This window comes from Nocardioides ureilyticus (assembly GCF_051280745.1).
In the GTDB taxonomy this organism is placed as follows: domain Bacteria; phylum Actinomycetota; class Actinomycetes; order Propionibacteriales; family Nocardioidaceae; genus Nocardioides.
In genome coordinates, this window is record NZ_JBNCOG010000030.1 from 1 (window position 1) to 46,821 (window position 46,821).

A 46,821-nucleotide genomic window follows, 5' to 3' on the forward strand; every position below is an offset into this window, starting at 1 on the left:
CCGCGGGCGCGCACGAGGTCGACGATCCGGGCGTCGAGCCCTTCGCAGGCCACCAGGCCACCGCGGCCGACGCCGGCCGCCGCGTCGACCGGGCGGCCGCAGGCGGCGAGGATCGCGGGCACGGCGTCGGCGGCCTCGACCATGGAGGGGTAGCCCAGGACCAGGAGCTGGCGCGGGGTCTCCTCGACCAGCCGCACCGTCGCCTGCCGCACGACCGCGAGCGTCCCCTCGCTGCCGGCGAGGAACCGGTCGACCGAGCGGCGCTCGGGCAGCAGGTGCTCCATCGAGTAGCCGCTGACCTGCCGGGAGAACCGGCCGAAGCTGGTCCGGACGTGGCTCAGGTGCTGCTCGGCCAGCGCCGCCAGCCGGGCGGGCACGTCGTCGGCGGCCGAGCCCCAGATCGGGTCGATCGCGACCACGTTGTCGGAGGTGCGGCCGTAGCCGAGCGCCCGCGAGCCGCAGGCGTTGTTGCCGATCATCCCGCCGATGGTGCAGCGCGTGTGGGTCGAGGGGTCAGGGCCGAAGCGCAGGCCGTGCGGAGCCGCGGCCCGCTGGAGCTGGGCGTGGACCACGCCCGGCTCGACCACCGCGGTCCGCGCCTCGCGGTCGATGGAGACGACACGGTTGAGGTGCTTGACGGTGTCGACGACCAGCCCGCGCCCGACGGCGTTGCCGGCGATCGAGGTCCCCGCGCCACGCATCGTCAGCGGCACCCCGACGGTCCGGGCGACGTCGACGACGGCCAGCAGCTCGTCCCCGTCGCGGGGGCGCACCACCGCCTGCGGCACGACCCGGTAGAGCGAGGCGTCGGAAGAGTAGAGCGCGCGGGTCAGCGTCGAGTCGTCGGCGTCGGTGACGCCGCGGCGACGGAGCTCCGCGAGAAGGTCGGCCGTCGGGGCGGCGCCGGAGTCGGTCACCAGTGCTCCATCGACCCGCGGAAGACCGCCGCCAGGTCCTCGCCGGTCACCTCCCGCGGCGCGGTCGCCAGCAGCCGCTGCTGCTTGAGGGCGCCGTCGACGAGCGGGTCGACGTCGGCGTCGCCGTACCCGACCTCGGCCAGGCCGTTCGGGATGCCGATGTCGCGCATCAGCCGGGCCAGGACACCCGGCAGCACGTCGGGGCCGTCAGCCAGGTCGGCGTCCGGCTCCAGGAGGCGCGCGGCGCGCAGGTGCCGCTGCGGGTCGGCCTCGAAGGTGAACCGGAAGGCCTCCGGCGCGGTGAGCGAGACGGCCATGCCGTGCGGCACGATCGGCTCCTCGGGCGGGTAGCCCTCGGGGCGGAACTCGCGGACCCGCCCCGCGATCGGGTAGGCGTTCGCGTGCGGGATGTGGACGCCGGCGTTGCCGAAGCCGAGCCCGGCGAAGGTCGCCGCCAGTGCCATCTGCTCGCGCGCGTCGGCGTCGTCGCCGTCGCGCACGGCCGCGCGGAACGCGCCGGCCAGCAGGGAGAGCGCCTTCTCCGACCACATGTCGGCCACCGGGTTGGCGCCGCAGTACGGCACCCGCTGCTCGGGCTGCTTGGCGTCGAAGTCGGCGTACCAGCGGGCGGTGTAGCTCTCCAGCGCGTGGCAGAGGATGTCCATCCCCGAGGCCGCCGTCACCATGGCCGGCTGGCTCATCGTCAACGCGGGGTCGACGACCGCCAGGGTCGGGCGCAGCGCCGGGTGGCTGATCCCGGTCTTGACGTGCAGGGCCAGCACGTCGAGCACGCAGATGGTCGTGCTCTCCGAGCCGGTGCCGGTCGTCGTCGGCACGGCCACCAGCGGCAGGAGCGGGCGGCTCGGCGCCTGCGCCTTGCCCACGGGCGCGTTGATGTAGTCCATCAGCTCGCCGGGGTTGGTGGTGAGCAGGTTGACCGCCTTGGCGGTGTCGATCGCGGACCCGCCGCCGACGGCGACGATCGCCTCGAAGGGGCCGGCGTCGCGGGCGAAGTCGATCGCCGCGGTGAGCGAGGCGTCGGTCGGCTCCACGTGCACGGCGTCGTACGTCGTGACGTCCAGGCCGCGGGCGGCGAGCTGGTCGGCGATCCGCGCCGGGTGGCCGGTCGCGGCGACACCCGGGTCGGTGACCAGCAGCACCCGGCGGGCGCCGTACGTCGTGAGGTCGTGGCCGATCTCGGCGGAGGCACCGGTGCCGAACTTCAGCGCAGGAGCGGCGTAGGTGAAGACAGTCTCGGACACCGGGCAACGATATCGGCCCCTGCCACGGGTCCTGCCGAGCGCCCGCGGTGCGGGCTGCGAGGCGAGCCGGTCAGCGGCCCGGGCCGGCAGCGTCGAGCGCGGCGCGCACCAGCGGGTGGACCGGCACCGAGCCGTCGGCGACCGCGGCCAGCGGCACCCACGCGGCGGCGTCGCTCGTGCCGGCCTCCTCGGCGACCGGCTGGGCCGGCGCCCCTCCCGCCGCACCGGTGAGCACGCCCTCGAAGACAAGCTGGATGCCGTGGAAGTCCTCGTCGCGACCGGACGGCGCGGTGCCGCGGATCGACTCGTCCGCGACGTGCAGCACGCGGCCGATCGCGACCTCGAGCCCGGTCTCCTCGCGGGTCTCACGGGCGGCGGCCACCGCCGGGCTCTCCCCGTGCTCGACCCCGCCGCCGGGCAGCGCCCACAGGCCCGTGTGGAAGCCGGCCGGGGAGACCCGGGAGAGCAGCACCTCGCCGTCGCGGAGCACCAGGGCGTACGCCGCGGTGCGCTGCAGGCGCGCCGGCCGGTGCCCGGCCAGCGCCTCGACGACGACCGGGCTGACCGGGACGGCCCCCGACACCACGTCGGCCACCGGCCACCAGCGCGCGTCCACGGTCGTCCCGCCGACCTCGACCACCCGCGGCGCGGGCGCGTCGACCGGCACGTGCCCGTCGTAGACCAGCCGCACGGAGTGCACGTCGGCCCGCCGGCCGTTCCACTGGGCGTCACGCCGGCGCCCGCTGAGCACCCGGGCGGCCTCGCCCACGGTCACCTCGAGACCGGTCTCCTCACGGAACTCGCGGACCACCGCGTCCCGGGGGTCCTCGCCGTGGTCGACGCCGCCTCCCGGCAGGGTCCAGACCTCGTCGCGGGTGATGCGCGGCGCGAGCCGGGTGAGCAGGACCTCGCCGTCGCGGAGGACGACGGCGTACGCCGCCAGCCGCTGCAGCCGGCGCCGCTCGCGGCGTTCGCCCCGGCTGCGCTCACCCCGACCGCGGTCACCTCGGCCACGGTCGCCCTTCCTGCGCTCACCCTTGCCGCGCTCACCTTTGCTGCGCTCACCCACGACGCCCACCGGTTCCCATGGCTCAGGAGAACGGCGGCCGGTGGTCGAGGGTGATCGAGCGCCGACCGGCCCAGCGCCAGACCCGTGCGGCACGGTCGCGGTCCTCGTCGGTCACCAGGTTGCCCATCCAGCGCAGCGCCAGCGTCATCAGCCAGTCCGAGCGCATGCCCGCCGGGCCGAAGGTCGGGAGGACCCGCGGCACCGTGACCAGGCCCGCGAGCCGGCGGGCGATGGAGAACGCCTCGCCGTAGTGCTCGCGCAGCAGCGCCGGCCACACCACCGAGAGGTCGCGGTGCTCGCTCATCACCTCGGCCAGCAGCCGGCCGCTCTCCAGGCCGTAATCGATGCCCTCGCCGTTGAGCGGGTTCACGCACCCGGCGGCGTCGCCGATGAGCGCCCAGTTGCGGCCGGCGACGTGGGAGACGGCACCGCCCATCGGGAGCAGCGCCGAGGTCTTGGCCCGCAGGTCACCCGTGAGCGCGAAGTCCTCGCGGCGCTGCTCGGCGTAGAAGTCCATGAGCGGCTTGATGGCGACGTTCGCCGGCCGCTTCGAGGTCGCCAGCGTGCCGACGCCGAGGTTCACCTCGCCGTTGCCGAGCGGGAAGATCCACCCGTAGCCGCTGAGCACCGCACCCTCGGCGTCGCGCAGCTCGAGGTGCGAGGAGATCCACGGGTCGTCGCTCATGCCGGAGCCGACGTAGGACCGGCCGGCGACGCCGTAGACGGTGTCGCGGTGCCACTCCCGGCCGAGCACCTTGCCCAGGGGCGAGCGGACCCCGTCGGCCACCACCAGGCGGTCGCAGGCGACCTCGAACCGCTCGTCGCCGCGCTGCAGCACGACCGCCGCCACCCGGTCGCCGTCGCGGCGCACGTCGACCGCGCGGGTCCCGTCGAGGGCCAGCGCACCCGCCTTGATCGCGGTGGTCCGCAGGTGGTCGTCCAGCTCGGTGCGGGCGACCGCCGACCCCCAGCCGGGCAGCCCCGTGCCGGACTCCCCCGGCCCCGGCCACGGCAGCAGCAGGGTCTGCCCGAAGCCGTGGGCGCGCAGGCCCTGGTTGACCGTGTGCGCGCGCAGCCACTCCTCGAGGCCGAGCCGCGACAGCTCGGCGATCGCGCGCGGCGTCAGCCCGTCGCCGCAGGTCTTGTCACGCGGGAAGACCGCCGCGTCGACGACCAGCACGTCCGCCCCACCGCGAGCCGCCCACGCGGCTGCGGCGGAGCCAGCGGGGCCGGCTCCGACCACGAGGACGTCGGTGCGGGTCGGTGTCGTGCTCACCTCCCGATTCTCGCAGGCGGCCGGTGACCGCCGGCAGCCGGAGCGGCGCGGTCAGGCCGGCGCCTCCTCAGGGGGCAGGTAGCGGCGCGGCGCGGCGTCGTACTCCTCGGAGTCGGTGAACATCCCCTTCTCGACGTCGAAGTCCCGGCCGGTGTTGTCGACCTCGACGTCGTCGGGCCGGTTCGCCGGGTCCAACCGCTCCTGGCGCTCGGCCTCGACCTGCTCGATCGACTCCTCCGGCCGGTCGGCCAGCTCGTCGCGTCCCTCGTCCACCATGGCCGGTCCTCCTGTTCGGGGCCATCCATGGGACCACCTCGACGGGTCCGGCGTCGAGGGCTTCCCGGCGGATCTCGACACGCCAACGCCCCGCCCACGCAAGCGTGGACGGGGCGTTGGCTCGCTCGATCTGGTTCGTCAGACCAGAGCTGAGCTTCGCTCAGCTCTGGTACGAACCAAAGTCGAAGTCGTCGAGGGCGACGGCCTGGCCGCCGCTCCCGCCGAACTCGTAGTCGTAGGAATCGTAGCCGGTGACGGAGTACGCCGCGGCGCGGGCCTCCTCGGTGGGCTCCACCCGGATGTTGCGGTACCGCTCGAGGCCGGTACCAGCCGGGATCAGCTTGCCGATGATCACGTTCTCCTTCAGACCGCGCAGGGAGTCCGAGCGGCCGTGGATCGCTGCGTCGGTGAGGACGCGGGTGGTCTCCTGGAAGGAGGCCGCCGACAGCCACGACTCGGTCGCCAGCGAGGCCTTGGTGATGCCCATGAGCACCGGGCGACCCGAGGCCGGCGTGCCGCCCTCGGAGACCACGCGCCGGTTCTCCTCCTCGAAGATCACGCGGTCGACGAGGTCGGACGGCAGCAGGTTGGTGTCACCCGACTCGATGACCGTCACCCGGCGCAGCATCTGCCGGACGATGATCTCGATGTGCTTGTCGTGGATCGCCACGCCCTGCGAGCGGTACACGTTCTGCACCTCGTCCACCAGGTGCTCCTGCGCCTTGCGGACGCCCAGGATCCGCAGGACGTCCTGCGGGTCGGGCGTGCCCGAGGTCAGGTGGTGCCCGACCTCGATGTGCTCACCGTCGGCCACGTTGAGGCGCGAGCGCTTCGACACGGCGTACTCCTGGACCTCGGAGCCGTCGTCGGGGGTGACCAGGACCTTGCGGGCCTTGTCGGTCTCCTCGATCTCGACCCGGCCGGCCGCCTCGGCGATCGGCGTACGGCCCTTGGGCGAGCGGGCCTCGAAGAGCTCGACCACACGGGGCAGACCCTGCGTGATGTCGTCCGCGGAGGCCACACCGCCGGTGTGGAAGGTACGCATCGTCAGCTGCGTGCCCGGCTCACCGATCGACTGGGCGGCGATGATGCCGACCGCCTCGCCGATGTCGACGAGCTTGCCGGTGGCCAGCGAACGGCCGTAGCACTTCGCGCAGGTACCGGTGCGGGCGTCGCAGGTCAGCACGGAGCGGACCTTGACCTCCTCGATGCCGGCCGCGATGAGCTCGCCGATCTTGACGTCGCCGAGGTCGCCGCCCGCCTCGACCAGCACGTCGCCGGTCTCGGGGTGGGTGACCTCGACGGCGGCCGAGCGGGCGTACGCAGCGGTCTCGGCGTTCTCCGCCTTGACCACGACGCCGTCCTCGCGGCGCTCGCCGATCCGCTTGGGCAGACCGCGCTCGGTGCCGCAGTCGTCCTCGCGGATGATGACGTCCTGGGAGACGTCCACCAGACGACGGGTCAGGTAGCCCGAGTCGGCGGTCCGCAGCGCGGTGTCCGCCAGACCCTTGCGGGCACCGTGCGTCGCGATGAAGTACTCCAGGACGGTCAGGCCCTCGCGGAAGTTCGACTTGATCGGGCGCGGGATGATCTCGCCCTTCGGGTTGGCCACCAGGCCACGCATGGCGGCGACCTGCCGGATCTGGTTCATGTTTCCGGAGGCACCCGAGTCGACCATCATGTAGATCGGGTTGGCGCGGTCGAAGTTCTTCTCCATCGCCTTGCCGACCTCGTTGGAGGCCTCGGTCCAGATCTCGATGAGCTCCTGGCGGCGCTCGTCGTCGGTGACCAGACCGCGCTCGAACTGCTTCTGGACCTTCGCCGCCTGGGCCTCGTAGCCGGAGAGGATCTCCTGCTTGTCGGCCGGGGTGACGACGTCCTCGATCGAGACGGTGACGCCCGAGAAGGTCGCCCAGCGGAAGCCGGTGTCCTTCAGCGCGTCGAGCGACGCGGCGACCTCGACCTTGGTGTAGCGCTCGGCGAGGTCGTTGACGATCGCGCCGAGGGCCTTCTTGCCCACCTCGTAGTTCACGAACGGGTAGTCGGCCGGCAGGGTGTCGTTGAAGAGCACCCGGCCCAAGGTGGTGTCGAGCGTGATCGCCCGGCCCTCCTCGACGTCCATGCCCCAGTCCAGCGGCGGCACGACGTCGTCGAGGCGGACCTTGATCCGCGACTGGACCGAGATCTCGCCGCGGTCGAAGGCCATGATCGCCTCGGCCGGCGAGGAGAACGCGCGGCCCTCGCCCGGCTCGCCCTCACGGTCGGTGGTGAGGAAGAACAGGCCGATGATCATGTCCTGCGTCGGCATGGTCACGGGGCGACCGTCCGACGGCTTCAGGATGTTGTTCGTCGACAGCATCAGGATCCGGGCCTCGGCCTGCGCCTCCGCGGAGAGCGGCAGGTGGACGGCCATCTGGTCGCCGTCGAAGTCGGCGTTGAACGCCGAGCAGACGAGCGGGTGGATCTGGATGGCCTTGCCCTCGATCAGCTGCGGCTCGAAGGCCTGGATGCCGAGGCGGTGCAGGGTGGGTGCACGGTTCAGCAGCACCGGGTGCTCGGTGATGACCTCCTCGAGCACGTCCCACACGACCGGGCGCGCGCGCTCGACCATCCGCTTGGCGGACTTGATGTTCTGCGCGTGCGAGAGGTCGACGAGCCGCTTCATCACGAACGGCTTGAACAGCTCCAGCGCCATCTGCTTGGGCAGACCGCACTGGTGCAGCTTCAGCTGCGGACCCGACACGATGACCGAACGGCCCGAGTAGTCCACGCGCTTGCCGAGCAGGTTCTGGCGGAAGCGACCCTGCTTGCCCTTGAGCATGTCCGAGAGCGACTTCAGCGGCCGGTTGCCCGGGCCGGTGACCGGACGACCACGGCGACCGTTGTCGAACAGCGAGTCGACGGCCTCCTGGAGCATCCGCTTCTCGTTGTTGACGATGATCTCGGGGGCACCGAGGTCGAGCAGCCGCTTGAGGCGGTTGTTGCGGTTGATGACGCGGCGGTACAGGTCGTTGAGGTCGGAGGTCGCGAAGCGGCCACCGTCGAGCTGCACCATCGGCCGCAGGTCCGGCGGGATGACCGGGACGGCGTCGAGCACCATGCCCTGCGGCTTGTTGCCGGTCTTGCGGAAGGCGTCGACCACCTTGAGGCGCTTCAGCGCACGGACCTTCTTCTGGCCCTTGCCGTTGGCGATGGTGTCGCGCAGCGACTCGATCTCGGCGGCGATGTCGAAGGACTCGAGGCGCTTCTGGATCGCCGTGGCGCCCATGTGGCCCTCGAAGTACTTGCCGAACCAGTTCTTCATCTCGCGGTAGAGCATCTCGTCGCCCATGAGGTCCTGGACCTTGAGCGACTTGAAGGTGCTCCACACCTCGTCGAGGCGCGCGACCTCGGTCTCGCCGCGCTTGCGGATCTGCGCCATCTCGCGCTCGGCGCCGTCCTTGACCTTGCGGCGCTGGTCGGCCTTGGCACCCTCGGCCTCGAGGGCCGCGAGGTCCTCCTCGAGCTTCTTGGCGCGGTCGGCGAGGGCGGTCTCGACGCGGTTGTTCAACCGGTCGCGCTCCATGCCGACCTTGCCCTCGAGCGAGGCGAGGTCGCGGTGGCGGGCGTCCTCGTCGACCGAGGTGATCATGTAGGCCGCGAAGTAGATGACCTTCTCGAGGTCCTTCGGCGCCAGGTCGAGCAGGTAGCCGAGCCGGCTGGGCACACCCTTGAAGTACCAGATGTGGGTGACGGGCGCGGCCAGCTCGATGTGGCCCATGCGCTCGCGGCGCACCTTGGACCGGGTCACCTCGACGCCGCAGCGCTCGCAGATGATGCCCTTGAAGCGGACGCGCTTGTACTTGCCGCAGTAGCACTCCCAGTCCCGGGTGGGACCGAAGATCTTCTCGCAGAAGAGGCCGTCACGCTCGGGCTTGAGCGTGCGGTAGTTGATGGTCTCCGGCTTCTTGACCTCGCCGTGGCTCCACGTGCGGATGTCGTCCGCGGTGGCCAGGCCGATCTGGAGCTGGTCGAAGAAGTTCACATCGAGCACGATGGCTGTTGTCCTTCGTTAGTTGCTGAAAATCAAGACTTGGACCGATCGACCCCGATCCGGCGGCCGTGACCACCGGATCGGGGTCCCCGCGAAGTTCTCGAGCGAAGCGATGAGAACTTCGTGGGGTGATCAGACTTCTTCGACGGAGCTGGGCTCGCGGCGCGACAGGTCGATCCCGAGCTCCTCGGCGGCACGGAAGACGTCCTCCTCCGCGTCGCGCAGCTCGATCTGCGACCCGTCCTGGCTGAGCACCTCGACGTTGAGGCAGAGCGACTGCATCTCCTTGACGAGCACCTTGAACGACTCCGGGATGCCCGAGTCGGGGATGTTCTCGCCCTTGACGATCGCCTCGTAGACCTTGACGCGACCGGGCACGTCGTCGGACTTGATCGTGAGCAGCTCCTGCAGGGCGTAGGCGGCGCCGTACGCCTCCATCGCCCAGACCTCCATCTCGCCGAACCGCTGGCCACCGAACTGGGCCTTGCCGCCCAGGGGCTGCTGCGTGATCATCGAGTAGGGGCCGGTGCTGCGCGCGTGGATCTTGTCGTCCACGAGGTGGTGCAGCTTGAGGATGTACATGTAGCCGACCGAGACCGGGTCCGGGAACGGCTCGCCGGAGCGGCCGTCGAACAGGTGCGCCTTGCCGGACTCGTCGATCATCCGCACGCCGTCGCGGTTGGGGATCGTCGAGCCGAGCAGCCCGGTGATCTCGTCCTCGCGGGCACCGTCGAACACCGGGGTCGCGACCTTGGTGTTCGGCTCGGCCTTGTCCACGCCGATCTTGATGAGGCGCTGCTTCCAGTCGGAGCTGTCCGGGTCCCCGGAGAGGTTGAGGTCCCAACCCTGCTTGGCGAGCCAGCCCAGGTGGAGCTCGAGGATCTGGCCGATGTTCATCCGTCGCGGCACGCCGAGCGGGTTGAGCACGACGTCGACCGGGGTGCCGTCCTCCATGAACGGCATGTCCTCGATCGGCAGGATCTTCGCGATGACGCCCTTGTTGCCGTGGCGACCGGCGAGCTTGTCGCCGACGGAGATCTTGCGCTTCTGCGCGACGTAGACGCGGACCAGCTGGTTCACGCCCGGCGGCAGCTCGTCGCCCTCCTCGCGGTCGAAGACCCGGACGCCGATGACGGTGCCGGACTCGCCGTGCGGGACCTTCATCGAGGTGTCGCGCACCTCGCGCGCCTTCTCGCCGAAGATCGCGCGGAGCAGGCGCTCCTCGGGGGTCAGCTCGGTCTCGCCCTTGGGCGTCACCTTGCCGACGAGGATGTCACCGGTGGTGACCTCGGCGCCGATGCGGATGATGCCGCGCTCGTCGAGGTCGGCCAGCATCTCCTCGGAGACGTTCGGGATGTCCCGGGTGATCTCCTCGGGGCCCAGCTTGGTGTCGCGGGCGTCGACCTCGTGCTCCTCGATGTGGATCGAGGTGAGGACGTCCTCCTGCACCAGGCGCTGGCTGAGGATGATCGCGTCCTCGTAGTTGTGGCCCTGCCACGGCATGAACGCCACGAGCAGGTTGGTGCCCAGCGCCATCTCGGCGTCGTCGGTGCAGGGACCGTCCGCGATCGGGCTGCCGGCCTCGAGCCGGTCGCCCACGCTCACCAGCGGACGCTGGTTGATGCAGGTGCCCTGGTTGGACCGGCGGAACTTCGCGAGGCGGTACGTCGAGTAGCTGCCGTCGTCGTTCATCGTCTCGACGGCGTCGGCGGAGACCTCCTTGACGACACCGGCCTTGTCGGCGGTGACCACGTCGCCGGCGTCGACCGCGGCGCGGTACTCCATGCCGGTGCCGACCAGCGGCGAGTCGCTCGTGATGAGCGGCACGGCCTGGCGCTGCATGTTGGCGCCCATGAGCGCGCGGTTGGCGTCGTCGTGCTCGAGGAACGGGATCAGCGCGGTGGCGACCGAGACCATCTGCCGCGGCGAGACGTCCATGTAGTCGATCTCGCCGGCCAGGGTCTCCGAGACCTCCGCGTCGCGCTGTCGGACCAGCACGCGCTCGTTGACGAAGCGCATGTCGTCGTCGAGAGCCGCGTTGGCCTGCGCGATGACGAAGCGGTCCTCGTCGTCGGCGGTCAGGTAGTCGATCTGGTCGGTGACCTGGCCGTCGACGACCTTCCGGTACGGCGTCTCGACGAAGCCGAACGGGTTGATCCGCCCGAACGACGCGAGCGAGCCGATCAGGCCGATGTTCGGGCCTTCGGGGGTCTCGATCGGGCACATCCGGCCGTAGTGCGACGGGTGGACGTCCCGGACCTCCATGCCCGCACGGTCACGGGAGAGACCACCGGGGCCGAGCGCGGAGAGACGCCGCTTGTGCGTCAGCCCCGCGATCGGGTTGGTCTGGTCCATGAACTGCGAGAGCTGGGAGGTGCCGAAGAACTCCTTCAGCGCCGCCACCACGGGTCGGATGTTGATCAGCGACTGCGGCGTGATCGCCTCGACGTCCTGGGTCGTCATCCGCTCGCGGACCACGCGCTCCATGCGCGCCAGACCGGTGCGGAGCTGGTTCTGGATCAGCTCGCCGACGGTGCGCATCCGGCGGTTGCCGAAGTGGTCGATGTCGTCGGCCGCGATCTCGAGGGCGCCCTGCGGCGCCTCGACCTGCTCCTGGCCGTCGTGCAGCGCGACGATGTACTTGATCGCAGCGACGATGTCGTCGATCGTCAGCGTCTGCTGGTCGAACGCCTCGGTCAGCCCCAGCTTCTTGTTGATCTTGTAGCGACCGACCTTGGCCAGGTCGTAGCGCTTGGGGTTGAAGTAGTAGTTGTTGAGCAGCGTCTGCGCCGCCTCGCGCGTCGGCGGCTCGCCCGGGCGCAGCTTGCGGTAGATGTCGAGCAGCGCGTCGTCCTGCGCCTGGGTGTGGTCCTTCTCCAGGGTCAGCTCGATCGACTCGTAGACGGTGCCGTCGGGGCGACGGAACTCCTCGAGGATCTGCTCGGTGGTGAGGCCGAGCGCCTTGAGGAGCACGGTGACGTTCTGCTTGCGCTTGCGGTCGAGGCGGACCCCGACGAGGTCGCGCTTGTCGATCTCGAACTCCAGCCACGCACCGCGGCTGGGGATCATCTTGGCGGTGTAGATGTCCTTGTCGGACGTCTTGTCGGCCGCACGCTCGAAGTACACGCCGGGGCTGCGCACCAGCTGCGAGACGACGACGCGCTCGGTGCCGTTGATGATGAAGGTGCCCTTGTCGGTCATGAGCGGGAAGTCGCCCATGAAGACCGTCTGGCCCTTGATCTCACCGGTGTCGTTGTTGGTGAACTCCGCCGAGACGTAGAGCGGAGCGGAGTAGGTGAAGTCCTTCTCCTTGCACTCGTCGACGGTGTACTTCGGGTCGTAGAAGACCGGGTTCTCGAACGAGAGCGACATGGTCTCGGAGAAGTCCTCGATCGGCGAGATCTCCTCGAAGATCTCCTGCAGACCGGACTTGCTCGAGACGTCCTCGCCCTCGGCGCGCCGGCGCTCGACGGCGGCGTTCCACTTGTCGTTGCCGATCAGCCAGTCGAAGCTGTCGGTCTGGAGGGAGAGGAGCTGCGGGACCTCGATCGGGTCCTGGATCTTGTTGAACGAGATGCGGCGGGGGTTGCCAGAGGTGGTGCGCGCGGCCAAGAGGTGTCCTTCGAGGATCGCTGCCAGAGTGGCGCCATCGCCCCCCACTAGCTGGGCCACCGGGCAGGCCGAGCTGCATCTGAGGGCAGGCGCAAAGCGCTACGATACCCCACAAGTGGGCGCGTCACAATACCGGACACCGGCTCCGGGTTTCCGGGAACCGCGCACCTCGTGCGTCAGACGATGATGCGCCGTGCCGGCGCCCCGGTCAAGCACCCCGGCCGAGCCGCGCCGACCCGGCGGACCGGTGCCCCGGCGCGGGGCCCCTCAGTCCTGCAGGGGCGTCGTGCTCAGCTGGTCGACCAGCCAGTCGTCGCCGACCTTCTCCATCGTCACGGTGACCTGGTCCTTGTAGATCGTCGGCTCCTCCTCGCCGCGCCGGATGGTCGGGCGGTCCACGAAGAGCAGCACCTGCACCCGGTCGGTGTCGGCCCGGACGATCCCGGAGGCCAGGACCTCCGCCTCGACGACCACCTCGAGGTCGTCGGCCGACTCCTCGAGCACCGCGAAGAGCTTCTCGTACTCCGCGCCGTACTCCTCGGTCAGGTAGGACAGCGCGGCCGTCCGGTCCTCCGCCATCGTGCGGTGGTCGTAGGAGATCAGCGGCACGACGGCGCGCTCCGCGACCGCCTGGGCCGCCCGGGCCGCGTCCTCGACCGACTCCTCCGTGGTGGCGAACTCGGCTCGCCACAGCACCGCGGCCGCGACCACCGACGCCAGCGCGAGCAGCGCCGCCACACCGATCAGCCAGGCCGGCACCGACCGTCGCGGCCCGGCAGCGGCTCCGGCGGCCGCAGGAGCAGCAGCCGGCTCCGGGCCCACCTCGGGCCCGGCACCAGCGGTCGCCTCCGGCTCGGCCTCGGCTTCCGCCTCCAGGGTCGCGTCGTGGGCCGCGCGGCGCTCGGGGTCGAGGAGCACCTCGGCCGCCTGGTTGGCGGCGCGGAAGCGCCGGTCGGACGGGTCGAGGTCGGCGATCGCCGCCTTCCACGCCCGGCGGACCTCCGCCTCGGACGCCGTCGGGTCGATCCCGAGGACGTCGTACCAGCTCGGGGTCACGGGGTCTGCTCCTCCTCGGCGGTGACCGGCGAGAAGTCGTCGACCAGCCACTCGCCGTCGGTGCGGACCAGCTCGACCTCCACCCGGAAGGACTGCGGTTCGGTCTCGACCCGCTCGCCCTCCTCGGCGTTCTTGCCGCGCGCCGGATAGCTGTTGGTGAAGGCGCCCGCGACGAGCACCGTGGCCCGGCCCTCCTCGAGCTCGGAGACCCCGGTGGAGAAGACCTCGGCGGTGCGCTCGATGCCCGCTTGGGCGACGGTCTGCTCCGCGGCCGTCACGCCCTGGAGGAAGGACGTCTCGAACTTGTCGGTCATCACGTCGGTGACCAGGTCCCGGTACTCCGGCATCTGGTCGCCCTCGAGGAGGTCGGGGCCGTAGGTGTTCACCCGGAGCATGAACTGGCGCGCCTGCGACATGACGGCCTCCCGGCGCTGCTGGGTCTCGGCGGCGTCACCGCCCACCCCGGAAGCGGCCAGCACGGCGATCACGGCCGAGCCGATCACGCCGGCCAGGAAGACGACGACGAGGCCGGTGAGCAGCGCGAACCGGAAGCGCGTGGAGCTCACTCCTGCGGCGCCGCGAGGGGTTGCAGGAACAGCCACTTCCACGAGTCCTTCCCCAGCGTCGAGGGCGCCACGGTACCGGGCTGCTCCAGCGCCGGGTCGACCCGATCGCCCCACGCCAGCTCGCCGGTCTCCTGGTCGTACGACGCGACGACGGGCGCGCGGTAGGTCGCCCCCGGCTTCTTGTCCAGGTGCTGGGCGCCACGGGCGTTGCTGACCGCGGCGGGCTCGGTGCACCGGGCGTCCATGTTCATCGGCCGGTTCGAGCCGTCCTGCGGGATGCGCTTGTCGGTGCCCTGGTAGCCCTGGGTGCAGACCGGGTGAGTGGTCATGATCAGGCCGAAGTGGGCGTCGTAGAGACCGGTCTCCGGCGTCTTGGAGACGACCGTGAAGCCGCCCTCCACGACGTAGGGGTAGATGACCAGCATCTGCTCGATCCCGTCGAGGTGCCGGACGGTCACCTGGCCGGTCGTGACGAGGTTGTTGATCAGGCTGCCGAGCTCCACCTCGTTCTGCTCGAGGAAGGTCCGCAGCTGGTTGGCCGTCGCGGAGCCCGTCTCGATCACCGTGCGGAGGTCCTCGTCGGCCCCCGCGAGGGTGCCGCTGAAGAGGGAGAGCTGGCTGGCGAAGGTCCGCAGCGCGTCCTGGGAGTCCAGCTGGGTGTTGAGCACGGTGTTGCTGTCGCGGATGAGGGCCGTGGTGAGGTCGAAGTTCGCGTTGGCCTCGGCGATGAAGGAGTTGCCGGTGTCGATGATCCGCTGCAGGTCCTTGCCGGTGTCGTCGAAGGCGATCCCGAGCTCGTTGATCGTGGTCCGCAGCGCCTGCTGGTCGACCGAGTCAGCGGTGGTGGCGAGGTCGGTCAGCAGCGTCTCGACCTGGATCGGCGTCTCGGTGGCGGAGTCGGCGATTTCGGACCCCTCCTCGAGCACGGGCCCGTCGTCGACCTGGGGCTGCAGCTCGACGTACTGCTCGCCGACCGCGGAGCGGTTGCCCACCACCGCGAGGGTGTCGGCGGGGATCTCGTCGTTCTCGTCGTCGATCTGCAGGTGCACGTCCACCCCGGAGTCGGTGAGGACGAGCTTGTCGACGCGGCCGATCCCCACGCCCCGGTAGGTGACCTCCGCGCCGGCGAAGACGCCGCCGGACTGGGAGAAGTGGGCGACCACCGTGTAGGAGTCGTCGACGAAGAACCGGTCGAGCCGCGCGTAACGGGCGCCGACGAAGCTCACGCCGACCAGCGTGATGATCACGAAGACCAGCAGCTGGACCTTGGTGCGGCGGGTGATCATCGGCTCTCCTCCGGGACGGCCAGGGCGGGCACCAGCAGCGCGACCAGGTCGGGGTCGTAGACCGACGCGAGCTCCCCCACCGTCGCGCCGCGGCCGGACGGCGGCGCCGTCGACGGTTGGTCGACCGCGCCGAACGGCGCACGGGGCAGGCCGAGCAGGTCGCCGAGGGCGCCGAGCCCGCCGCCGGCTCCGTTCCCGTCGACGTCACCGCCGAGGGGCAGGGGCAGGCCGGGCACCTGGTTGAGGATCGTGCACACGGTGATCCTCTTGTTCTTCGGCTTCTGGCACTCCTCGCGCAGCTCCAGCAGCAGCTGGACGTTGCCGCGGACCTTCTGGCAGGCCTTGCTGTTGAAGCTGAGGCTCTGCAGGCACTGCAGCACCGCGCCGACGACCGCCGTGGGCTCGAGCTCGGTCGGCAGCAGGGTGGGCAGCTGGGTCGGGATGCCCGTGGTGCCCCCACGCAGGTCGATGTCGAGCTCGACCGACAGGTTGGTGTAGTCGCCCATGTGCAGGTTCCGGGCGACCTGCGGGTCCCGTCCGACGACCTCGTCGACGAACGGGTAGGTCAGGAAGACGTTGAAGGCGTTGACGAAGGCGTCGCCGGAGTCGGCGAGCTGGCTCAGCACCGGCTGCAGCTGGCGGATCGACTCGATGGTCGCCGACTTCGACGCCCTGATCACGCGGACGCCCACGTCGCCGAGCTCGTTGAGCTCGCGCAGCATCCGCACGAGGTCGCCGCGCTGCTTGTCCAGGGAGACGAGCGCCGAGGGCAGCTCGTCGAGCGCCAGGTCGATGTCCTCCTGCTGCCGGTCGACGTCGATGGCCAGCTGGTTGAGCGACTCGATCGCGCCGACGATGTCGGCCCGGTTCCGGTCGAGCACCGTCACGAACTCGCGCACCTGGCCGAGCACCGACCGCGCGGAGTCCTCGCGACCCTCGAGGGCGTTGTTGATCTCGCTCGCGATCGTCTTCAGCTGCGCGACCCCGCCGCCGTTGAGCACCAGGCTCAACGCACCCAGCACCTCCTCGACCTCGGGGTTGCGGCCGGTCCGCTCCAGCGGGATCAGGTCCCCGTCGGCGAGTGGCTCCGCGCTGGCACCGCGCTCGGGCGCGTCCAGCGAGACGAACTTCTCGCCCAGCAGGCTGGTCTGGCGGATCTCGGCGACGGCGTTCGCGGGGAGGTCGGTGCTCGAGCGCAGCTCGAGGCTGACCACGGCCGTCTCCCCGTCGAGCTCGATGTCGGTCACCTGGCCGACGCTCACGTCGTTGACCTTGACGCTCGACTGCGGGACGAGGTCGAGCACGTTGGTGAACTCGGCCTTCACCGAGATGGGGTCCTCGCCGGTGTCCGTGCCGCCCGGCAGGGGCAGGGAGTAGACGCTGAACTCGCACCCCGTGAGGACGAGCGAGCCGAGGAGCACGGCGGCCGCGGTGCGCAGCCTGGTCAGGCGCTTCACTTCTCCACCTCCACGAGGCCGCCGAGGGTCAGGTCGAACTTCGCGTCCGAGGAGGACCCGGTGCCGGCCCCGAACGGACCCGAGCGCGGCAGGATCGTGTCGACGAGGTCGCAGAGCCGCCGGCTGTCGTCGACCTGGGCGAGGATGCCGCACAGGAAGATCGACGGGTCGCTGGTCAGCTCCCCGAACAGGTGGCCGATGTTGGCGTTCGTGTCCAGCGTGCCGCTCTGCGGGTTGTAGGCGAGGGCCAGGTTGTTCAGCGCGAGCGGTGCGCTCGCCAGCGTCTCGTCGAGCGCCTTGCGCTGCTTGACCAGGACCTTGGCCACCCGGTTGATGCCCGTGATGTTGCGGCCGAGGGCGTCGCGGTTGGTGCGGACGAAGTCACCCACCTGGCCGAGCGCCACCGACAGGTTGCCGAGGGCCGCGGCCAGCTCCTCACGCTCACCGGCGAGGAGGGTCGAGACGGAGCCGAGCGACCGGTTGAACTTGCGGACCGTCCGGTCGTTCTCGGCGAGGGTCCCGATGAAGCCCTGGACCTCCTTCAGCGAGCCGAAGAGCTCCTCCTTGTTGTTGTCCAAGGTGCCGGAGAGCCGGCCCAGGTCCTCGATCGTCTGCTTGAACGTCGCGCCCTGGCCACCGAAGTTGGCCGCGGTCACCTCGAGCAGGTCGGTCAGCGCGCCCTCCTTGTTGGCCCCCGTGGGGCCGAGGGCGACCGTGAGCTCGTCGATGCTGGCGTAGATGTCGTCGAGCTCGATCGGCACGGCGGTGCGACCCTCGTCGAGCAGGGTCCCGTCACCGAGGGCGTCGCCGCCGTCCCACACCGGGGTGAGCTGGATGTAGCGGTCACCGACCACCGACGGGGCCACGATGACGGCCTTGGCGTCGGTCGGCACCTTGACGTCGGCGTCGTACCGCATGGTGACGACGACCTTCGTGCCGGCCGGCTCCACGGTCTCGACCTCGCCGATCGGCACCCCGAGGACCCGCACGTCGCTGCCCTCGTAGATGGAGATCGCCCGAGGGAAGTGGGCGACGAGGGTCTTGGTGTCGGATCCTCCGAGGACGGTGAACGCGGCCACGACGACCAGCGCGAGCAGGACCAGCGGCACCACGGCACGCCTCAGGGCGGTCATCCGATGCCACCCCCGTTCGCCAGGTCGGGCACCGGCGGCATGTTCTGGATGTAGGTGTCGAACCAGGGACCGCCGCCGAGGGTGTTGGCGAAGACCCGGTAGAAGGGCGCCATCAGCCGCAGGCTGTTGTCGATGTTGTCCTCGTTCTTGTTCAGCACGGCCACGACGTTCTCCAGGTTGGCCAGGGCGGGGGCAAGGTCCTTGCGGGTGCCGCGCACCAGGGCGGTGAGCTCCTTCGACAGCGTCGAGGTCGACACCAGGAGCCGGTGGACCGACTCCCGCCGCTCGAGCAGCGCGCGGAAGAGGACGTCGGCGTCACGCATCAGCGCCACGAGGTCGACGTCGCGCTCGGCGAGGACGGCCGAGACGCGCTTGAGGTTCTTGAGCAGCGAGCCGATCTCGGTGTCGCGCGACGCGATGGTCTCCGAGAGGGCGGAGACCCCGTCGAGGGCCTCCCGGAACTCCTCGGGCGTGTTGCGCGTCAGGTCGGCCAGCGTGGTCAGCGAGACCGCGAGCTGGTCGGTGTCGATGTCCGCGGAGGTCTCGGCGAGACCCTCGAACGCCGCCACCACGTCGTACGGCGACGCGGTCCGCTCGACCGGGATCGTGCTGCCGGCCTCGAGCTGGCCCTGGCCGGCGGGCTCCACGGAGAGGAACATCGCGCCGAGCAGCGTCTTGACCTTGATGGCCGCACCGGTGAGCTCGCCGAACTCCGCGTCCTCCTCGATCCGGAAGGCGACCTCGACCTCGCCCTCGGCCAGCTCGACCGACTCGACCTTGCCGACCCGGACCCCGGCGATGCGGACCTCGTCGTCGGCCTTGAGGCCACCGGCCTCGGAGAACCGGGCGTAGTAGGTGTCGCCGCCGCCGATGATCGGCAGGTCCTGGGCACGGAAGGCGGCCAGCATCAGCGCGGCCAGCACCAGGATGCTGATCAGGCCGACGACGACGGGGTTGCGCTCGCGGAAGGGCTTCATCCGAGGTCACACCTCTCCGAGCCGGTGTTGTAGTGGAGCGGCACCGAGATGTTCGCCGGCAAGCGGATCCGTCCCTGGAAGTCGCAGAGGTAGAAGTTGAAGAACGCACCGTAGATCGCGGTGCGACCGACCTTGTTGAGCTTGATCGGGAGCACCTGGAGGGCGCGGTCGAGCTCCGCCTTGTTGTCGTCGATGTTCTTGGTCAGGCGGCGCAGGTGCTTGATGTCGTTGACGAACGGCCGGCGGATGCCCTCGACCAGCCCGGCGGTCTCCACCGACAGCTCGGAGATCTGGTCCAGCGAGGTCAGGATCGCCTGTCGGTCGGTCTTCAGCCCCCCGACGAAGGTGCGGAAGTTGACGATGAGCTCGGAGAGCTGGTCGTCCCGGTCGCCGAGCCGGTCGAGCACCTGGTCGAGGTTGGTGATCAGGTCGCCGATCACCTGGTCGCGGTCGGCCAGCGTCTGGGTGACCGAGGCCGTGCTCGAGAGGAGGCCCTCGAGCGTCCCACCCTCACCCTGGAAGACCTGGACGATCTCGTAGGAGAGCTGGTTGATGTCGTCGGGCGAGAGCGCCTGGAACAGCGGCTTGAAGCCGTTGAACAACACGGTCAGGTCGAGCGCCGGCGAGGTCTGGGAGATCGGGATGGTGGCTCCCTCCTCCAGCTCGTCGGTGGCGCCGATGCCCTCGCTCAGCGCGACGTAGCGCTGGCCGACGAGGTTGCGGTAGCGGATCGCGGCGTTGGTGGCCCGGCTCAGCGTGGTCTCGGTGTCGACGGAGAAGGTCACCAGGGCGCGGTCGCGGTCGACGATCTCGACGTCGTCGACCGAGCCGACCTTCACGCCGGCGACCCGGACGTCGTCGCCCTCGACGACGCCGGTGGCGTCGGAGAAGACGGCCCGGTACTCCTTGGCCGCGCCGAAGGTGAGGTTGCCGATCAGGACCACCAGCACGCCGGTGGCGAGGGCGGTGACCACCATGAAGACGGTCAGCTTGGTCAGGTCCGCAGCGGTCTTCTTGTCCAGCAGGCTCATCGCAGCGACACCTCCGCGCCTCGGGCCATCGGACCGACCAGCAACGGGCCGAGGTCGTCGACCGCGTCCGGCGTGGTGGCGAGCCCGGGGGCGAGCAGGTTCTTGAGCAGGACCGACTCGGCCGGGGTCCCGGCGTACCCGGCGTCACCGAAGAGGTCGCCCGGCGCCACCCGTGAGGTGCCCTTGCCGGTCGGCTCGTCGACGCCGTCCTTGAAGTCGGGCTGGTGGCGCACGGGGTTGTCCTGGCTCCAGGGAGGGTTCGGCAGGTTCAGGCAGTCGGGTCCGCGGTCCTCGTTGAAGACCGGCTTGTCGTTGGGGCCGTAGTGCCGCGGCTGGTTGGGCAGCGTCTCCAGCACGATGTGGAGCTGGAAGCCGCGGAACGCCTCGGCCTGCAGCTTCCCGGCGTTCACGATGCCCTGGAGCAGGCAGGGGAACTCCGTGGAGTACTTCGCCAGCGTCCGGAGGAACGGCTCGCTGAGCTCGGCGAGCCGGATCAGGTTGTCGCCGTTGTCGTCCAGGAAGGTCTCGGCGGTGTCGGAGAACGACGCGACGTCCTGGAACAGCGCGGCCAGCTTCGCCTCGCGGTCCTCCAGCGTCCCGGTCGTGAGCACCGTGTCCTGCAGGATGTCCCCGACCTCGGGGAGCACGTCGGAGTAGACCTGCGAGACCTCGGCGGTGAGGCGCAGGTCCTCGACGAGCGCGGGGAGCTGCGGGTTCATCCGCTTGAGGTAGCTGTCGACCGTCTCGAGGTTGGCACCGAGGTCGTCGCCGCGGCCCTCCAGGGCGGTGGCGAGCGCGGTCAGCGTCTTGTTCAGCTGCGCCGGCTGCACGGTGCGCAGCAGCGGGTAGAGGTCGGAGAGGACCTCCTCCACCTCGGTGGCGACCTCGGTCTGCTCGATGGTCGCGCCCGGCTCGATCGGCTCCTCCGCCGCGTCCTCGGGCACCACGAGCGACACGTACTTCTCGCCGAACAGCGTCTTCGGGACGATCGAGCCGGTCACGTTCGCCGGGATGATCTCGCGCTTGCCCTCGTAGAGACCCAGGGTCACGTCGACGCTCTCGTCGTCGACCTCGAAGTCGAGCACCTCGCCGACGATGACGCCGCGGATCTTGACGTCGCCGCGTTCGGGGAGCTGCAGCCCGATGTTCGAGGTCTGCAGGGTCACCCGGTCGTAGTCGGTGAACTGCTTGGTGAAGACCGCGTAGGTCAGCCAGCCGGCCAGCACGATGAGGGCCAGGAAGCCGACACCGAGGAGCTTGGTCCTGCGCAGGATCATGTCTCAGCCCGCCAGTCTCACGGTCGTGGTCGTTCCCCAGATCGCCATCGACAGCAGCAGGTCGATGACGTTGATGGCGACGATGCTCGTCCGCACCGCCCGGCCCACGGCCACGCCGACCCCTGCGGGGCCGCCGCTGGCGTTGTAGCCGTGGTAGCAGTGGATGAGGATCACGACGACCGCGAACACCAGCACCTTGCCGAAGGACCACAGTACGTCCTCGGGTGGAAGGAACTGGTTGAAGTAGTGGTCGTAGGTGCCCGTCGACTGCCCGTAGAACTGCGTCACCACGAGCCGGCTGGCGAAGTACGACGACAGCAGGCCCACCACGTAGAGCGGGATGATCGCGATCAGCCCACCCACGACGCGGGTCGCGACGAGGAACGGCATCGACGGGATGGCCATCACCTCGAGCGCGTCGACCTCCTCGGAGATCCGCATCGCGCCGAGCTGCGCGGTGAAGCCGCAGCCGACGGTCGCCGCGAGCGCGATCCCGGCGACCAGGGGCGCGATCTCGCGGGTGTTGAAGTACGCGGAGACGAAGCCTGAGAACGCCGCGGTGCCGAGCTGGTTGAGCGCGGCGTACCCCGAGAGCCCGACCTGGGCGCCGGTGAAGAACGTCATGCCGATGATGACGCCGACGGTGCCGCCGATGACGGCGAGCGCCCCGGAGCCGAGGGTGACCTCGGCGAGGATCCGCATGATCTCGCGCGGGTAGCGCGTGATCGAGCGCGGCGTCGCCTTGAGGACGCGCAGGTAGAAGGCGAGCTGACCGCCGAGGGTGTCGAGCTGTCCCAGGGGTCGCTGGTAGACGGCTTTGAGGTTCGCCACGGGTCAGCCTGTCTTCGGGGGCACGATCTGGAGGTAGATCGTGCTCATGATGAAGTTGACGACGAAGAGCAGCAGGAAGGTGATGACGACCGACTCGTTGACCGCGTCGCCGACACCCTTGGGGCCACCCCCGGCGTTCATTCCCTTGTACGACGCGACGATCGCGGCGATGAGCCCGAACACCAGGGCCTTCAGCATGCCGACCCAGAGGTCGGGCAGCTGGGCAAGCGCGGTGAAGCTGGCCAGGTAGGCGCCCGGCGTACCGTCCTGCAGCACGACGTTGAAGACGTAGCCGCCGGCCACGCCGACGACGCTGACCATGCCGTTGAGGAAGACCGCCACCAGCATGCAGGCGAGCACCCGGGGGACGACGAGGCGCTGGATCGGGTCGATGCCCAGCACCATCATCGCGTCGAGCTCCTCGCGGATCCGGCGGGCGCCGAGGTCGGCCGCGATGGCGGAGCCGCCCGCGCCGGCGATCAGCAGCGCGGTGGCGATCGGGCCGGCCTGCTGGATGACCGCCAGCACCGATGCGGAGCCGGTGAAGGACTGTGCACCGAACTGCTTGATCAGGCCGCCGACCTGGAGCGCGATGACCGCGCCGAAGGGGATCGCCACGAGGGCGGTCGGGATGATCGTGACCGACGCGATGAACCAGGCCTGCTGGAGGAACTCACGCAGCTGGAACGGGCGCCGGAAGAGCGCACGGCCGACGTCGAGACCGAAGGCGAAGAGCTTGCCCGCGGTCCCGACGGGCGCCAGCGCCCGGGACGAGGTGAGGGTGGACAAGGTCGCCTCAGACGCCCGTCGCCATGGTCATGTTGTCCTCGAACGAGCCCGGAGGCGGCGTCACGCCGTTCTCCCGGCACCAGGCGCCGGGCTCGCGCTGGGAGCGGCGCGGGATGCCGTTGGAGGGCTCCAGCTGCATCGGGATCGGCGGGAGCGGGGGCAGCTCCTGACCCTGCTCGGCCGCCAGCTCGTCGGCGTCCTTCTCCTCCGACATGCCGATCGGGCCGACCTTCTGGGCGTTGAGGAACTGGCGGACCACCGGCTCCTCGGAGGACAGCAGCATCTCCCGGGGGCCGAACATCGCCAGGTGCCGGTGGTAGAGGAGCCCGATGTTGTCGGGCACCGTCCGCGCCGTGTTGATGTCGTGGGTGACGATCAGGAAGGTCGCGTCGATCTGGGCGTTGAGGTCCACGATCAGCTGGTTCAGGAACGCCGTGCGGACCGGGTCCAGACCGGAGTCGGGCTCGTCGAAGAGCACGATCTCCGGGTCGAGGACCAGCGCCCGCGCCAGGCCGGCGCGCTTGCGCATGCCGCCGGAGATCTCGCCGGGCAGCTTGTCCTCGGCGCCGATGAGACCCACCAGGTCCATCTTCTCCATCACGACGGACCGGATCTCCGACTCCGACTTCTTCGTGTGCTCGCGCAGCGGGAAGGCGACGTTGTCGTAGAGGTTCATCGACCCGAACATGGCGCCGTCCTGGAACAGCACGCCGAACAGCTTCCGGATCTCGTAGAGCTCGCGCTCCGAGCACGATGCGATGTCGGTGCCCTCGATGACGATCGAGCCCTTGTCCGGCTTGAGCAGGCCGATCAGCGTCTTGAGGAACACCGACTTGCCGGTGCCCGAGGGGCCGAGCATCACGCAGATCTCGCCCGCCGGGATCGTCAGGGTCACGTCACCCCAGATCAGCTGCTTGCCGAAGGACTTGCTGAGGTCCTCGACCTTGATCTCGACACCCATGACCCTGCACCTCTCCCCATCCGAGTGGTCCGTCACCGCCAGGTCGGGCGACCTGGGTGGACGGGTGTTCCCCACTGACGAGTAACAACGCGGAGAACGAGGCGAGGTTACGCGAACGGCGCGACGTGCGTCACGTGACTGACGTCTCTCGCAACGGTTTCGCAACCTAGAACGTGTTCCGGCCTGACCTGCGCAAACGCAACCGGGGCGGCCACCCTCGAGAAGAGGGTGACCGCCCCGGTGAGGCGTCCGGCTGGTCAGCCGGCGAGGACCGATGAGGTCACTTGAGGCTGACGGTGGCGCCGGCGCCCTCGAGGGACTCCTTGGCCTTCTCCGCAGCGTCCTTCGCGACCTTCTCGAGGACCGGCTTCGGCGCGGCCTCGACCAGCTCCTTGGCCTCCTTCAGGCCGAGCGAGGTCAGGGCGCGGACCTCCTTGATGACGTTGATCTTCTTGTCACCAGCGGCCTCGAGGATGACGTCGAACTCGTCCTGCTCGGCAGCGGCCTCGCCGCCACCGGCAGCGCCGCCGCCAGCGGCGGGGGCGGCGGCCACGGCGACCGGGGCGGCCGCGGTGACGCCGAAGGTGTCCTCGAACTGCTTCACGAACTCGGAGAGCTCGATGAGGGTCATCTCCTTGAACGCGTCGAGGAGCTCGTCGGTGGTGAGCTTCGCCATGAGTGGCAACCTTTCAATTCGGTGGCCCGCCGCGTCGCAGCGGCCGGGCCGGGTTTCAGGTGGTGGTGGTCAGCCCGTGGATCAGGCTTCGGTGGCCTCGGCGGCCTCGTCGGCGGCCTCCGCGGCGGGGGCGTCCTCGGCCGGAGCCTCGGTCGCCTCCTCGGCGGGGGTCTCCTCGGCGGCTGCCGGGGCCTCCTCGGCGGCGGCGGGCGTGCCCGCACCACCTGCGAGGATCGAGGGGTCCTCCTCGGCCTTGGCCTGGAGCGCACCCGCGAGGCGGGCGGCCTGGGCCAGGGGCGCGTTGAGGAGGTAGACGGCCTGGCTCAGCGACGCCAGCATGGCGCCGGCGAGCTTGCCCAGGAGCACCTCACGGGACTCGAGGTCCGCCAGCTTGGCGATCTCCGAGGCGTCGAGGGGCTTGCCGTCCAGGACGCCACCCTTGATGACCAGGGTGGGGTTGGCCTTGGCAAAGTCACGCAGACCCTTCGCCGCCTCGACCACGTCGCCGTTGATGAAGGCGATGGCGGTCGGACCGGTGAGCAGGTCGTCGAAGCCGGAGATGCCCACCTCGGTGGCGGCGATCTTGGCCAGCGTGTTCTTGACCACGGCGTAGTTGGCGTTCTCGCCGAGGGAGCGCCGCAGGTCCTGCAGCTGCTTCACGGTGAGACCGCGGTACTCGGTCAGCACAGCACCGGCGGACTCGTTGAAGGACTCAACGATCTCCGCGACGGCTGCCTGCTTGTCTGCCCGCGCCATGGGTCTCCTTCCGGGTGTCGACCACCGCGTCGGGCCCCGGAACGACGAACGCCCCGAGCGCGGGCGCTCAGGGCGTGGTGCGATCCTCGAACAGGATCTCGCTCTGCTCACCTGCGCAGGTCGTCCGCGTCCGCGGAACCTTCGGTCGTGCTGCTGATGCACCACGGCAACCGGCGGTCTCTGGTTTCAGGAGGGAACTGTACGGCGCGCCGCGGGCACCGCCAAATCCACGGCGGTCCGGAGCGGCGCCACGCCGGTGCCCGAGATGCACACCGCCCCGACCACCGTGAGGTGGTCGGGGCGGCGACGTGGTCTCGACAGGCTCGACCAGCGAACCCGAGGGCTCGACCAGCGAGCCGGGGAGGCTCAGGCCTGGGCGGCCTCGTCCTCCTGCGCGACGTTCTTGGTGCGGTTGGGGTCCACCTGGACGCCCGGGCCCATCGTCGTGGAGACGGTGACCTTCTTGATGTAGCGACCCTTGGAGCTGGCCGGCTTCAGACGCAGCACCTCCTCCAGCGCGGCGGCGTAGTTCTCCGCGAGCTGCGCCTCGGAGAAGGAGGCCTTGCCGATGATGAAGTGGAGGTTGGCGTGGCGGTCGACGCGGAACTCGATCTTGCCGCCCTTGATGTCGGACACGGCCTTCGCCACGTCCGGCGTCACGGTGCCGGTCTTCGGGTTCGGCATGAGGCCGCGCGGGCCGAGCACGCGGCCCAGGCGGCCGACCTTGCCCATCATGTCGGGGGTCGCGACGACGGCGTCGAAGTCCAGCCAGCCGCCGGCGACCTTCTCGATCAGCTCGTCGCCACCGACGACGTCGGCGCCGGCCTCACGGGCGGCCTCGGCCTTGTCGCCGTTCGCGAAGACCAGGACCTTGGCGGTCTTGCCGGTGCCGTGCGGCAGGTTCACCGTGCCGCGGACCATCTGGTCGGCCTTGCGGGGGTCGACGCCGAGGCGCATGGCCACGTCGACGGTCTCGTCGAACTTCTTCTTCGAGGTGGACTTGGCGATCTTGATCGCCTGGAGCGGGGCGTGGAGCTCGTCGGCGTCGAACGCCTCGGCCGCCGCGCGGTAGGTCTTGCTGCGCTGCATGTCTGGGTCTCTTCTCTTCCAGTGTGGTCAGGTGGGCCAGCGCGGCCCTGCCACGGGTGGGTGCAGGTACCTGCCTGAGGACCGGCCGGTCGGCCGGCCAGGCGGTCAGTCGGTGGTGACGCCCATCGAGCGGGCGGTGCCCTCGACGATCTTCATGGCGGCGTCGATGTCGTTGGCGTTGAGGTCCGGCAGCTTGGTCTGGGCGATCTCGCGCACCTGGTCCTTGGTCAGCTTGCCGACCTTCTCCTTGTGCGGGACACCCGAACCCTTCTGCAGGCCGGCAGCCTTCTTGATCAGCTCCGCGGCCGGCGGGGTCTTGGTGACGAAGGTGAAGGAACGGTCCTCGTAGATGGTGATCTCGACGGGGATCACGTTGCCGCGCATGGCCTCGGTCTGGGCGTTGTACGCCTTGCAGAAGTCCATGATGTTGACGCCGTGCGGACCGAGGGCGGTACCGACCGGCGGGGCCGGCGTCGCGGCACCGGCCTGCAGCTGCACCTTGACCAGGGCAGCGATCTTCTTCTTGGGAGGCATGCTGTGTCTCTTTCTCTTCCGTGGTCATGACGAGGGCGTACGGCGCCCTCTGCCACCTGCTGTTGCGTTGCTCATTGTCCGCGTGGCGAGCCGATCCGGGAAATCGAGTCCGGTGGGTCTCGACACGCGCGTCGCGCCTTCGTTCCTCAGCCGCGGCGCTTGCTCGACCTCACGCGGCTGTGAGTGCTCGGCGCAAGCGCCGAGCCCTCACACGCGTTGAATCTGCGAGAAGCTGAGCTCGACCGGGGTCTCCCGGCCGAAGATCTCGACCAGCGCCTTGACCCGCTGCGACTCGGCGTTGATCTCGGTGATCGTCGCGTGCAGCGTGGCGAACGGGCCGTCGACGACCATGACCGAGTCGGAGACGTCGAAGTCGGCGACCTCGACGGGCTTCTTCGTGGCGGTCGTGGTGGCCGCCGGCGCGGTGGAGCCCGCCGCTGCGGCCTCGGCCTCGGCGCGGGCGACGACGGCGGGGGCCAGCATGTTCTCGACCTCGGTCATGCTCAGCGGCACCGGCTGGTGGCTGTGCCCGACGAACCCGGTGACCGAGGGGGTGTGCCGCACGGCCGCCCACGACTCGTCGGTGAGGTCCATGCGCACGAGGACGTAGCCGGGCAGGACGGTCCGCTTGACCATCTTGCGCTGGCCGTTCTTGATCTCGGCGACCTCCTCGGTGGGGACCACGATCTCGTGGATGTAGTCCTCCATGTTCAAGGAGATGATGCGGTTCTCCAGGTTCGACTTCACCCGGTTCTCCATGCCGGAGTAGGTGTGCACGACGAACCAGTCACCCGGCTTCGCCCACAGCTCGCGACGGAACGCCTCGAGCGGGTCCTCGGCCTCCGCCGGCTCGTCCTCGACCTCTTCGGCGTCGGCCGTGGAGTCCACCGACTCCACGTCGGTGTCCAGACCCATGGCGGCGTCGGTGTCCTCGTCGGTCACCTCGGTGTCCAGGGCAGGCTCGAGCTCGACCTCGGAGCCCTCGTCGGGCTGGCCGAAGACGTCCTCGAGGGACGGCTCGGGGGCCGACTGGGTCGACTCGGTCTCGTCGTACTGCTCCGACACGCGCTGCTCCATCAGATCGTTCGTCGTCGGGGGGGGGGGGGGGCGGGTCCGGCAGCTGCCGGACCCGGGTCACTGGTCGCTGTTGCCTGCGAAGACCTCGAACGCCAGCTGTCCGAAGCCGAGGTCGAGGAGCGAGACGAGCGCCATCATGAAGATCACGAAGACCATCACCACGAGGAAGTAGGTGATCAGCTGCTGCTGCGTCGGCCAGACGACCTTGCGCAGCTCGGCGACGACCTGGCGGTAGAACGTGGCCGGGCTGGTCCGCGGCTTGTCGGCCTTGTCGCCGCGCGTCCCGCGGACGGCGTTGCTGTCCGACACGCCGGTCACCTCTCCTCGATACGTCCGCCCCGGCCGTCGTCCGACCCGGGCGGTGCTGCTGGTCCTACGTCTGGTGCTGTCTGTCCTGACTTGCAGGGCACGAGGGACTTGAACCCCCAACCTTCGGTTTTGGAGACCGATGCTCTGCCAGTTGAGCTAGTGCCCTCCGGGGCTCCTCCGCGCTCCACCGACCCATTCGCGGGCAGGCCGAAGCATGGGGGAAGTCCACCGAGGAAGAAGTGTACGGGTCGCCAAGAGCGGAGTCGAACCCGCGGGCGAGGAACCGGCCCGCGAGCCGGCCGGCCAGCCGGCCGGCGGAACTGGCTGGGGCGAACGCCGGCGCGGGTGCGACGATGGTGCCCGTGACCGAGGAGAACACCCAGACCACCCCCCTGGCCGAGCGGGCGCCCGAGCAGGTGGCGGCGTTCCTGACCGAGCAGCGGCAGGCCTACGACGAGCTCCGCGCCCGCGGCCTCACGCTGGACCTCACCCGGGGCAAGCCGGCGTCGGCGCAGCTAGACCTCTCCGACGAGCTGCTGTCGCTGCCGCGGGGCCCGCGTGACGCGTCGGGCGTCGACACCCGCAACTACGGCGGGCTCGAGGGCCTGCCGGAGCTGCGCGAGATCTTCGGCGAGCTCCTCGGGGTCCCGGCGGCGCAGCTGGTGGCCGGTGGGAGCTCGAGCCTGGTGATGATGCGCGAGGTCCTCACCGACCTCTGGGTGCGCGGAGGCGTCACCAGCGAGCGGCCGTGGAGTGCGGAGGAGAAGGTGACCTTCATCTGCCCCGTGCCCGGCTACGACCGCCACTTCACCCTGCTGGACTGGTTCGGCATCGAGACCGTGACGGTGCCGATGGGCGAGGACGGCCCGGACGTCGACGCGGTGGCCGAGATCGCCGCCGCCGACCCGTCGGTCAAGGGCATGTGGCTGGTGCCGACGTACGCGAACCCGACCGGGGACGTCACCTCGCGGGCGGTCGCCGAGCGTCTGGTGTCCATGCCGACCGCCGCGCCGGACTTCACGATCATGTGGGACAACGCCTACGCCCTGCACCACCTCACCGACGAGGAGACCGAGAGCGCCGACGTGATCGGCCTGGCCGCGGCGGCGGGCAACCCGCACCGGCCGGTCCTCTTCGCCTCCACCTCGAAGATCACCTACGCCGGCGCGGGCGTCGCCTTCCTCGGCGGATCGCCGGAGGTGGTCCGCTGGTACGTCGAGAACCTCGGCATGGGATCCATCGGACCCGACAAGGTCAACCAGCTGCGGCACGCGCAGCTCTTCGGCTCCGCCGAGGGCGTGCGCGCGCACATGCGGCGCCACCGCGACCTCATCGCCCCGAAGTTCGCCGAGGTCGAGCGGGTGCTCAGCGAGCGGCTCGGCGGGCTCGGCGTCGCGGAGTGGACCCGCCCGACCGGTGGCTACTTCGTCAGCCTCGACGTGCTCGACGGCACGGCCAGCCGGGTCGTCGAGCTCGCCCGCGAGGCCGGCGTGGCGCTCACCCCGGCCGGCTCGGCGTTCCCCGGGAAGCGGGACCCCCGCGACCGCAACATCCGGATCGCGCCGACCTTCCCCGACCTGCCCGCCGTGACCGAGGCGATGGAGGCGGTCGCCACCTGCGTGCGGCTCGCCGCCGCGGAGAAGCTCGCCGACTGACTTGGGCCGGGACCTCAGGGCGCTGCCGAAGGCCCACCTCCACCTGCACTTCACCGGCTCGATGCGGCACACGACGCTGCTCGAGCTGGCCGAGCGCGACGGGATCGCCCTGCCCGGCCCCCTGGTCACCGACTGGCCACCGCAGCTCTCGGCGGCCGACGAGAAGGGCTGGTTCCGCTTCCAGCGGCTCTACGACGTCGCCCGGTCGGTCCTGCGCACCGAGGGCGACGTACGCCGCCTGGTGCGCGAGGCCGCCGAGGACGACGTGGCCGACGGCGGGCGGTGGCTGGAGATCCAGGTCGACCCGAGCGGGTACGCCGCCCGGTTCGGCGGCATCACCGCCTTCACCGACCTGGTGCTCGACGCGGTCCGCGAGGCCTCGGCGGAGACCGGCCTCGGCATGGCCGTGGTGGTCGCCGCCAACCGGACGCGGCACCCGCTCGACGCCCGCACGCTGGCCCGGCTGGCGGCACAGTACGCCGGCCGCGGCGTGGTCGGCTTCGGGCTCTCCAACGACGAGCGGCGGGGGCGCACCGACGAGTTCGGCCCGGCCTTCGCCATCGCCGAGCGCGCCGGACTGCTGCTCGTGCCGCACGGCGGCGAGCTACGGGGCCCGGCGCACGTCCACACCTGCCTCGACGCGCTGCACGCGGACCGGCTCGGCCACGGTGTCCGGGCGAGCGAGGACCCGGCCCTGCTGGAGCGGATCGCTGCGGCAGGTGTGGCGCTCGAGGTCTGCCCCGTCTCGAACGTCGCGCTCGGGGTCTACTCCGACCTCACCTCCGTCCCCCTGCCGACGCTGCTGGAGGCCGGCGTCACCGTCGCGCTGGGCGCGGACGACCCGCTCCTGTTCGGGTCCCGGCTGGCCGGCCAGTACGCCACCATGCGCGCCGCCCACGAGCTCGACGACGCCGACCTCGCCGAGCTCGCGCGGATGTCGTTCCGCGCGTCGTCGGCGCCCTCGGACGTGGTCGCGGCGGCGATGCGCGACATCGACGCCTGGCTGGCCGAGGAGGGCCGGAGCGAGACCTAGAGCTCGCAGCCGACGAGCACCGGCTCGTTGACCAGCCGGATGCCGTACGCCGCCTCGACACCGTCGCGCACCTCGCGGGCCAGGTCGAGCAGCTCGGCGGTGGTGGCACCGCCGCGGTTGGTGAGGGCCAGCGTGTGCTTGGTCGAGAGCGAGACCCGGCCCCGGCCGTGGCCGCGGCTGAACCCGGCGTGGTCGATCAGCCAGGCGGCGGACGTCTTCACCAGGCCGTCACCGACGGGCCAGGCCGGCGCCCCCTCGGGCACCTGTCCGGCCGGGACGACGGGGTTGGTGAAGAACGAGCCGGCGCTCCACGTGTCGGGGTCGGCGTCGTCGAGCACCATGCCCTTGCCCCGGCGCAGGGACAGCACCGCCTCGCGGACCTCGCGGAGCGGCGCCCGCCCGCCCACCTCCACGTCGAGCGCCCGGGCGAGCTCGGCGTAGCCCACGGGGGCACCGAGGGAGCCCTGGCGCAGCTGGAAGGTCACCGAGAGCACGACGTGGCGCCCGGGGTCGGCCTTGAACCGCGAGCTGCGGTAGCCGAAGTGGCACTCGGCGTTGGCGAAGGTCCGCACGCCGCGCAGCGACCGGTCCCAGACCCGCACCGACGCGATCGTCTGGGAAACCTCCTGGCCGTAGGCGCCGACGTTCTGGATCGGCGTCGCGCCGACCGCGCCGGGGATCCCGGAGAGCGCCTCGATGCCGACCCAGCCGCGCTCGACGGCCACCTCGACGAGGTGGTCCCACGACTCCCCCGCCGCCACCGTCACGAGCACGCCGCCGCAGGCAGCGTCGTCGTCGGTGTCCGCGGCGATGCCGGTGGTGGCGACCTTGACGACCCGGCCGTCGAAGCCGGCGTCGGCGACGACCAGGTTGCTGCCGCCGCCGAGCACGAGGAGCGGCCGGTCGGTGTCGAGGGCGTCGACCAGCTCCGCCTCGGTGCGCGCGACGAGCAGCTCCCGCGCCGGCCCGCCGAGCCGGAGCGTCGTGTGGTCGCTGAGCGGCTGGCCGGGGAGCGGGTCAGCCACGGACGACGGCCTTCGGCATCCCGAGGACCTTCTCGCCGGCGGAGGTCACGGTCATCGCGATGGTGACCAGGCCGTCCTCCACCGAGCGCACCGTCCCGGCCACCTCGACGTCGACCCCGTCGTCGTCGTCGGGGACGACGACCGGGCTGGTGAACTTCGCGCCGAGCTCGACCACCTCGGCGTCACCGGTCCACGTGGCGACGGCCCGGGCGGCGAGGGCCATGGTGTACATCCCGTGGGCGATCACGCCCGGCAGGCCCACGGCGGTGGCCACCCGGTCCGACCAGTGGATCGGGTTGAAGTCGCCCGAGGCGCCGGCGTAGCGCACCAGTCCGGCGCGCGTCACGGCGTACCGCTGGACCGGCAGCTCCTCGCCCGCCTTCACGATGCCGCCTTCACGATGCCGCCCGGTGGACGAGGGTGGCGCTGGTCGCGCACACGAGCGCGCCGTCGCCGTCGACGACCTCGCTGGTGGTGCCGATGATGTCGTTGCCGCCGATCGAGCGGACGCTGGCGACGGTGAGGGTCGCGGTCAGCACGTCGCCGGGGCGCAGCGGCCGCGCATACCGGAACTTCTGGTCGCCGTGGACGATGCGGGAGAGCTCGACGCCCTCCGCCTCGAGGAAGGCGTTCATCGCCTCGAAGGCGAGCACGATCGGGAACGTCGGCGGGACCGGCCCGCCGTCCCAGGCGACGCCGGTCGCGGCGGCGAGCTCCCGGACCTTCTCCTCGGTCACGGTGTAGGGCCTCGTCGGCGGGAACGAGCGACCCACGAGCGAGGCGTCGACCGGCATGGGGCCGACCCTACCGGGGCCGGCTCAGCCGGCGGGGCTCAGCCGATCGGGACGAGCGAGACCGTCACGAGCGGAGCGTCGCCCGGCCCGATCTCCGGCACCGGCGCCAGGGCCGGGCCGAGCGTCGTCACGAGCCCGCCCAGCACCCCGAGGTGCGGCGCCGGGAGCACCCGCAGCTCGCAGGTCCGCTGCCGCACGGCGCCCGGACGCCCGCGGTCGGTGCAGCGACCCTCCGCCTCGAGCTCCACGGGGTCACCGGTCGGCCCGGGCACGAGGACGGCGGCGGTCATCGCGCCGTTGACGTCGAAGTTGCGGGTGCAGGTGAGCAGGCGGCCGATCCGTCGCCCGGTGCCGTGCCGGACGGCGGCGGTGCGGCCGCGGACGGCCACCCGGTGCAGGGAGCTCTCGTGCGAGGTCCCGAAGCAGTCGTACGCCGGAGGCTCGGGCAGGCGGCGGCCACGGGCGAGGACGGAGGAGAGCCGCGTCCCGGCACCCTCGACCTCCGGAGCGGCCGGCGCCTGGGTCGACGGCCGCCGCCACGAGCGCCGCTCGACGTAGGCGCTCCACAGCGACCCGGACTCCTGCACGCTCGCGCCGGTGGCATCCAGCAGGACCTGGGCCGTGACCGCCCCCCGCACGACGCCGCGGCGCCGGTCGGGGAGCACGGCGAGCCGGCAGTTCAGCAGGGCGCTGCCAGGCGCCGCGACGACGGGCACCAGCGCGCACCAGCCGGTCGTCCGCACCGCACCGGCGCCCGGCAGCCGGATCCGGCCGTACGCCGAGCTGCCGCCGCCCTGCTCGGCCGGCAGCGCGGTCGGCTCCGGGCTCCGCAGGCACAGGTACCCCGAGCCGACCCGCCGCCGGGCGGCGTCGGCCACCCGGCCGCTGGCCCGGTCGGTGCGGATGCTGACCAGGCGGGCGGTGAGCTCGAGCAGGACGGCGCCGGCGCCGTCGGCCACCCGCTCGCGGCAGGCGGCGGTGTCAGCCGCCCGCGGCGGCCGGTCGGTCCCGACGGTCCGGAAGGCGAAGGAGCGGCCGGTCGCGCCGGCCGAGGCCGCCGACTGCGGCTGGCCGTGGTCGGCGACGGAAGGCGCGGAACCGGCGGGCAGCGTGGTGACCGCGAGCGCTACCGCGGTCAGGACCGTAGCGAGGCGTCGTGTGACCATGACCACACAACGAGCCTTTACCTCCCGGGTCACCGGACGGCGGAGCACCGCCGCGCATGCCGGTCAGCAGACGCCGACGGCCCACCCGGCAGGCCGGGTGGGCCGTCGTGAAGCGGAGGGACGCGACGAGGGCGTCAGCGGGTCTCGCGGTGCGCCTGGTGGCAGCGGCAGCGCGGGCAGAACTTCGCGAGCTCGAGCCGGTCGGGGTCGTTGCGGCGGTTCTTCTTCGTGATGTAGTTGCGCTCCTTGCACTCGACACAGGCGAGCGTGATCTTGGGGCGAACGTCGGAGCTCTTGGAGGCCACGGGAAGTCCTTCGGGTTGGGCGGTGCAGTGGTGCAGCGTTGCCAGCGGGTGCGGGTCGGCGCGGTGGTGCTGAGTAGCGGGGGCGGGACTCGAACCCGCGACACCACGATTATGAGCCGTGTGCTCTAACCACCTGAGCTACCCCGCCACCGGGACAGGGCTGCGCCGACCAATCTACCGGTCCGCGCAATCCGTTCCCAGAGCCCCTTTACGGAATCGAACCGTAGACCTTCTCCTTACCATGGAGACGCTCTGCCGACTGAGCTAAAGGGGCAACGACGGAGAACCATACACAGCGTCCGACCGGCGCCAAAATCGGCTGTGGCGGCGGTCAGGAGGGACCTGCGGAGCCGCCCAGACGCGGGAACGGCACCGCGTCCTCGAGCTCGAGGGCCAGCTCCAGCAGGGTCGCCTCGCGGCCGGCGGCCGCGCCGAGCATCATCCCCTGCGGCAGGCCCTCGGCGGTGGTGGCGAGGGGCAGCGAGACGGCCGGGTCGCCCGTGGCGTTCTGCCACGGCGTGAACGCCACCCAGGCCAGCACCCGCTCCATCAGCGCGTCGTACCCGAGCCCCGGGTCGAGGTGGCCGATCCGCGGCGTGGCCGACGCCAGCGTGGGAGTGAGGACGACGTCGTGCTCCTCGTGGAAGGCGGCCGACAGCGCGGACGTGCGCCGCAGGCGACGCAGGGCACCGGGCAGACGGTGGACGTGGCGGCGGAAGTGGCGGTCCAGGCCGAGGGTCAGCGGGTCGCACCGGCTCGGGTCCCAGCTGCGCCCGTAGGTGAGTCGCCCGGTGCGCACCACGAGCGCGCCGAGCATCGCCCAGTAGAGCAGGAAGTCGTCGGCGAAGCCGTCGGGGACCGGGGCGGCCGCCTCCTCGACGTGGTGGCCGAGGTCGGCGAGCAGGTCCGCGGTCGCACGGGTCAGCGCGGTCACCTCCGGGCTCGCGGAGCGCCCGGCGCCCTCGGTCACGACCGCGACGCGGAGCCGGTGGCGGCCGGGCCGGGTGATGTCGCCGATCGGCGGCAGGTGCAGCGCGCGGTAGACGCGCTCCGCCTCCCGGAGGAACGCGGCGGTGTCCCGGACGGTGCGGGTCACGACGCCGTCGGAGACGATGCGCAGGGGCATCGAGCGGTGCAACACGTCCTGCGCGAGCCGGTCGCGCGTCGGCTTCAGCCCCACCAGACCGCAGGCCGACGCCGGGATCCGGATCGAGCCGCCGCCGTCGTTGGCGTGGGCGAGCGGGACGGCACCGGCCGCCACCAGCGCGGCCGACCCCGCCGAGGACGCACCGGCGGTGTGCGCCGTCGACCACGGGTTGCGGACCGGACCCTGCCGCGCGTGCTCGACGGCCGGGGAGAACCCGAACTCCGAGAGCCGGGTCTTGCCGAGCGGCACCAGGCCGGTGGCGAGGTACATGCGCGCCAGGTCGCCGTCCCGGCGCCGGGGAGCCCCGACGAAGGCGTCGGTGCCGTGCTGCGTCGGCATGCCGGCGACGTCGACGTTGTCCTTGACGAAGGTGGGCACACCGGCGAAGAAGCCGCCGCGAGGCGAGCGGCCCTCCGCCCGGGCCCGGTCCTCGGCGAGGTGCGCCACGGCGCCCAGCACCGGGTCGACGGCCGCGGTCCGGGCCAGCGCGGCCTCGACCACCTCGCGGGTGCCGACGGCGCCTCGGTGCAGGGCGTCGACGAGACCGACGGCGTCGAGGTCGCCGAGGGCGTCGTCGCCGAAGGCGTGGAGGCGGCTCACCGGCCCAACGTGCCACATCGCCACGCCGCGCGGTCGGCGGCGCGCGTCAGAGGAGGAGGGCCAGCAGCACGGGCAGGAGCACGCTGGTGGCGAGCGCGGACAGCCCCATCGAGAGCCCGGCGAAGGCCCCCTCGGTCTCGTCGTCCTGCAGCGAGCGCGAGGCGCCGATGCCGTGGGAGACCGCGCCGATGGCGAGCCCCCGCGCGCTGCGGTCCCGGACGCGGACGAGGGTGAGGAGCGCCGGCCCCGCCACCGCGCCGAGGATCCCGGCGACGATCGTGAGCGCAGCCGTGAGCGACGGGACGCCGCCGACGGCGTCGGAGAGCGCAAGGGAGACCGGCGTGGTGGCGGCCTTGGGGCTCAGCGTCCGGGCGAGGAGCTCGTCGCCGCCGGTCCACCGGGCGAGGAGGACCACCGAGACGATCGAGACGGCCGCCCCGAGGGGCACGGCCACCAGGATCGGCAGCGCCAGGCCCCGCAGCCGCCCGAGCTGGCGGTGCAGCGGCACGGCGAGCGCGACGGTCGCCGCCCCGAGCCAGAACGAGACCACCTGGGTCGCGTCGCGGTACGTCGCGGGGTCCACGCCGAGCGCCAGCAGCGCGCCGCCCACCAGGACGACCGCCACCAGCACCGGCTGGGCGAGCGCGTGGCGGCCGCTCGCGTCGCGGACCCAGCAGCCGATCCGGTAGGCGCCGAGGGTCAGCGCCACGAGGAACACCGGGGACGCGACCAGCCCGCTCATGCCCGCCCCGCCGCCCGCCCCGTGAGCAGCCGCGCCGTCCAGCCGACCACGACCAGGCCGAGGGCCCACGAGCCCACGACCGCCACCACGACGGGCACCGCATCGCTCCGCAGCACGCCCAGGTGCGCGACCACACCGGCGCCGGCCGGCACGAAGAGCAGCTGCAGGTGTGCCAGCAGCCGGTCGGCCGCCCGGACGACCGGCGCCTCACCTGGGTCACCCGGCCCGCCGGGGTCGCCCGCGCCGGGCTCGCCGTGCCGGTCACGCCGGCGGCGGCGCCGTACCTCCAGGGCGGCGAGCAGCACCACCATGCCGGCCACCGGGCCGGGCACCGGCGCGCCGGTCAGCCGGACGAGCACCTCGCCCACCAGCTGGCACACCACGAGCCACGTCAGTCCGACGACCACCCGCGCATCCTGCCCTCAGCCGCGGCGGTGGCACCCGAGCAGGTGCGGGTCGAGCAGGCCGACCGCCTCCAGCAGGGCGTGCATCGTGGTGGGCCCGACGAACACGAAGCCCCGGCGCTTGAGCTCCTTCGACAGCGCCACCGACTCCGGGGACGTGGTGGGGACCTCGTCGGTGGTCGCAGGCGCGGGAGAGGTCTCCGGCGCGAAGGAGAGGACCAGCCCCTCGAGGCCGTCCACGTCGCTCGCTCCCCGCAGCGCCACCGTGGCCCGCGCGTTGGTGACGGCGGCGTCCACCTTGAGCCGGTTGCGGACGATCCCGGCGTCGGCCATCAGCCGGGCACGGTCGTCGTCGTCGTACGCCGCGACGACGTCGGCGTCGAAGCCCACGAACGCCGCCCGGAAGGCCTCGCGCTTGCGCAGGATGGTCACCCAGGAGAGCCCGGACTGGAACGCCTCGAGGGTGAGCCGCTCCAGGTAGGCGGACTCGCCGGAGACCCGCCGGCCCCACTCGTGGTCGTGGTAGTCGCGCAGCAGGCCCGGGCCACCTGCCCAGGGGCAGCGGGCGAGACCGTCCTCGCCCACGACGGGCCCGGTCACCCCCGGCTCCGCAGCCGGGCGTGGGGCAGCGGCGGGGCGGGGATCGGCGGGAGCTCCTGACCGGCCACGACCCCGAACCGGCCGGGGCGCACGTCGGTGCCCCGCGCGACGACCCCCTGCGGCTGCGCCGGCCGCTCGTGGAGGCCGCCGGCGTCGTCGGGGTGGACCGACCGGTCACCGTCGCGGACCTGCTCCTGCCAGGCCTCGCGGAAGGCGACGACCTCCTCGTGGGTGCGCCCCACGAAGTTCCACCACATGACGATCTGCTCGCCGAAGGGCTCGCCGCCCAGGAGCAGCAGGCGGGTCGGGCGGTCCGCCGCCCGCAGCTCGAGCCGGTCGTGGCCGGGCGGCACGTGCCCGAGCTCGGCTGCCGCCACCGCACGCCCGGCGACCTCCACCTCGCCTGCGTCGACGAGGACGCCGTGCTCGAAGGCCGGGTCGACGTCGAGGACCAGGCTCGCGCCCGGGTCGAGGAGCAGCTCGGCCCCGAGGAGCGGGGTGTACGTCGGGAGGGGCGAGGTGCTGCCCAGCAGGGAGCCCAGGAAGACCCGTGCGGTCCACCCCTCACCCGTCACCGGCTCGGGGACGTGGTGGGCGAACCCGGGGTCGGCGTCCCGGTCGGCGTCGGGCAGGGCGACCCACAGCTGGGCCCCGTGCAGGACGCTGGTGGTGGGCGTGGAGACCTCCGAGTGGCTGATGCCGCGGCCGGCGGTCATCAGGTTGAGCTCGCCGGGTCGGACGGTCGCGACGTTCCCCGCGCTGTCGCGGTGCTCGACCTCGCCGGTGAAGAGCCAGCTGACCGTCTGCAGGCCGGTGTGGGGATGCGGGGGCACCACCATGCCGCCCGTCTCGGCGACGTCGTCGGGGCCGTAGTGGTCCAGGAAGCACCAGGCGCCGATGAGCGAGCGCGCCCGCGAGGGCAGCGTGCGACGCACCGTCATCGCCCGCGGGCCGCCCAGGGGCACCTCCCGCGGCGCCAGCACGCTGACGTCCTCCGCCGGGCCGCTGGCGCAGTGGTGGACCGCGGGGTCGCGCTCGGGGTTCGTCACCACACCATCATGGCGCGAGACCGAGCCGCACGCGGGCTCCGACACCGCGGCTAGGTGCGCGGGCCGCCCGCCCAGCTCCAGGCGTATGCCGGGTCCTCGCAGGCGAGCCCGCCCTCGCCGAGCTCCAGCGGGGCGAAGGTGTCGACCATGACCGCCGACTCCTCGAACCGCTCCGCGCCCAGCGACGCCTCGATGGCCTCCGGCTGCGGGCCGTGCGGGTGCCCGCCGGGGTGCAACGAGATCGACCCGAGCCCGATGCCCGAGCCCTTGCGCGCCTCGTAGTCCCCGGCGACGTAGAACATCACCTCGTCGCTGTCGACGTTGGAGTGGTAGTACGGCACCGGCACGGCCAGCTCGTGGTAGTCGACCTTGCGCGGCAGGAAGTTGCAGACGACGAAGTTGTGCCCCTCGAAGACCTGGTGGACCGGCGGCGGCTGGTGCACCTTGCCGGTGATCGGCATGAAGTCCTCGACGTTGAACGTGTACGGGTAGAGGCAGCCGTCCCAGCCGACGACGTCGAACGGATGGGTGTCGTGCACCAGCCGGCTGCCCACGATGCCGGCGGAGGTGCGGTGCTTGACCAGCACCTCGACGCCATCTCCCCCGTCTCCCCCGCCTCCCCCGTCGCCGCCCTCGACGACGAGCGGCTCGGTCGGGCCGTGCAGGTCGCGCTCGGAGTACGGCGCGTGCTCGAGCAGCTGGCCGTAGCGCGAGAGGTAGCGCCGCGGCGGAGCCACGTGGCCGCTGGCCTCGATGCAGTAGAGCCGCGAGGGCTCCGCCGGTCGCCAGCGGTGCGTGGTCGCCCGGGGCACGAGCACGTAGTCGCCGGCCCGGTACGGCAGCACGCCGAACACCGTCTCGACGACGCCGCTGCCGGCCTCGACGAAGACGCACTCGTCGCCGATCGCGTTGCGGTAGTACGCCGACGGCGCCGTGCCGGTGACGACGTAGGCCAGCCGGACGTCGTGGTTGCCGAGGACCAGCCGGCGGTCGGTGACCGCGTCCGGGCCGGTGGACAGCTCGTGCAGGCGCAGGTGCCGCGGCCGGAGCGGGTGGTTGGCGTGCCGGGCCTGGTCCGGCAGCTCCCACACCTCGGAGGCGACGATCGCCGAGGGCACGCCACGGTGGTAGAGCAGCGAGGAGTCCGAGGAGAAGCCCTCCTCCCCCATCAGCTCCTCGCGGTACAGGCGGCCCTGCGGGTCCCGGTGCTGGGTGTGGCGGGTGCGCGGCACGTCCCCCACGCAGCGGTAGTACGCCATGACTCCTCCCGCTACTCTCCGATAGTCGGACACTCCTGTCCGCTGAGGACCTCGACGTTATCGTGACGCGGGTGATGACGGAACGCTTCTGGACCGGTCTGGTCGACGACGCGGCGATCTTCCCGCCCGGCGACGCAGAGCTCGCCCCCGCCGCCCGCGCCTACGACGAGCGCGCCGGCGAGGCCGCGGAGCTCGTCGGCTCCTTCGTCGTCCGCGACACCGACCTGCCCGCCCTGCCGGCGGGCTTCTCGGGCCCGGTCTCCGTCGTGGTGGGCGGCGGCGCCGGCCAGCTCGCCGGCCCGGCCGCACTGTGCGCGAAGCGGGGCCTCACCCTGGCCGGGCTCGAGGTCGCGCTCCGAGACCTCGACGACCTGGCCGGCAACGCCCGCCGGGTGGTGGCCGCCGTCGACGCGGCCCGCGCGGAGGGCGTCCTGGCCGAGGAGGTCCCGGTCCTCGTCGAGCTGCCGCCCGAGCAGCCGACGTACTCCTGGCTGGCCGCGGCCGACGAGGTGGCCGCCGCCGAGCTCCGGCTCAAGCTGCGCACCGGCGGCACCGAGGCGCACCAATTCCCCGACGCACCCACCCTCGCCGCCTGGATCGACGCGGCGCTGGACCGCGAGACGCCGTTCAAGTGCACGGCGGGACTGCACCGGGCCCGCCGGCACACCGGCGAGGACGGCTTCGAGCACCACGGCTTCCTCAACGTCCTGGCCGCGACCCGCCGCGCCTTCGACGGCGCGGCGGCCGACGAGGTGGTGGCGACCCTGGAGGACCGGGCGCTCGACCCGGACGCAGCACCCGGGCCGGCCGAGCTGGCCGGAGCCCGCCGCTGGTTCACCTCCTTCGGCTCCTGCAGCGTCAGCGAGCCGCTGGAGGACCTGCGGGTACTGGGCCTGCTGTGACCGACCCCCACTCCGGCTTCGGCCTCGACCACCTCCCCTACGGCGTCTTCTCCGTCGCCGGCGGCGCCCGCCGCGTCGGCGTCCGCCACGGCGACCGCGTCCTCGACCTCGCCGCGAGCACCGGCCGCCCCGAGCTCGCGACCCCCTCGCTCAACGCCCTGATGGCGCTCGGGCCGGAGGTCTGGCGGCAGACCCGGGAGGAGGCGCGCTCGCTGCTGGAGGCGGGGGCCGAGACCCTGCCGCTGGCCGACGTGGAGCTGCACCTGCCGTTCGAGGTCGCCGACTACGTCGACTTCTACGCCTCCGAGCACCACGCCACGAACGTCGGGCGGATCCTGCGCCCGGACTCCGAGCCGCTGCTGCCGAACTGGAAGCACCTGCCCGTCGGCTACCACGGCCGCGCCGGCACCGTCGTGCCCAGCGGCACACCGGTGGTGCGACCCCGCGGCCAAGTGGTCACTTCGACAGGCTCAGCACAACGCTCGACAGGCTCGACCAGCGACGGACGTGCGGTCCCGACGTACGGGCCCACCGAGCGGCTCGACATCGAGGCGGAGCTGGGATTCGTCGTCGGCACCCCCTCCTCCCTCGGCGACCCGGTGCCGTACGCCGCGTTCGGCGAGCACGTCTTCGGCGTGGTCGGCCTCAACGACTGGTCCGCGCGCGACCTGCAGGCGTGGGAGTACGTCCCGCTCGGCCCCTTCCTCGGCAAGTCGTTCGCCACCACGATCAGCCACTGGGTGACGCCCGTCGCGGCGCTGGAGGCGGCGTGGTGCGACCTGCCGGCCCAGGAGCCGACACCGCTGGCCTACCTCGGTCCCGGCCAGGTCCGGGGCCTCGACATCGACGTGGAGGTCGAGCTCGACGGCGAGGTCGTCAGCCGCCCGCCGTACCGCACGATGTACTGGTCGCCCACCCAGATGCTGGCCCACCTCACCGCCAACGGCGCGTCGGTCCGCACCGGTGACCTCTTCGCCTCCGGCACGATCAGCGGGCCCGCCGAGGACCAGCGCGGGTCCCTGCTCGAGCTGTGGTGGGGGGAGCGGTTCCTCGACGACGGGGCCGAGGTCGTCCTGCGCTACTCGGCACCGGGCACGGGCGGCGGCCGGATCACCCTGGGCGAGGTCCGGGGACGGGTGGAGCCGGCGCGGGTCGACTGATCGGGCCGGCCTCAGCCCCTAGGCTCCCGCCATGGGCCTGCTCACCCCGCTCGCCGTGCGCCTCGGCGCCCAGCCGTGGATGCCGAAGCTCCTGCCCCAGGTGGTGTGGGCCGACACCCGGCTGCAGCGGCTGACCCGCGGCCGGGTGAGCGTCCTGGACCTCGCCGGCCTGCCGAACCTCACCCTGGTCGTGCCCGGCCGCCGCTCCGGCGTCCCCCGGGCCACCCCGCTGCTGTGCGTGCCGCACGAGGGCGGCTGGCTGGTCGCCGGCTCGTACTTCGGCGACCCCACGATGCCGGCGTGGGTCCACAACCTGCGGGCGACCGACCCGACCGGCGCCACGGAACCCCGGGCCCGGATCGTCACGGACGGCCGGGAGGCCGTGGTCGGCTGGCGGGAGCTCGAGGGCGAGGAGCGGGCGGCGGCGTGGCAGGTGATGCTGCGGACCTGGCCGAACTACGCGACGTACGAGGCCCGCACCGACCGGACGATCCCCGTCTTCCTGCTGACGGCGGCCTGAGCGCCGCGGGCCGGTCGACGACCCGCCACCCCGCGCGCAGGCGCACCGGGAAGATCCACAGGAGGGTCACAGGCGCAGGGAGCCGGACACACAACCGGCACGGGCTTGATGGGTGTCGTTCACCCGTCGTCCACCGGAAGCCCCAGCCTGATGCCTTCGTACGTCGCCTACCTCGCCGACCTGGCCGCCATCGGCGTCCTCGTCTTCGCCCTCTTCATGCCCCGGCACCACCGACCGGAGCTGGTCGTCGCCTTCCTGACGACCAACATCGGTGTCCTGGCCGTCGCCTCGGCCCTCAGCTCGAGCACCGTGGGCGCCGGCCTGGGGCTCGGCCTGTTCGGCATCCTCTCGATCATCAGGTTGCGCTCGGAGGAGCTGGCGCAGCACGAGATCGCCTACTACTTCGCCTCCTTGACGCTCGGCCTGCTCGGAGGACTGGGCGCCGCCACGACCCTCGTCGACCTGCTGCTCATGGTGGCCGTGCTGGTCGCGGTGGGGGTCGGCGACCACCCCCGCGTCGCCCCGCGGACCCGGTCGCAGCAGCTCCTCCTCGATCGGGCCCACGCCGACCAGCGGTCGCTGGTCGCGCACGTGGAGGCACTGCTCGAGACCACGGTCGCCTCCACCAAGGTGGTGCGGCTGGACCTGGTCAACGACACGACCCTCGTCGACGTCCGCCACCGCCCACACGAGCCGGTCCGGGGAGCGACGGCTCGCAGCGAGGGGCCGGCACGAGGCGTGGAGCTGGTCGGGTGAGCGCGCCGACCATCGCCTCGGTCGACCGACTGCCCGCGGTCACGCTCGACGACCTCGTCGAGGAAGCCGAGCTGCTGGCCCGCGTGGACCGCAAGTACGTCGTCGCGCGCCGCGACCTGGACGACATGCTCGACCACCTGCCTCGGGAGACCCGGGTCCTCGAGATCGACGGCCGCCGCGAGTTCGGCTACCTCTCCACCTACCTCGACACCCCGGACCTGCAGAGCTACCTCGGTTCGGGACGGTCGCGGCGCGGCCGTTGGAAGGTGCGGGGCCGGCGCTACCTCGACACCGGGGGCAGCTGGCTGGAGGTGAAGACCGCCGGCGCGCGCGGGCGGACGCTGAAGCACCGCGTCGCCCACCCCGACCCCGGCGACGCCGGGCTCACCGTCGAGGGGGCGGCCCTGGTCGCAGCGCTCGTCGGCACCGGCGTCGTCCCCGACCTGCACCCGGTCCTGGCCACCTCGTACCAACGCACGACGCTGTTGCTGCCCGGGGCCTCGGCCCGGGTCACGATCGACACCGAGCTGGGCTGGACGTCGCTCGTCCACGGCCGCGACCTCGACCGACCGAGCCTGGCCATCATCGAGACCAAGGGTGGTTCGACCCCCTCGGTCGTCGACCGGTCGCTGTGGCGTCGCGGCCACCGCCCGGTGCGCCTGTCGAAGTACGGCGCCGGCATGGCCGCCCTCGACCAGACCCTGCCTCCGCTCAAGTGGCACGACGCGTTGGTCCGCCACCTCCACGTGCACCCGAACCCTCACCAGAACTGGATCAGTCGACGATGAAGACCACGCTGCGCCGCCGCATCGCCGCGGCCACCTCCACCCTCCTGCTCGTCAGCCTCGGCGCCTGCTCGAGCGCAGGCACCACGCTGACCGGCGGCACCACGACCTCCTCCGGCACCACGACGGCGGTGGACGCGAGCAGCGTCTCCGCCACCCTGCCCACGCTGGACGACACCCACGCCGACAGCAACGACCTCGAGCACGACGCTGCCACCGCGACGACCGTGGCCCTGGCCGACGGGTCGACCACCGTGGACGGCGCCGGGGCCGACGTGGACGGCGACGTGGTGCGGATCAGCGCCGCCGGGACGTACGTGCTGTCCGGCAGCCTCGCCGACGGCCAGGTCGTCGTCGACAGCTCGGGCGACGGCAAGGTCGTGCTCGTGCTGGACGGCGTGGACCTCACCTCGCTCGACAGCTCGCCGCTGGTCGTCACCGCCGCCGACGAGGTCGTCGTGGTCCTCGCCGACGGCAGCCGGAACACGCTGTCGGACGCGGAGGCATCCGCAGCCGACGACGACGAGGACGACGCCCCGACGGCGACGCTGTTCTCCATGGCCGACCTCACCGTCGGCGGCACCGGTGCACTCACCGTCCACGGCCTCAGCAACGACGGGATCGCCACCAAGGACGGCCTGGTCGTCCTCGGCGGCACCATCACCGTCGACGCCGTCGACGACGGCATCCGCGGCAAGGACTACCTCGTCGTCGAGGACGGCGAGACCACCGTCGAGGCCGGCGGCGACGGGCTCAAGTCCGACAGCGACACGGCCGGAGAGCTGGGGTGGGTCCTCGTCGACGGAGGAGACCTCACCGTCTCCGGCACGTCCGACGGCATCGACGCCACCGGGGCGATCTACGTCGCCGGCGGCTCGCTCACCGTGCCGCGCTCGGGCGAGGGTCTCGAGGCTGCGGTCATCCGGATCGCCGGCGGCACCGTCTCGGTCGCCGCGGACGACGACGGCCTCAACGCCACCAGCGGCTCGACCGCCGGCGGCAGCGAGCAGGTCGAGGACGGAGTGACGGTGGACGTCACGGGCGGCACCGTCCAGGTCACGGCGGGTTCGGACGGCATCGACTCCAACGGCTCGGCCAGCATCACCGGTGGCACGGTGGCCGTCGCCACCGCCGGGGGCGGCGGTGGCGGTGGCAGCGGGGCGCTGGACGTCAACGGGACGCTCGACGCGTCGGCCGTGGTCACGCTGGCCTCCGCGGTCACCGCGGGCACCCGGGTCAGCCTCACCGACGCCGGCGGGGACGTGGTGGCCAGCATCGTGACGGACGTCGATGCGAGCTCCCTCCTCGTGGCCGACGAGGCGCTGGTGGAGGGCTCGAGCTACACCGTCTGGACCGGTACGGCGGAGACGTCCCCCGCCTCCGTCGACGGGCTCACCGAGTCCGGCACGGTCGCGGCGGCAGTCCCGTCGTCGGGCGGCTTCGGCGGTGGTCCCGGGGGCTCCGGCGGGCGCCCTGGGATGCCACCCGGCGACGCCAGCTGAGGGCCGAACGCAGCGGACCCCCGCGCGAGGCGGGGGTCCGATGCCTGGAGCTTCGTCCAGTGGCAGGTGAAGGATTCGAACCTTCGAAGGCAAAAGCCGACGGATTTACAGTCCGCTCCCATTGGCCGCTCGGGCAACCTGCCGGGTGCCGCGCCGGGGCCGTGTGGACCCTGCGACGACGGGACGGAACAATAGCGCAGTCACCACCGCAGCGAAAAACGTCATGGAGGGCTCCCAGATGGCCGACTCGTCGTTCGACATCGTCAGCAAGCTCGACCGCCAGGAGGTCGACAACGCCCTCGGCCAGACCGCCCGGGAGGTCGCGACCCGGTTCGACTTCAAGGGCACCGGCGCGACCATCGAGTGGTCCGGCGAGCAGGTCATCGAGATCTCGGCCTCGGCCGACGATCGGGCGTCCGCCGTCCTCGACGTCTTCAAGGACAAGCTGGTCAAGCGCCAGCAGAGCCTGAAGATCCTCGACGCCTCCGAGCCGCGCCAGTCGGGGCAGCAGTCCAAGATCACGATCGCCCTCAAGGAGGGGATCAGCTCCGAGGACGCCAAGAAGATCTCCAAGCTGATCCGCGACGAGGGCCCCAAGGGCGTGAAGGCCCAGATCCAGGGCGACGAGCTGCGCGTGTCGTCGAAGAAGCGCGACGACCTGCAGGCCGTCCAGGCACTGGTCAAGCAGCAGGACTACGACTTCGCGGTGCAGTTCACCAACTACCGCTGACGCCCACCGCTGGGCTCACCGTTGACGCGCGTCGTCGCCGGGGCGGGCCCCGATCCGGGCCGCTGTGTCGACCACCACACGGCCGCCGGGGGTCCGGCAGGGAAGACGGCTCCGGCTGCGCTTGTTCTCTCTCTATCGTGGACGGGTCGACCCATCATCGGGAAACTAGAACAGGTTCCAGTTTCGACCCGGTCGACGTACGATCGACCGATCAACGGACGGGCATCGTCCGCATACGCACGAGGGAAGTGGGCGCGCGTTGTCCAGCCAGCCACAGAAGCAGGTCAAGCAGCTCGACCGGGTGATCATCCGGTTCGCCGGGGACTCCGGCGACGGCATGCAGCTGACCGGCGACCGGTTCACCCAGGAGTCGGCGTCGTTCGGCAACGACCTCGCGACCCTGCCCAACTTCCCGGCCGAGATCCGGGCGCCCCAGG

At 71.7% G+C, this 46,821-nt stretch carries 44 protein-coding genes and 4 tRNA genes; 9 read left to right on the forward strand and 39 right to left on the reverse strand.

What is annotated here, in order from left to right:
• From ACSMHG_RS15265 to ACSMHG_RS15385, 25 genes are all read right to left on the reverse strand, one after another.
• Positions 1-920: FAD-binding oxidoreductase (locus ACSMHG_RS15265; protein WP_435746705.1), on the reverse strand; the 920-nt coding region annotated here is incomplete at its 3' end.
• Positions 914-2,179, reverse strand: coding sequence for a hydroxyacid-oxoacid transhydrogenase (locus tag ACSMHG_RS15270; protein WP_435746623.1), 1,266 nt, complete (start codon positions 2,177-2,179; stop codon positions 914-916). The genes ACSMHG_RS15265 and ACSMHG_RS15270, both read right to left, overlap by 7 nt.
• A gap of 70 nt (positions 2,180-2,249) precedes the next feature.
• On the reverse strand, positions 2,250-3,248 hold the full coding sequence (locus ACSMHG_RS15275; RefSeq protein ID WP_435746625.1) for an NUDIX hydrolase: 999 nt from the start codon (positions 3,246-3,248) through the stop codon (positions 2,250-2,252).
• A gap of 22 nt (positions 3,249-3,270) precedes the next feature.
• Positions 3,271-4,524: a geranylgeranyl reductase family protein gene (locus ACSMHG_RS15280; protein WP_435746627.1), complete on the reverse strand. Its 1,254-nt coding sequence runs from the start codon at positions 4,522-4,524 to the stop codon at positions 3,271-3,273.
• Between the two features lie 51 nt (positions 4,525-4,575).
• Positions 4,576-4,800, reverse strand: a complete 225-nt coding sequence (locus ACSMHG_RS15285; RefSeq protein ID WP_435746629.1) for a hypothetical protein — start codon at positions 4,798-4,800, stop codon at positions 4,576-4,578.
• Positions 4,801-4,960: 160 nt separating this feature from the next.
• Positions 4,961-8,833: a DNA-directed RNA polymerase subunit beta' gene (locus ACSMHG_RS15290; protein WP_435746631.1), complete on the reverse strand. Its 3,873-nt coding sequence runs from the start codon at positions 8,831-8,833 to the stop codon at positions 4,961-4,963.
• Between the two features lie 132 nt (positions 8,834-8,965).
• Positions 8,966-12,445, reverse strand: a complete 3,480-nt coding sequence (gene rpoB, locus ACSMHG_RS15295) for a DNA-directed RNA polymerase subunit beta (RefSeq protein WP_435746633.1) — start codon at positions 12,443-12,445, stop codon at positions 8,966-8,968.
• 267 nt (positions 12,446-12,712) lie between these two features.
• Entirely contained in the window at positions 12,713-13,501 is a 789-nt protein-coding gene (locus tag ACSMHG_RS15300) for a J domain-containing protein (RefSeq protein WP_435746635.1), read from the reverse strand.
• Positions 13,498-14,067 carry a hypothetical protein gene (locus ACSMHG_RS15305; RefSeq protein WP_435746637.1) on the reverse strand — a complete coding sequence of 190 codons (570 nt, stop codon included), beginning with the start codon at positions 14,065-14,067 and terminating at the stop codon, positions 13,498-13,500. Before ACSMHG_RS15305 ends, ACSMHG_RS15300 begins: the two co-directional genes overlap by 4 nt.
• Entirely contained in the window at positions 14,064-15,353 is a 1,290-nt protein-coding gene (locus tag ACSMHG_RS15310) for an MCE family protein (RefSeq protein ID WP_435746639.1), read from the reverse strand. The genes ACSMHG_RS15305 and ACSMHG_RS15310 overlap by 4 nt, the downstream gene beginning before the upstream one ends.
• Positions 15,350-16,810, reverse strand: coding sequence for an MCE family protein (locus tag ACSMHG_RS15315; protein ID WP_435746641.1), 1,461 nt, complete (start codon positions 16,808-16,810; stop codon positions 15,350-15,352). The genes ACSMHG_RS15310 and ACSMHG_RS15315 overlap by 4 nt, the downstream gene beginning before the upstream one ends.
• The gene (locus tag ACSMHG_RS15320; protein ID WP_435746643.1) at positions 16,807-17,943 is read right to left on the reverse strand and encodes an MCE family protein; all 1,137 of its coding nucleotides are present in this window, start codon (positions 17,941-17,943) and stop codon (positions 16,807-16,809) included. Before ACSMHG_RS15320 ends, ACSMHG_RS15315 begins: the two co-directional genes overlap by 4 nt.
• Entirely contained in the window at positions 17,940-18,920 is a 981-nt protein-coding gene (locus tag ACSMHG_RS15325) for an MCE family protein (RefSeq protein WP_435746645.1), read from the reverse strand. The genes ACSMHG_RS15320 and ACSMHG_RS15325 overlap by 4 nt, the downstream gene beginning before the upstream one ends.
• Complete coding sequence (locus tag ACSMHG_RS15330) at positions 18,917-19,951, reverse strand: MCE family protein (protein WP_435746647.1); 1,035 nt, start codon at positions 19,949-19,951, stop codon at positions 18,917-18,919. The genes ACSMHG_RS15325 and ACSMHG_RS15330 overlap by 4 nt, the downstream gene beginning before the upstream one ends.
• Positions 19,948-21,228 carry an MCE family protein gene (locus tag ACSMHG_RS15335; RefSeq protein ID WP_435746649.1) on the reverse strand — a complete coding sequence of 427 codons (1,281 nt, stop codon included), beginning with the start codon at positions 21,226-21,228 and terminating at the stop codon, positions 19,948-19,950. Before ACSMHG_RS15335 ends, ACSMHG_RS15330 begins: the two co-directional genes overlap by 4 nt.
• A 3-nt stretch (positions 21,229-21,231) precedes the next feature.
• Positions 21,232-22,059, reverse strand: a complete 828-nt coding sequence (locus ACSMHG_RS15340; protein ID WP_435746651.1) for an MlaE family ABC transporter permease — start codon at positions 22,057-22,059, stop codon at positions 21,232-21,234.
• A 3-nt stretch (positions 22,060-22,062) separates the two neighbouring features.
• Positions 22,063-22,848: an MlaE family ABC transporter permease gene (locus tag ACSMHG_RS15345; RefSeq protein ID WP_435746653.1), complete on the reverse strand. Its 786-nt coding sequence runs from the start codon at positions 22,846-22,848 to the stop codon at positions 22,063-22,065.
• A gap of 7 nt (positions 22,849-22,855) precedes the next feature.
• Entirely contained in the window at positions 22,856-23,809 is a 954-nt protein-coding gene (locus tag ACSMHG_RS15350) for an ABC transporter ATP-binding protein (protein ID WP_435746655.1), read from the reverse strand.
• A 280-nt stretch (positions 23,810-24,089) separates the two neighbouring features.
• On the reverse strand, positions 24,090-24,485 hold the full coding sequence (gene rplL / locus ACSMHG_RS15355; RefSeq protein ID WP_435746657.1) for a 50S ribosomal protein L7/L12: 396 nt from the start codon (positions 24,483-24,485) through the stop codon (positions 24,090-24,092).
• A gap of 81 nt (positions 24,486-24,566) precedes the next feature.
• Complete coding sequence (gene rplJ, locus ACSMHG_RS15360; protein WP_435746659.1) at positions 24,567-25,241, reverse strand: 50S ribosomal protein L10; 675 nt, start codon at positions 25,239-25,241, stop codon at positions 24,567-24,569.
• Positions 25,242-25,607: 366 nt separating this feature from the next.
• Positions 25,608-26,330, reverse strand: a complete 723-nt coding sequence (rplA, locus tag ACSMHG_RS15365) for a 50S ribosomal protein L1 (RefSeq protein WP_435746661.1) — start codon at positions 26,328-26,330, stop codon at positions 25,608-25,610.
• 105 nt (positions 26,331-26,435) lie between these two features.
• On the reverse strand, positions 26,436-26,864 hold the full coding sequence (gene rplK, locus ACSMHG_RS15370; RefSeq protein WP_435746663.1) for a 50S ribosomal protein L11: 429 nt from the start codon (positions 26,862-26,864) through the stop codon (positions 26,436-26,438).
• Between the two features lie 207 nt (positions 26,865-27,071).
• The gene (gene nusG, locus ACSMHG_RS15375) at positions 27,072-27,941 is read right to left on the reverse strand and encodes a transcription termination/antitermination protein NusG (RefSeq protein WP_435746665.1); all 870 of its coding nucleotides are present in this window, start codon (positions 27,939-27,941) and stop codon (positions 27,072-27,074) included.
• 57 nt (positions 27,942-27,998) lie between these two features.
• Positions 27,999-28,250 carry a preprotein translocase subunit SecE gene (gene secE / locus ACSMHG_RS15380; protein WP_435746667.1) on the reverse strand — a complete coding sequence of 84 codons (252 nt, stop codon included), beginning with the start codon at positions 28,248-28,250 and terminating at the stop codon, positions 27,999-28,001.
• A 93-nt stretch (positions 28,251-28,343) separates the two neighbouring features.
• Positions 28,344-28,416, reverse strand: a tRNA-Trp gene (locus ACSMHG_RS15385).
• Positions 28,417-28,612: 196 nt separating this feature from the next.
• On the opposite strand from ACSMHG_RS15385, the gene ACSMHG_RS15390 reads away from it, so the two are divergent.
• Both ACSMHG_RS15390 and ACSMHG_RS15395 read left to right on the forward strand, forming a co-directional pair.
• Positions 28,613-29,905 (forward strand): aspartate aminotransferase type Ic, encoded by a 1,293-nt coding sequence (locus tag ACSMHG_RS15390; RefSeq protein WP_435746669.1) that lies wholly within the window; start codon positions 28,613-28,615, stop codon positions 29,903-29,905.
• A 1-nt stretch (position 29,906) separates the two neighbouring features.
• Positions 29,907-30,938 carry an adenosine deaminase gene (locus tag ACSMHG_RS15395; RefSeq protein ID WP_435746671.1) on the forward strand — a complete coding sequence of 344 codons (1,032 nt, stop codon included), beginning with the start codon at positions 29,907-29,909 and terminating at the stop codon, positions 30,936-30,938.
• On the opposite strand, the gene ACSMHG_RS15400 is transcribed toward ACSMHG_RS15395, so the two are convergent.
• The 13 genes from ACSMHG_RS15400 to ACSMHG_RS15460 all read right to left on the reverse strand — a co-directional run bounded on the left by ACSMHG_RS15400 (position 30,935) and on the right by ACSMHG_RS15460 (position 40,029).
• Positions 30,935-31,963 (reverse strand): UDP-N-acetylmuramate dehydrogenase, encoded by a 1,029-nt coding sequence (locus ACSMHG_RS15400; RefSeq protein ID WP_435746673.1) that lies wholly within the window; start codon positions 31,961-31,963, stop codon positions 30,935-30,937. The two genes, ACSMHG_RS15395 and ACSMHG_RS15400, sit on opposite strands and share 4 nt — an antisense overlap.
• Entirely contained in the window at positions 31,956-32,348 is a 393-nt protein-coding gene (locus ACSMHG_RS15405; RefSeq protein WP_435746675.1) for a MaoC/PaaZ C-terminal domain-containing protein, read from the reverse strand. Before ACSMHG_RS15405 ends, ACSMHG_RS15400 begins: the two co-directional genes overlap by 8 nt.
• Positions 32,349-32,358: 10 nt before the next feature.
• Complete coding sequence (locus tag ACSMHG_RS15410) at positions 32,359-32,757, reverse strand: FAS1-like dehydratase domain-containing protein (RefSeq protein ID WP_435746677.1); 399 nt, start codon at positions 32,755-32,757, stop codon at positions 32,359-32,361.
• A gap of 38 nt (positions 32,758-32,795) precedes the next feature.
• Entirely contained in the window at positions 32,796-33,923 is a 1,128-nt protein-coding gene (locus tag ACSMHG_RS15415; protein ID WP_435746679.1) for a hypothetical protein, read from the reverse strand.
• Between the two features lie 134 nt (positions 33,924-34,057).
• Positions 34,058-34,228 carry a 50S ribosomal protein L33 gene (gene rpmG / locus ACSMHG_RS15420; RefSeq protein WP_166196193.1) on the reverse strand — a complete coding sequence of 57 codons (171 nt, stop codon included), beginning with the start codon at positions 34,226-34,228 and terminating at the stop codon, positions 34,058-34,060.
• A gap of 74 nt (positions 34,229-34,302) precedes the next feature.
• Positions 34,303-34,376 (reverse strand) — tRNA-Met (locus ACSMHG_RS15425).
• Positions 34,377-34,429: 53 nt separating this feature from the next.
• A tRNA-Thr gene (locus ACSMHG_RS15430) sits at positions 34,430-34,502 on the reverse strand.
• Between the two features lie 57 nt (positions 34,503-34,559).
• Entirely contained in the window at positions 34,560-35,975 is a 1,416-nt protein-coding gene (locus ACSMHG_RS15435; protein ID WP_435746681.1) for an amidase, read from the reverse strand.
• A gap of 46 nt (positions 35,976-36,021) precedes the next feature.
• Positions 36,022-36,717 (reverse strand): LrgB family protein, encoded by a 696-nt coding sequence (locus ACSMHG_RS15440; RefSeq protein ID WP_435746683.1) that lies wholly within the window; start codon positions 36,715-36,717, stop codon positions 36,022-36,024.
• Positions 36,714-37,124 carry a CidA/LrgA family protein gene (locus ACSMHG_RS15445; protein ID WP_435746685.1) on the reverse strand — a complete coding sequence of 137 codons (411 nt, stop codon included), beginning with the start codon at positions 37,122-37,124 and terminating at the stop codon, positions 36,714-36,716. Before ACSMHG_RS15445 ends, ACSMHG_RS15440 begins: the two co-directional genes overlap by 4 nt.
• 15 nt (positions 37,125-37,139) lie before the next feature.
• Positions 37,140-37,721 (reverse strand): DNA-3-methyladenine glycosylase I, encoded by a 582-nt coding sequence (locus ACSMHG_RS15450; protein WP_435746687.1) that lies wholly within the window; start codon positions 37,719-37,721, stop codon positions 37,140-37,142.
• Positions 37,718-38,770 carry a pirin family protein gene (locus tag ACSMHG_RS15455; protein ID WP_435746689.1) on the reverse strand — a complete coding sequence of 351 codons (1,053 nt, stop codon included), beginning with the start codon at positions 38,768-38,770 and terminating at the stop codon, positions 37,718-37,720. Before ACSMHG_RS15455 ends, ACSMHG_RS15450 begins: the two co-directional genes overlap by 4 nt.
• Positions 38,771-38,820: 50 nt before the next feature.
• Positions 38,821-40,029 carry a homogentisate 1,2-dioxygenase gene (locus tag ACSMHG_RS15460; protein WP_435746691.1) on the reverse strand — a complete coding sequence of 403 codons (1,209 nt, stop codon included), beginning with the start codon at positions 40,027-40,029 and terminating at the stop codon, positions 38,821-38,823.
• 74 nt (positions 40,030-40,103) lie between these two features.
• On the opposite strand from ACSMHG_RS15460, the gene ACSMHG_RS15465 reads away from it, so the two are divergent.
• The 6 genes from ACSMHG_RS15465 to ACSMHG_RS15490 all read left to right on the forward strand — a co-directional run bounded on the left by ACSMHG_RS15465 (position 40,104) and on the right by ACSMHG_RS15490 (position 45,654).
• On the forward strand, positions 40,104-40,931 hold the full coding sequence (locus ACSMHG_RS15465) for a hypothetical protein (RefSeq protein WP_435746707.1): 828 nt from the start codon (positions 40,104-40,106) through the stop codon (positions 40,929-40,931).
• Positions 40,928-42,091, forward strand: coding sequence for a fumarylacetoacetate hydrolase family protein (locus ACSMHG_RS15470; protein ID WP_435746693.1), 1,164 nt, complete (start codon positions 40,928-40,930; stop codon positions 42,089-42,091). Before ACSMHG_RS15465 ends, ACSMHG_RS15470 begins: the two co-directional genes overlap by 4 nt.
• A 31-nt stretch (positions 42,092-42,122) precedes the next feature.
• A complete protein-coding gene (locus tag ACSMHG_RS15475) occupies positions 42,123-42,611 on the forward strand; it encodes a nitroreductase family deazaflavin-dependent oxidoreductase (protein WP_435746695.1) in 489 nt (162 codons plus the stop codon).
• A gap of 150 nt (positions 42,612-42,761) precedes the next feature.
• On the forward strand, positions 42,762-43,367 hold the full coding sequence (locus ACSMHG_RS15480) for a DUF4956 domain-containing protein (protein ID WP_435746697.1): 606 nt from the start codon (positions 42,762-42,764) through the stop codon (positions 43,365-43,367).
• The gene (locus ACSMHG_RS15485; protein WP_435746699.1) at positions 43,364-44,155 is read left to right on the forward strand and encodes a polyphosphate polymerase domain-containing protein; all 792 of its coding nucleotides are present in this window, start codon (positions 43,364-43,366) and stop codon (positions 44,153-44,155) included. Before ACSMHG_RS15480 ends, ACSMHG_RS15485 begins: the two co-directional genes overlap by 4 nt.
• Positions 44,152-45,654 (forward strand): carbohydrate-binding domain-containing protein, encoded by a 1,503-nt coding sequence (locus ACSMHG_RS15490; protein ID WP_435746701.1) that lies wholly within the window; start codon positions 44,152-44,154, stop codon positions 45,652-45,654. The genes ACSMHG_RS15485 and ACSMHG_RS15490 overlap by 4 nt, the downstream gene beginning before the upstream one ends.
• Before the next feature lie 60 nt (positions 45,655-45,714).
• Here the strand turns inward: ACSMHG_RS15490 and ACSMHG_RS15495 are convergent.
• A tRNA-Tyr gene (locus ACSMHG_RS15495) sits at positions 45,715-45,797 on the reverse strand.
• A gap of 95 nt (positions 45,798-45,892) precedes the next feature.
• On the opposite strand from ACSMHG_RS15495, the gene ACSMHG_RS15500 reads away from it, so the two are divergent.
• The gene (locus ACSMHG_RS15500; protein ID WP_435746703.1) at positions 45,893-46,384 is read left to right on the forward strand and encodes a YajQ family cyclic di-GMP-binding protein; all 492 of its coding nucleotides are present in this window, start codon (positions 45,893-45,895) and stop codon (positions 46,382-46,384) included.
• Positions 46,385-46,821 lie beyond the last annotated feature (437 nt).

Excerpts from the sequence above, each read along its gene's own strand:
- ACSMHG_RS15500 (WP_435746703.1), top strand. The coding sequence starts at position 45,893 with ATGGCCGACTCGTCGTTCGACATCGTCAGCAAGCTCGACCGCCAGGAG.
- ACSMHG_RS15285 (WP_435746629.1), bottom strand. The coding sequence starts at position 4,800 with ATGGTGGACGAGGGACGCGACGAGCTGGCCGACCGGCCGGAGGAGTCG.
- ACSMHG_RS15460 (WP_435746691.1), bottom strand. The coding sequence starts at position 40,029 with ATGGCGTACTACCGCTGCGTGGGGGACGTGCCGCGCACCCGCCACACC.
- rplA (WP_435746661.1), bottom strand. The coding sequence starts at position 26,330 with ATGCAGCGCAGCAAGACCTACCGCGCGGCGGCCGAGGCGTTCGACGCC.
- ACSMHG_RS15440 (WP_435746683.1), bottom strand. The coding sequence starts at position 36,717 with ATGAGCGGGCTGGTCGCGTCCCCGGTGTTCCTCGTGGCGCTGACCCTC.
- ACSMHG_RS15480 (WP_435746697.1), top strand. The coding sequence starts at position 42,762 with ATGCCTTCGTACGTCGCCTACCTCGCCGACCTGGCCGCCATCGGCGTC.
- ACSMHG_RS15310 (WP_435746639.1), bottom strand. The coding sequence starts at position 15,353 with ATGATCACCCGCCGCACCAAGGTCCAGCTGCTGGTCTTCGTGATCATC.
- ACSMHG_RS15335 (WP_435746649.1), bottom strand. The coding sequence starts at position 21,228 with ATGATCCTGCGCAGGACCAAGCTCCTCGGTGTCGGCTTCCTGGCCCTC.
- nusG (WP_435746665.1), bottom strand. The coding sequence starts at position 27,941 with ATGGAGCAGCGCGTGTCGGAGCAGTACGACGAGACCGAGTCGACCCAG.
- ACSMHG_RS15490 (WP_435746701.1), top strand. The coding sequence starts at position 44,152 with ATGAAGACCACGCTGCGCCGCCGCATCGCCGCGGCCACCTCCACCCTC.
- ACSMHG_RS15415 (WP_435746679.1), bottom strand. The coding sequence starts at position 33,923 with ATGGTCACACGACGCCTCGCTACGGTCCTGACCGCGGTAGCGCTCGCG.
- ACSMHG_RS15320 (WP_435746643.1), bottom strand. The coding sequence starts at position 17,943 with ATGACCGCCCTGAGGCGTGCCGTGGTGCCGCTGGTCCTGCTCGCGCTG.
- ACSMHG_RS15330 (WP_435746647.1), bottom strand. The coding sequence starts at position 19,951 with ATGAGCCTGCTGGACAAGAAGACCGCTGCGGACCTGACCAAGCTGACC.
- ACSMHG_RS15350 (WP_435746655.1), bottom strand. The coding sequence starts at position 23,809 with ATGGGTGTCGAGATCAAGGTCGAGGACCTCAGCAAGTCCTTCGGCAAG.
- rplL (WP_435746657.1), bottom strand. The coding sequence starts at position 24,485 with ATGGCGAAGCTCACCACCGACGAGCTCCTCGACGCGTTCAAGGAGATG.
- rplJ (WP_435746659.1), bottom strand. The coding sequence starts at position 25,241 with ATGGCGCGGGCAGACAAGCAGGCAGCCGTCGCGGAGATCGTTGAGTCC.
- ACSMHG_RS15465 (WP_435746707.1), top strand. The coding sequence starts at position 40,104 with ATGACGGAACGCTTCTGGACCGGTCTGGTCGACGACGCGGCGATCTTC.
- rplK (WP_435746663.1), bottom strand. The coding sequence starts at position 26,864 with ATGCCTCCCAAGAAGAAGATCGCTGCCCTGGTCAAGGTGCAGCTGCAG.
- ACSMHG_RS15325 (WP_435746645.1), bottom strand. The coding sequence starts at position 18,920 with ATGAAGCCCTTCCGCGAGCGCAACCCCGTCGTCGTCGGCCTGATCAGC.
- ACSMHG_RS15410 (WP_435746677.1), bottom strand. The coding sequence starts at position 32,757 with ATGCCGGTCGACGCCTCGCTCGTGGGTCGCTCGTTCCCGCCGACGAGG.
- ACSMHG_RS15475 (WP_435746695.1), top strand. The coding sequence starts at position 42,123 with ATGGGCCTGCTCACCCCGCTCGCCGTGCGCCTCGGCGCCCAGCCGTGG.